51 protein-coding genes, 1 tRNA gene and 1 pseudogene (2 of these 53 only partly in view) are annotated in these 56,381 nt (G+C 68.3%); 15 read left to right on the top strand and 38 right to left on the bottom strand.

Annotated elements, in window-relative coordinates:
• The 7 genes in view from B0W80_RS04995 to B0W80_RS04965 are tightly spaced (at most 43 nt apart) and all read right to left on the bottom strand, a layout consistent with a single transcriptional unit that may run on beyond the window.
• A protein-coding gene (locus tag B0W80_RS04995) for a dihydrodipicolinate synthase family protein (RefSeq protein WP_076998000.1) crosses the window boundary here: on the bottom strand, positions 1-127 show its 5' end (the start). The gene continues 800 nt to the left of window position 1, outside the view; 127 of the gene's 927 nt are visible here — the first part of the coding sequence; it begins with the start codon at positions 125-127; its stop codon lies off the left edge, out of view.
• Between the two features lie 37 nt (positions 128-164).
• A complete protein-coding gene (locus tag B0W80_RS04990; protein ID WP_076997999.1) occupies positions 165-1,910 on the bottom strand; it encodes an IlvD/Edd family dehydratase in 1,746 nt (581 codons plus the stop codon).
• Between the two features lie 30 nt (positions 1,911-1,940).
• Positions 1,941-2,963: a galactofuranose ABC transporter, permease protein YjfF gene (yjfF, locus tag B0W80_RS04985; protein ID WP_076997998.1), complete on the bottom strand. Its 1,023-nt coding sequence runs from the start codon at positions 2,961-2,963 to the stop codon at positions 1,941-1,943.
• Positions 2,960-4,021 carry an ABC transporter permease gene (locus B0W80_RS04980; protein WP_076997997.1) on the bottom strand — a complete coding sequence of 354 codons (1,062 nt, stop codon included), beginning with the start codon at positions 4,019-4,021 and terminating at the stop codon, positions 2,960-2,962. The genes yjfF and B0W80_RS04980 overlap by 4 nt, the downstream gene beginning before the upstream one ends.
• Positions 4,014-5,528 carry a sugar ABC transporter ATP-binding protein gene (locus B0W80_RS04975; protein ID WP_076997996.1) on the bottom strand — a complete coding sequence of 505 codons (1,515 nt, stop codon included), beginning with the start codon at positions 5,526-5,528 and terminating at the stop codon, positions 4,014-4,016. Before B0W80_RS04975 ends, B0W80_RS04980 begins: the two co-directional genes overlap by 8 nt.
• Positions 5,529-5,538: 10 nt before the next feature.
• The gene (locus B0W80_RS04970; protein WP_076997995.1) at positions 5,539-6,504 is read right to left on the bottom strand and encodes an ABC transporter substrate-binding protein; all 966 of its coding nucleotides are present in this window, start codon (positions 6,502-6,504) and stop codon (positions 5,539-5,541) included.
• A gap of 43 nt (positions 6,505-6,547) precedes the next feature.
• Positions 6,548-8,002 (bottom strand): aldehyde dehydrogenase family protein, encoded by a 1,455-nt coding sequence (locus B0W80_RS04965; protein ID WP_076997994.1) that lies wholly within the window; start codon positions 8,000-8,002, stop codon positions 6,548-6,550.
• A 121-nt stretch (positions 8,003-8,123) separates the two neighbouring features.
• Here B0W80_RS04965 and B0W80_RS04960 point away from each other — a divergent pair, with 121 nt between their 5' ends.
• From B0W80_RS04960 to B0W80_RS04945, 4 genes are all read left to right on the top strand, one after another.
• Entirely contained in the window at positions 8,124-9,086 is a 963-nt protein-coding gene (locus B0W80_RS04960) for a LysR family transcriptional regulator (protein WP_076997993.1), read from the top strand.
• A gap of 145 nt (positions 9,087-9,231) precedes the next feature.
• Positions 9,232-10,152 carry an SMP-30/gluconolactonase/LRE family protein gene (locus tag B0W80_RS04955; RefSeq protein WP_076997992.1) on the top strand — a complete coding sequence of 307 codons (921 nt, stop codon included), beginning with the start codon at positions 9,232-9,234 and terminating at the stop codon, positions 10,150-10,152.
• A 1-nt stretch (position 10,153) separates the two neighbouring features.
• Positions 10,154-11,080 carry an aldose 1-epimerase gene (locus tag B0W80_RS04950; RefSeq protein ID WP_076997991.1) on the top strand — a complete coding sequence of 309 codons (927 nt, stop codon included), beginning with the start codon at positions 10,154-10,156 and terminating at the stop codon, positions 11,078-11,080.
• A 268-nt stretch (positions 11,081-11,348) separates the two neighbouring features.
• Positions 11,349-12,236, top strand: coding sequence for a hypothetical protein (locus tag B0W80_RS04945; RefSeq protein ID WP_076998039.1), 888 nt, complete (start codon positions 11,349-11,351; stop codon positions 12,234-12,236).
• An 87-nt stretch (positions 12,237-12,323) separates the two neighbouring features.
• Here the strand turns inward: B0W80_RS04945 and B0W80_RS04940 are convergent, their stop codons facing one another.
• The 7 genes from B0W80_RS04940 to B0W80_RS04910 form a co-directional block, all read right to left on the bottom strand.
• Positions 12,324-12,752, bottom strand: coding sequence for a response regulator (locus tag B0W80_RS04940; RefSeq protein ID WP_256856488.1), 429 nt, complete (start codon positions 12,750-12,752; stop codon positions 12,324-12,326).
• Positions 12,753-12,812: 60 nt separating this feature from the next.
• A complete protein-coding gene (locus B0W80_RS04935) occupies positions 12,813-13,313 on the bottom strand; it encodes a guanylate cyclase (protein WP_179106832.1) in 501 nt (166 codons plus the stop codon).
• A gap of 244 nt (positions 13,314-13,557) precedes the next feature.
• Entirely contained in the window at positions 13,558-14,355 is a 798-nt protein-coding gene (locus B0W80_RS04930) for a crotonase/enoyl-CoA hydratase family protein (RefSeq protein WP_076997988.1), read from the bottom strand.
• Between the two features lie 13 nt (positions 14,356-14,368).
• Entirely contained in the window at positions 14,369-15,601 is a 1,233-nt protein-coding gene (locus B0W80_RS04925) for a CaiB/BaiF CoA-transferase family protein (RefSeq protein WP_076998038.1), read from the bottom strand.
• Positions 15,602-15,618: 17 nt separating this feature from the next.
• Positions 15,619-16,629 (bottom strand): tripartite tricarboxylate transporter substrate binding protein, encoded by a 1,011-nt coding sequence (locus tag B0W80_RS04920; RefSeq protein ID WP_179106831.1) that lies wholly within the window; start codon positions 16,627-16,629, stop codon positions 15,619-15,621.
• Positions 16,630-16,680: 51 nt separating this feature from the next.
• Positions 16,681-17,550, bottom strand: coding sequence for an acyl-CoA dehydrogenase family protein (locus tag B0W80_RS04915; protein ID WP_076997986.1), 870 nt, complete (start codon positions 17,548-17,550; stop codon positions 16,681-16,683).
• Between the two features lie 202 nt (positions 17,551-17,752).
• Complete coding sequence (locus tag B0W80_RS04910; protein WP_143684482.1) at positions 17,753-18,880, bottom strand: acyl-CoA dehydrogenase family protein; 1,128 nt, start codon at positions 18,878-18,880, stop codon at positions 17,753-17,755.
• Positions 18,881-19,039: 159 nt separating this feature from the next.
• Between B0W80_RS04910 and B0W80_RS04905 the strand changes: the two genes are divergently transcribed.
• Complete coding sequence (locus tag B0W80_RS04905; protein WP_076997984.1) at positions 19,040-19,990, top strand: LysR family transcriptional regulator; 951 nt, start codon at positions 19,040-19,042, stop codon at positions 19,988-19,990.
• Positions 19,991-20,042: 52 nt separating this feature from the next.
• Here B0W80_RS04905 and B0W80_RS04900 read toward each other — a convergent pair.
• Both B0W80_RS04900 and B0W80_RS04895 read right to left on the bottom strand, forming a co-directional pair.
• Positions 20,043-20,117 (bottom strand) — tRNA-Arg (locus B0W80_RS04900).
• Positions 20,118-20,159: 42 nt separating this feature from the next.
• Positions 20,160-20,819 carry a TetR family transcriptional regulator gene (locus B0W80_RS04895; RefSeq protein WP_076997983.1) on the bottom strand — a complete coding sequence of 220 codons (660 nt, stop codon included), beginning with the start codon at positions 20,817-20,819 and terminating at the stop codon, positions 20,160-20,162.
• A gap of 156 nt (positions 20,820-20,975) precedes the next feature.
• Here B0W80_RS04895 and B0W80_RS04890 point away from each other — a divergent pair, with 156 nt between their 5' ends.
• From B0W80_RS04890 to B0W80_RS04875, 4 genes and pseudogenes are all read left to right on the top strand, one after another.
• Complete coding sequence (locus B0W80_RS04890; protein ID WP_076997982.1) at positions 20,976-22,271, top strand: efflux RND transporter periplasmic adaptor subunit; 1,296 nt, start codon at positions 20,976-20,978, stop codon at positions 22,269-22,271.
• Positions 22,272-22,284: 13 nt separating this feature from the next.
• Complete coding sequence (locus B0W80_RS04885) at positions 22,285-25,449, top strand: efflux RND transporter permease subunit (protein ID WP_076997981.1); 3,165 nt, start codon at positions 22,285-22,287, stop codon at positions 25,447-25,449.
• Positions 25,442-26,869: an efflux transporter outer membrane subunit gene (locus B0W80_RS04880; RefSeq protein ID WP_076997980.1), complete on the top strand. Its 1,428-nt coding sequence runs from the start codon at positions 25,442-25,444 to the stop codon at positions 26,867-26,869. Before B0W80_RS04885 ends, B0W80_RS04880 begins: the two co-directional genes overlap by 8 nt.
• Positions 26,870-26,954: 85 nt before the next feature.
• Positions 26,955-27,665: pseudogene (locus B0W80_RS04875) on the top strand (cytochrome c5 family protein); the annotation flags it as partial.
• 72 nt (positions 27,666-27,737) lie between these two features.
• On the opposite strand, the gene B0W80_RS04870 reads toward B0W80_RS04875, so the two are convergent.
• The 4 genes from B0W80_RS04870 to B0W80_RS04855 form a co-directional block, all read right to left on the bottom strand.
• On the bottom strand, positions 27,738-28,280 hold the full coding sequence (locus B0W80_RS04870; protein ID WP_076997978.1) for a DUF2946 family protein: 543 nt from the start codon (positions 28,278-28,280) through the stop codon (positions 27,738-27,740).
• Between the two features lie 76 nt (positions 28,281-28,356).
• Positions 28,357-29,355: a YheT family hydrolase gene (locus B0W80_RS04865; protein WP_076997977.1), complete on the bottom strand. Its 999-nt coding sequence runs from the start codon at positions 29,353-29,355 to the stop codon at positions 28,357-28,359.
• Positions 29,355-29,807: a nuclear transport factor 2 family protein gene (locus B0W80_RS04860; protein WP_076997976.1), complete on the bottom strand. Its 453-nt coding sequence runs from the start codon at positions 29,805-29,807 to the stop codon at positions 29,355-29,357. The genes B0W80_RS04865 and B0W80_RS04860 overlap by 1 nt, the downstream gene beginning before the upstream one ends.
• A 69-nt stretch (positions 29,808-29,876) precedes the next feature.
• On the bottom strand, positions 29,877-30,635 hold the full coding sequence (locus B0W80_RS04855; protein ID WP_076997975.1) for a hypothetical protein: 759 nt from the start codon (positions 30,633-30,635) through the stop codon (positions 29,877-29,879).
• A 69-nt stretch (positions 30,636-30,704) separates the two neighbouring features.
• On the opposite strand from B0W80_RS04855, the gene B0W80_RS04850 reads away from it, so the two are divergent.
• Genes B0W80_RS04850 through B0W80_RS04840 form a run of 3 tightly spaced genes read left to right on the top strand, consistent with a single transcriptional unit; the run spans position 30,705 to position 32,795 of the window.
• Positions 30,705-31,316, top strand: coding sequence for a LemA family protein (locus tag B0W80_RS04850; protein WP_076997974.1), 612 nt, complete (start codon positions 30,705-30,707; stop codon positions 31,314-31,316).
• A gap of 10 nt (positions 31,317-31,326) precedes the next feature.
• Positions 31,327-32,268: a YgcG family protein gene (locus B0W80_RS04845; RefSeq protein WP_076997973.1), complete on the top strand. Its 942-nt coding sequence runs from the start codon at positions 31,327-31,329 to the stop codon at positions 32,266-32,268.
• A gap of 2 nt (positions 32,269-32,270) precedes the next feature.
• Entirely contained in the window at positions 32,271-32,795 is a 525-nt protein-coding gene (locus tag B0W80_RS04840; protein ID WP_076997972.1) for a TPM domain-containing protein, read from the top strand.
• Positions 32,796-32,893: 98 nt separating this feature from the next.
• Here B0W80_RS04840 and B0W80_RS04835 read toward each other — a convergent pair whose 3' ends face one another.
• The 7 genes from B0W80_RS04835 to B0W80_RS04805 form a co-directional block, all read right to left on the bottom strand.
• Positions 32,894-33,481, bottom strand: coding sequence for a Crp/Fnr family transcriptional regulator (locus B0W80_RS04835; protein WP_143684481.1), 588 nt, complete (start codon positions 33,479-33,481; stop codon positions 32,894-32,896).
• 45 nt (positions 33,482-33,526) lie between these two features.
• A complete protein-coding gene (pdeM, locus tag B0W80_RS04830; protein ID WP_256856487.1) occupies positions 33,527-34,195 on the bottom strand; it encodes a ligase-associated DNA damage response endonuclease PdeM in 669 nt (222 codons plus the stop codon).
• 74 nt (positions 34,196-34,269) lie between these two features.
• The gene (locus B0W80_RS04825; RefSeq protein WP_256856486.1) at positions 34,270-36,786 is read right to left on the bottom strand and encodes a ligase-associated DNA damage response DEXH box helicase; all 2,517 of its coding nucleotides are present in this window, start codon (positions 36,784-36,786) and stop codon (positions 34,270-34,272) included.
• 130 nt (positions 36,787-36,916) lie between these two features.
• Positions 36,917-38,575 carry an ATP-dependent DNA ligase gene (locus B0W80_RS04820; RefSeq protein WP_076997969.1) on the bottom strand — a complete coding sequence of 553 codons (1,659 nt, stop codon included), beginning with the start codon at positions 38,573-38,575 and terminating at the stop codon, positions 36,917-36,919.
• Positions 38,572-39,636, bottom strand: a complete 1,065-nt coding sequence (locus B0W80_RS04815) for a ligase-associated DNA damage response exonuclease (RefSeq protein WP_076997968.1) — start codon at positions 39,634-39,636, stop codon at positions 38,572-38,574. The genes B0W80_RS04820 and B0W80_RS04815 overlap by 4 nt, the downstream gene beginning before the upstream one ends.
• A gap of 141 nt (positions 39,637-39,777) precedes the next feature.
• Positions 39,778-40,314 (bottom strand): DUF3617 family protein, encoded by a 537-nt coding sequence (locus B0W80_RS04810; RefSeq protein ID WP_076997967.1) that lies wholly within the window; start codon positions 40,312-40,314, stop codon positions 39,778-39,780.
• A gap of 98 nt (positions 40,315-40,412) precedes the next feature.
• On the bottom strand, positions 40,413-41,234 hold the full coding sequence (locus B0W80_RS04805) for an alpha/beta fold hydrolase (protein WP_076997966.1): 822 nt from the start codon (positions 41,232-41,234) through the stop codon (positions 40,413-40,415).
• A 352-nt stretch (positions 41,235-41,586) separates the two neighbouring features.
• Here B0W80_RS04805 and B0W80_RS04800 point away from each other — a divergent pair, with 352 nt between their 5' ends.
• Complete coding sequence (locus B0W80_RS04800) at positions 41,587-42,192, top strand: alpha-ketoglutarate-dependent dioxygenase AlkB (RefSeq protein ID WP_076997965.1); 606 nt, start codon at positions 41,587-41,589, stop codon at positions 42,190-42,192.
• 12 nt (positions 42,193-42,204) lie between these two features.
• Here the strand turns inward: B0W80_RS04800 and B0W80_RS04795 are convergent, their stop codons facing one another.
• Together B0W80_RS04795 and B0W80_RS04790 are read right to left on the bottom strand one after the other, a co-directional pair.
• Entirely contained in the window at positions 42,205-44,289 is a 2,085-nt protein-coding gene (locus tag B0W80_RS04795) for an NAD(+) synthase (protein ID WP_076997964.1), read from the bottom strand.
• Between the two features lie 86 nt (positions 44,290-44,375).
• Positions 44,376-44,624 (bottom strand): hypothetical protein, encoded by a 249-nt coding sequence (locus B0W80_RS04790; protein ID WP_076997963.1) that lies wholly within the window; start codon positions 44,622-44,624, stop codon positions 44,376-44,378.
• A gap of 212 nt (positions 44,625-44,836) precedes the next feature.
• On the opposite strand from B0W80_RS04790, the gene B0W80_RS04785 reads away from it, so the two are divergent.
• The gene (locus B0W80_RS04785) at positions 44,837-45,865 is read left to right on the top strand and encodes a tripartite tricarboxylate transporter substrate binding protein (RefSeq protein ID WP_076997962.1); all 1,029 of its coding nucleotides are present in this window, start codon (positions 44,837-44,839) and stop codon (positions 45,863-45,865) included.
• A gap of 115 nt (positions 45,866-45,980) precedes the next feature.
• The gene (locus B0W80_RS04780) at positions 45,981-46,511 is read left to right on the top strand and encodes a nucleoside 2-deoxyribosyltransferase (RefSeq protein WP_256856485.1); all 531 of its coding nucleotides are present in this window, start codon (positions 45,981-45,983) and stop codon (positions 46,509-46,511) included.
• A gap of 83 nt (positions 46,512-46,594) precedes the next feature.
• Here B0W80_RS04780 and B0W80_RS04775 read toward each other — a convergent pair whose 3' ends face one another.
• The 9 genes from B0W80_RS04775 to atpA form a co-directional block, all read right to left on the bottom strand.
• Positions 46,595-47,761 carry a Gfo/Idh/MocA family protein gene (locus B0W80_RS04775; protein WP_076997960.1) on the bottom strand — a complete coding sequence of 389 codons (1,167 nt, stop codon included), beginning with the start codon at positions 47,759-47,761 and terminating at the stop codon, positions 46,595-46,597.
• A 130-nt stretch (positions 47,762-47,891) separates the two neighbouring features.
• On the bottom strand, positions 47,892-48,854 hold the full coding sequence (locus B0W80_RS04770) for a substrate-binding domain-containing protein (RefSeq protein ID WP_076997959.1): 963 nt from the start codon (positions 48,852-48,854) through the stop codon (positions 47,892-47,894).
• Positions 48,855-48,996: 142 nt separating this feature from the next.
• On the bottom strand, positions 48,997-50,022 hold the full coding sequence (locus tag B0W80_RS04765) for an ABC transporter permease (RefSeq protein WP_076997958.1): 1,026 nt from the start codon (positions 50,020-50,022) through the stop codon (positions 48,997-48,999).
• Complete coding sequence (locus B0W80_RS04760; RefSeq protein WP_076997957.1) at positions 49,991-51,493, bottom strand: sugar ABC transporter ATP-binding protein; 1,503 nt, start codon at positions 51,491-51,493, stop codon at positions 49,991-49,993. Before B0W80_RS04760 ends, B0W80_RS04765 begins: the two co-directional genes overlap by 32 nt.
• A complete protein-coding gene (locus B0W80_RS04755) occupies positions 51,490-52,659 on the bottom strand; it encodes an ROK family protein (RefSeq protein ID WP_076998036.1) in 1,170 nt (389 codons plus the stop codon). Before B0W80_RS04755 ends, B0W80_RS04760 begins: the two co-directional genes overlap by 4 nt.
• A 217-nt stretch (positions 52,660-52,876) precedes the next feature.
• The gene (locus tag B0W80_RS04750) at positions 52,877-53,296 is read right to left on the bottom strand and encodes a F0F1 ATP synthase subunit epsilon (protein ID WP_076997956.1); all 420 of its coding nucleotides are present in this window, start codon (positions 53,294-53,296) and stop codon (positions 52,877-52,879) included.
• 21 nt (positions 53,297-53,317) lie between these two features.
• Positions 53,318-54,733 carry a F0F1 ATP synthase subunit beta gene (atpD, locus tag B0W80_RS04745; protein WP_076998035.1) on the bottom strand — a complete coding sequence of 472 codons (1,416 nt, stop codon included), beginning with the start codon at positions 54,731-54,733 and terminating at the stop codon, positions 53,318-53,320.
• A 58-nt stretch (positions 54,734-54,791) separates the two neighbouring features.
• Positions 54,792-55,667 carry a F0F1 ATP synthase subunit gamma gene (gene atpG / locus B0W80_RS04740; protein ID WP_076997955.1) on the bottom strand — a complete coding sequence of 292 codons (876 nt, stop codon included), beginning with the start codon at positions 55,665-55,667 and terminating at the stop codon, positions 54,792-54,794.
• Between the two features lie 19 nt (positions 55,668-55,686).
• On the bottom strand, positions 55,687-56,381 hold the 3' portion of the coding sequence (gene atpA, locus B0W80_RS04735; RefSeq protein ID WP_076997954.1) for a F0F1 ATP synthase subunit alpha. 859 nt of this gene lie beyond the right edge of the window; the window shows 695 of its 1,554 coding nt (coding positions 860-1,554); its start codon lies beyond the right edge, outside the window — the gene reads right to left on this strand; it ends in the stop codon at positions 55,687-55,689.

Genomic DNA, 56,381 nt, shown 5'->3' with positions numbered 1-56,381 from the left:
CGGAGCCGGCGTCGATCATGAAATCGATGCAGCGCTTCTGGCTGTCCAGGTCGAGCGCGCCCGTGTCGCTGAAGGTGGTGGGCACCACCGGAAAGATGCCGCGGTAGCGCGGTGCGTCCAGGGTCATGCTGGCTCCAGGAACAACGTTCGGAAAGGCGTTCGAATCAATGCGAATGCCGCGGCACCTCTGCGCCGCGACAGCCGACGAGAAAGTCGAAGTCGCAGCCCTCGTCGGCCTGCAGCACGTGGTCGATGTAAAGGCGCGCGTAGCCGCCGCGCGCCACGGTGGACTGAAGCGGCGCATCCGCCGCCCGCGCAGCCAGCCTCGCCTCGATCTCGTCGTCGCTCACGTCCAGATGCAGGCGGCCGGCCTCGCAGTCCAGCTCGATCCAGTCGCCTTCCTGCACCGCCGCCAGCGGCCCGCCCGCGGCGGCCTCGGGCGCGACATGCAATACGACCGTGCCGTAGGCCGTGCCGCTCATGCGCGCGTCGGAGATGCGCACCATGTCCTTGATGCCCTGGCGCAGCAGCTTGGGCGGCAGGCCCATGTTGCCCACCTCGGCCATGCCGGGGTAGCCGCGCGGGCCGCAGTTCTTCAGCACCAGCACCGAGCTGGCGTCGACCTCCAGCGATTCGTCGCCGATGCGCCGCTTGTAGTCGTCGAAGTCCTCGAACACGACCGCGCGGCCACGGTGCTTCAGCAGCTCCGGCGTGGCGGCCGAGGGCTTCAGCACCGCTCCGCGCGGCGCCAGGTTGCCGCGCAGGATGCAGATGCCGCCGTCGTCCAGCAGCGGCTTGTCGAGCGGCCGGATCACGTCGTCGTTGTAGCTCGGCGCATCGCGCACGTTGTCCCACAGCGAGCGGCCGTTCACGGTGGGCGCGCCCGGGTGCGGCAGCAGGCCGGCCTCGCCGAGCCGGCGCAGCACCGCGGGCAGGCCGCCGGCGTAATAGAACTCTTCCATCAAGAAGCGGCCCGAGGGCAGCAGGTCGACCAGTGTCGGCGTGCCGCGGCCGATGCGCGTCCAGTCCTCCAGCGCCAGCTCGACGCCGATGCGGCCGGCGATCGCCTTCAGGTGGATCACCGCGTTGGTCGAACCGCCGATGGCCGCATTCACGCGGATCGCGTTCTCGAAGGCCTCGCGGGTCAGGATCTTCGACAGCGTGAGCCCCTCCTTGGCCATCGCCACCACGCGCGCGCCCGACATCTGCGCCAGCACGTAGCGCCGCGCATCCACTGCAGGAATGGCGGCGTTGTGCGGCAGCGCGACGCCCAGCGCTTCGGCCATGCAGGCCATGGTGGAGGCCGTGCCCATGGTGTTGCAGGTGCCGGCCGAGCGCGACATGCCGCCTTCGGCCGCGAGGAACTGATGCAGGTCGATCTCGCCGGCCTTCAGCGACTCGTGCAGCTGCCACACCGCAGTGCCCGAGCCGATGTCGCGCCCTTCGAGCTTGCCGTTGAGCATGGGCCCGCCGCTCACCACGATGGCCGGCACGTCGCAGCTGGCCGCACCCATCAGCAGCGCCGGCGTGGTCTTGTCGCAGCCGGCGAGCAGCACCACCGCATCGATGGGGTTGCCGCGAATCGCCTCTTCCACGTCCATGCTGGCGAGGTTGCGCGTGAGCATCGCGGTCGGCCGCAGGTTCGACTCGCCGTTGGAAAACACCGGGAACTCAACCGGAAAGCCGCCGGCCTCCGAGATGCCGCGCTTCACGTGCTCGGCGATCTTGCGAAAGTGCGCATTGCAGGGCGTGAGTTCGGACCAGGTGTTGCAGATGCCCACGATCGGGCGGCCGTCGAATTCATGGTCGGGGATGCCCTGGTTCTTCATCCAGCTGCGGTACATGAAGCCGTTCTTGTCGGCCGGGCCGAACCATTGGGCGGAACGAAGTTTCTTGGGGGCATCCGGCATCGAAGGGGCCTCGTAGGAGCAAAGAAAGACTCAGCGCCGCGGCGCCCGCGCGGTGAAGAAGCGCTGCAGCAGGCAGAAGAAGAACAACAGCGCACCCACGACGATGCGCGTCCACCACGAGCTCAGCGAGCCGTCGAAGGCGATCAAGGTCTGGATGATCCCGAGCGTGAGCACGCCGAACAGCGTGCCGGCCACGTAGCCGACGCCACCCGTCAGCAGCGTGCCGCCGATGACCACGGCCGCGATGGCGTCGAGCTCCAGCCCCATCGCATGCAGGCCGTAGCCCGAGAGCATGTAGAAAGTGAAGATCACGCCGGCCAGCGCCGAGCAGAAGCCCGAGAGCGCATACACGCCCACCAGCGTGGAGCGCACGGGCAGCCCCATCAACATGGCCGAATGCTCGCTGCCGCCGATGGCGTAGACGGTGCGTCCGAAGGGCGTGCAATGCGCGACGAACACCGCCGCCAGCAGCACGAGCAGCGCGATCACCGCGCTGATCGACAGCGAGGCGTCGGCCCCCAGCGGAATGCGCAGCTGCGACACCGACGAATAGAACTCGTTGGTGATGCTGATCGAATCGATGCTGATCAGGTAGCACAGCCCGCGCGCCAGGAACATGCCGGCCAGCGTCACGATGAAGGGCTGCAGCCGGAAGCGCTCGATCAGCACGCCCATCACGCAGCCGAAGGCCGTGCCCATCAGCAGCACCAGCGGGATCACGGCCGCCGGGTTCCATCCGTGCTTTTCGACCAGCGATGCCGACACCATGGTGGTCAGCGCGATCACCGAGCCGACAGACAGGTCGATGCCGCCCGAAAGAATCACGAAGGTCATGCCGACCGCGACCACGATCAGGAATGCGTTGTCGATCAGCAGGTTCAAGAAGACCTGGGCCGAGAAGAAGCCGTCGTAGAGCACCGAGCCCAGCGCGCCCATGGCGACGAAGAGCGAGACGGTGGCGGCCAGCGGCAGGTACTTGGGATTGAAGCGCGCTCGGCGACCTGGCGCGGCGGCGCGCGCAGGCGCGTTCGGCTCTTCCATCACCGCGCTCATCGCCGCACCCCCTCCAGCGGTGCCCGCCGCGCCAACGCGCCGAGGCTGGCGCGAAACTCCGGCGATTGCAGCAGCATCACCGCGAACACCACCACCGCCTTCACCACCAGGTTGATTTCCGGCGGCACGCCCAGCGAGTAGATCGCGTAGGTCAGCGTCTGGATGATCAACGCGCCGATCACGCTGCCCACCAGGCTGAAGCGCCCACCCGTCAGCGCGGTGCCACCCAAGGTCACGGCCAGGATCGCGTCGAGTTCCAGCAGCTGCCCGGCATTGTTGCCGTCCGCGCTTTTCACGTTCGAGCTGATCAGCAGGCCCGCCACGCCGGCGCAGGCGCCGCAGAAGGCATAGGCGCCCACCACGAGCCGCCGCGCCTGCACGCCGGCCACGCGTGCGGCCGTCGGGTTGATGCCCACCGCCTGGATGAACAGGCCCAGCGCGGTCCGCGTGATCGCCAGGTACAGCAGCACGAACACCAGCCCCACCACGAAGAGCGAGAACGGCAAGCCCAGCAGGAAGCCGCTGCCGAGAAAGAAGAAGGGCTGGTAATAGATGGTGATGATCTGCCCGCCGGTGATCAGCTGCGCGATGCCGCGACCGGCCACCATGAGGATCAGCGTGGCGATGATCGGCTGCATGCCGACGCGCGCGACCAGCAGCCCGTTCCACAGGCCGCACACCAGCGCGATGCCGACCGCGGCCGCGGTGGCCACCGGCATCGGAAAGCGGGCGACGTTGCCCGACACCGAGCCGCCGATCATCCACGCCGCTGTGGCCGCCGCGATGGCGACCACCGCGCCCACCGAGATGTCGATGCCGCGCGTGGCGATCACCAGCGTCATGCCCAGCGACACCAGCACCAGCGGCGCCGCGCGGTTGAGGATATCGATCAGGCTGCCGTACAGATGCCCGTCGCGCCATTCGAGGTGCAGAAAGCCGGGGTTGAAGGCCGCGTTGAGCGCGAGCAGCAGCACCAGCGTCAAGAGCGGCCAGGCCAGCCGGTGGCGCAGCGCCACGGCGACGAAGCGAGTCGAGGGGGGCGGCGTTGCGTCACGCATCGGATGTCGCCGCGATCAGCTCGCAGACCTCGTCCTCGGTGCTCCCGGCCGGCAGCTCGCCCACCTTGGCGCGGTCGCGCAGCACCACGATGCGATGCGCCACGCGCACCACTTCGCTCATCTCCGACGAGATGAAGATCACCGCCATGCCCGCCTGCGCGAGCCGCACGATCTGCGCCATGATTTCCTGCTTGGCCGCGACGTCGATGCCGCGCGTGGGCTCGTCGAGGATCAGCAGGCGCGGCTCGGTGGCGAGCCAGCGCGCGATGATGGCCTTCTGCTGGTTGCCGCCCGACAGCAACCCGATCGGCGTGTCCACGCTCGCGGCCTTGATGTCGAGCGCCTTCACGTAACGCTCGGCCAGCGCGGCCTGCTCGGCGCGCGGCAGGAAGCGGCGCATGCCGCGCCGCGCCTGCAACGCCAGCGCGATGTTCTCGCGCAGCGACAGCTCGGCCACGATGCCATCGGTCTTGCGCTCTTCGGGGCACAGCGCGAGGCCGCGGCGAATCGCATCGGCCGGGCTCGCGAAGCGCACCAGCTCGCCGTCGATGCGCAGCTGCCCGCGGTCCGGCGCCTCCAGCCCGAAGAGCAGCCGCGCCAGCTCGGTGCGGCCTGCGCCCAGCAGGCCGGCCAGGCCGACGATCTCGCCTGCGCGCACGCGCAGGTCGATCGCCTGCAGTTGCCCCGACTGGCCGAGCCCCTGCGCTTCGAGCAGCGCGGGCGCGTCGATGCCGACCACCGGCAGCCCCGCCGCGCGCGCGGACTGGGCCGCCAGTTCGCGCCCCAGCATCGCCGCGATCAAGGCTTGCGGGCCCAGCTCGGCCGCGCGCCACTCGCCCACCCAGGTGCCGTTGCGCAGCACGGTGATGCGGTCGGACACCGCATACACCTGGTTCAGGAAGTGGGTCACGAAGACGATCGCCAGGCCCTCGTCGCGCAGCCGGCGCAGCACCTCGAAGAGCTTGCGCACTTCGTCGTCGTCGAGGCTGGATGTCGGCTCGTCGAGGATCAGCACCTTCGACGACACGCCCAGCGCCCGCGCGATCGCCACCATCTGCTGCACGGCCACCGGGTAGCTCGACAGCAGCCGCGAGACGTCGATGTCCAGCCCGATGCGCGCCAGCAGCTCGCGCGCGCGCCGGTTGACGGCCGACCAGTCGATGCGGAAGCCCTGCGCCGCGCCATGCCGCGGATAGCGGCCGGCGAACACGTTCTCGGCCACCGACAGGTTGGGGCACAGGTTGACCTCCTGGTAGACGGTGCTGATGCCCAGCTTCTGCGCCTCCAGCGGCGTGGCCGGCTGAATGAGCTCGCCGTCCAGCCGCATGCTGCCGCCGCCCGAACTCAGCGCGCCGGTCAGCACCTTGATCAGCGTCGACTTGCCCGCGCCGTTCTGCCCCATCAGCGCATGGATCTCGCCCGGGTACAGGCGCAAGCGCACGTCGCGCAGCGCATCGACGCCGGCGAACTGCTTGCGGATGCCCTCGAGCGCCAGCACCGGCTGCATGGCAGCCGGCTCAGTACTTGCGCTTCGGAAACTCCTGGGCCGCCACCTCCATCGGGAAGATGGTCTCCTCCGTCACGATGCGCTTGGGCAGCGTCTTGCCGGCCTTGATGTCCTTGACGGCCGACATCAGCTGCGGCCCCAGCAGCGGGCTGCACTCGACCGACACGTTGAGCTTGCCGGCGATCATGGCCTCGAAGGCGCCCTTCACGGCGTCGATCGAGATGATGGTGATGTCCTTCGCCGGCTTCATGCCCGCCTCTTCGATCGCCTGGATGGCGCCGATCGCCATGTCGTCGTTGTGCGCGTAGAGCACGTTGATCTTCTTGCCGTCGGCCTTGAGGAAAGCCTCCATCACCTCCTTGCCCTTGGCGCGCGTGAAGTCGCCGGTCTGCGAGCGGATGATCTTGAACTTGGGGTCGGCCTTGATGATTTCCTCGAAGCCCTTCTTGCGGTCGATGGCCGGTGCCGAGCCCACGGTGCCCTGCAGCTCGACGATGTTGACCTCGCCCTTCTGGTCCTTCATCTTCTCGACCAGCCAGCGCCCGGCCTTGCGGCCCTCTTCGATGAAGTCGGAGCCCATGAAGCTCACGTAGAGCGTGTCGTCCTTGGTGTTGACGGAGCGGTCGGTCAGCACCACCGGGATCTTCGCGGCCTTGGCTTCGCGCAGCACCGTCTCCCAGCCCGACTCGACCACGGGCGAGAAGGCGATCACGTCCACCTTCTGCGCGATGAAGGAGCGGATGGCCTTGATCTGGTTCTCCTGCTTCTGCTGCGCGTCGGAGAACTTGAGTTCGATGCCGGCGTCCTTGGCGGCCGACTTGATCGACTCGGTATTGGCGGTGCGCCATTCGCTCTCGGCGCCGACCTGGCTGAAGCCCAGGACGATCTTCTTCTGCGCCAGCGCGGCGGCCGGCAGGAGCGCGCCGAGCGAAGCGGCGGCGATGGCGGTGGTGAGGGTGCGGCGGTTCAGTGTCATCGGAAGTCTCCTGGTTGCTCTGCTTTGCTCTGGTTGAAATCGTTCATGCCCGGATGTAGCCGGTCTTCGCCAAGGTGTAGAAGCCCGTGGCGTGGCGCCCCTGCTCGCGCGCGCCATAGCCCGATGCCTTGCGGCCGCCGGAGGGCACGTGGTAGTCGACACCGGCGGTCGGCAGGTTGACCATGGTCATGCCCACGCGCGCATGGCGCCTGAAGTGCATGGCGTGGCGCAGCGAGTTGGTGCAGATGCCGGCGCACAGGCCGAAGGGCGTGTCGTTGGCCAGCGCCAGCGCGTGCTCGGCATCGTCGGCGCGCAGCACGCAGGCCACCGGGCCGAACACCTCGTCGCGCGCGATGCGGTGCGCGGGCTTCGCGAGGAACAGCGCGGGGCTCAGGTAGTGGCCTTCGCTCGGGCGCTGCAGCAGCTCGCCGCCCCACACGTGTTCGGCGCCTTCGTCGCGTGCACTGGCAATGGCGCCCAGGTTCCGTTCGAGCTGGCTGCGGCCGGCGACCGGGCCGATGTCGATGCCGGGCTCCAATGCATGGCCGACCTTCAGCGTGCCCAGGCGCTGCTTCATGCGCGCGACGAATGCGTCGTGCACTGGCGCCTCGACGATCAGGCGGCTCGATGCGGTGCTGCGCTGGCCGGTACAGAAGTACGCGCCCTGCACCGCACAGTCGACGGCCAGGTCCAGGTCGGCATCGGCCAGCACCACCAGCGGGTTCTTGCCGCCCATCTCCAGCTGCACCTTGGCGCGCCGCGCGGCGGCGGCCCGCAGCACGCGCTCGCCGTTGGCGGCACTGCCGGTGAAGCTGATGGCGTCGACCAGCGGATGCTCGGCCAGCGCTTTCCCCACCTCGCGGCCGCTGCCCATCACCAGGTTGAAAACGCCCGCCGGCAGCGCGGCGCGGCTGACGATCTCGGCCAGCGCCCAGGCGCAGGCCGGCACCAGCTCGGACGGCTTGAGCACCACCGCATTGCCGCAGGCCAGCGCGGGCGCGATCTTCCACGCCGGGATGGCCAGCGGCAGGTTCCACGGCGCGATGAGCGCCACCACGCCCACCGGCTCGCGCGACACGTCCACCTGCACGCCGGGGCGCAGCGAGGGAATGCTTTCGCCACCCACGCGCAAGGCCTCGCCGGCGAAGAACTTGAAGATGTGGCCGGCGCGGGCCGCCTCGGCGATCGCTTCGGGCAAGGTCTTGCCCTCTTCGCGCGCCAGCAGCAGGCCCAGCTCGTCACGGCGCGCGAGGATCTCGCTGCCGATCTGGTCGAGCGCATCGGCCCGGCGCTGCGGCGTGGTCGCACTCCACACCCGCTGCCCGGCGGCGGCCGCACGCACGGCACGGTCGGTCTGGCTGCGGTCGGCACGCGCGTACTCGGCCACCGTTTCGCGCAGGTCCGATGGATTGATGCTGAGCCCGGTGGTCACGCCCGTCTCCCAGCGGCCATCGATGTAGTGGCGCACGGTGTGCTGGACCTCGGGGCTGCGCTTCAACGTCGTGATTCCAATGTGCGGGACAAGCGAAGAGTGCGGCGCAGTTTAGGAATCGCACCGATATCTTTCCAATCAATATTTGGATCGAATCGATGCCAGAAACCGGATTGGCGAAAACCCGATGACAAACTACACCCACTGGTTCATTCGCGCGCGGCTCAAGACGCGGCAGCTGCTGCTGCTGGTCGCGCTGGCCGAAGAAGGCAACATCCACCGCGCGGCCCAGGTGCTGAACATGACGCAGCCCGCCGCATCGAAGCTGCTCAAAGACCTCGAAGACGTGCTGGAGGTGCCGCTCTTCGAACGCCTGCCGCGCGGCATGAAGCCCACCTGGTACGGCGAAAGCATGATCCGCCACGCCCGCATGGCGCTGGCCAGCCTCAACGAGGCGCACGACGAACTCACCGCGCTCAAGGCCGGGCGCTTCGGCCAGGTGAGCGTGGGCACCATCACCGCGCCCGGGCTCACGCTCATGCCGACGGCCGTCGCGCTGGTGAAGCGCGACCAGCCCCAGCTGCGCGTGGCGCTCGAGATCGACACCAGCCCCTTGCTGATGGAGCGCTTCGACCAGGGCCGGCTCGACATCCTGGTCGCGCGGCTGTCCGCCGAGCACGACAAGACGAAGCTGCGCTACGAGCCGCTCACCGAAGAGCCCGTGTCGGCGCTGGTGCGGCCCGGCCATCCGCTGCTGGGCATGACCGGCCTCACGCTGCGCGACCTGGTCGGCGCGGGCTGGATCGTGCCGCCGGCCGGCAGCGTGCTGCGGCACCGCTTCGAGCTGATGTTCCGCGAGGAAGGCCTGGCGCCGCCGGGCAACGTCATCGAGACCTCCGCGCTGCTCTTCCTCACGCGCATGCTGCAGCAGAGCGACATGCTGGCCGTGCTGGCGACCGACGTGGCGCGCTACTACGCCGCGCACGGCCTGGGCGCGGTGCTGCCCGTGCCGGTGCCCTGCCACATGGACGCCTTCGGCATCATCACGCACACCGACCGGCTGCTCTCGCCGGCGGCCAAGGTGATGCTGCGGGCCTTGAAGCAGGCGAGCCTGGAGGTCTACGGACGACGGCTCGAGGTCGAAGCCTGAGCGGAGTGGTGCGGCCTGGCGTGGTCGAAGGATTGCAATTCGCGTATCGCCCCATCCGCATCTGCGCAGTTTCGTCGGCGGCCGTGCCTTGCTACGATGCCGCGCGTCAGGCGCACGGGCTTGGCAGACTGCATCGGAGACCCCCTTGGACACATCAACGAGCATTGCCGCCCCGCGCATCGAGGGCCAGCCCCGGTGCATCCTGCCTGCGGGTGCCAGCCTGGGCGAGGGCCTCATGTGGTCGGTGCGCGAGCAGGCGCTGTACTGGCTCGACATCCTCGAGAAGCGCATGTTCCGCTTCGACCCCGCCGACGGCGCGCAGGCCGAATGGCGCTTCGACGAAGAGATCTCCGCGCTGGCCGAGCGGGCGTCGGCGCCCGGGCTCGCGGTCGCGCTGCGGCGCGGCTTCGCCTTGTTCGATCCGGCTGCGCCGCAGGCCGGCGTGCAATGGCTGCAGCAGCCCGAAGCCGACCAGCCCGCCAACCGCTTCAACGACGGCAAGTGCGATGCCGATGGCCGCTTCTGGGCCGGCACCATGGACTTCGATTGCATCGCACCCACCGGCGCGCTGTACCGCCTGGACGCCGACGGCAGGTGCAGCCGGCACGACAGCGGCTTCGCCGTGACGAACGGCCCCACCTGGTCGCTCGACGGCCGCACGCTGTACTTCAACGACACCGTGAACGGAACGATCCACGCCTACGACTTCGATCCCGCCCAAGGCACCGTCGCGCACCGCCGGCCATGGCTGCGCTTCGCACGCAGCGACGGCCTGCCCGACGGCATGACGACCGATGCGGCGGGCCGCATCTGGGTCGCGCATTGGGCCGGCAGCTGCGTGACCTGCCACCACCCGCACGGCGGCGAGGAGCTCGCGCGCATCGCGCTGCCGGTGAGCCAGGTGACCAACTGCGCGTTCGGCGGGCCCGGCCTGCGCACGCTCTACATCACGTCGGCGCGGGTCGGACTGGACGAGGCGCGGCTCGCACACGAACCACTTGCCGGCGGACTCTTCGCCGTGGAGGTCGACGGCCCCGGCGTGGCGCCCTTCAAGTTCGCGGGCTGAGATGAGCGCTTCGTCGGCGCATCCCATCGTCTGGCTGCAGCGCGGCGCACAGCGCCTGGGCCTGGTGCCTTCGCTCGGCGGCAGCGTCGCGGCCTGGCGGCTGGACCGCGCCGGTACGCCGCTCGACCTGTGGCGCCCCTGGGACGGCAGCACCGACCTGTACCGCACGGCATCCTTCCCCATGGTGCCGTGGTCGAACCGCATCAGCGGGGGTGGCTTCGAAGCCCAGGGCGCGTTCCACCCGATGCGGCCCAACCGCGCCGGCGAGCCCTACCCGATCCATGGCGACGGCTGGCTTCAGCCGTGGCGATTGGAGCGCGACACCGACACCGAAGACGCAGCGACGATGACCCTGGAATCCCGGCACTTCGACGGCAACCCCTATGCCTACCGCGCGACCCAGCATTTCCGGCTGGTCGACGACGGACTCGAGCAGACGCTCGAAGTGCAGCACCTCGGGCCCGCGCCGCTGCCTTACGGAATCGGCGTGCATCCCTGGTTTCTTCGCACGGCCGGCACGCGCATCGTGGCACCCGTGCAAGGTGTCTGGCTCTGCGGCGACGATCCGCTGCCCACACGGCACACGAACGAGATACCGCAGGACTGGAACCTCTCGCACGGCGCGCCGGCCTTCGGCAGCTTCGTCGACAACGCGTACACCGGCTGGGGCGGGCAGGCGCGCATCGAGTGGCCCGAGCATGGCGTGCAGTTGACGTTGGCCATGCCCGACTTCGATGCCGACGGCGGCGCGGCGGCGCACTACTGCCTGATGTACCGGCCGCACGACGGGCCTGCCTTCTGCTTCGAGCCGATCACGCAGCCAATCGATGCCTTTCATCTCGCGGGCAGGCCGGGCTTGCGGATGCTCGACAGCGCCGGGGTGCTTCGAATGCGGCTTCGCTGGCATGTCGACATAAATGAAGCTTGAAAATAACGGCTCGTAACGATGTAGTCCAAAGCTCTCTCCTGCCGCTTAAATCCAAAGCTTTAGCCGTCTTTTTTTGCGCAACATAGTGTGTGCAGATGGGTAGTTTTGCCCTCTCTGACGCCTGACCCCAGCGGGTGCCGATGTTAGATTTCCGCCCAGCGAAACCGGGTCGAAATCCTGGTCAATTTGGCAATGGTGGTTAGAGGGAGCTCTCGCAGTGAAAAGCGAATTCTTGGCGAATGCCGAGGTGAATGAATTGAGCGACTGGATGGCCGCTCGTTTGGCGTCGATGCCCGTGCGCCTGTCCATCCCGACGTCTCCTTATGTGCCTGGCGGTGTCAGTGCCGAGACGAATTTCGCGGCACTGGTGCCGGACCACTTTCGGTGGCGCCTGACCGGCATGGCCGTGGGCGACTGGTGGGAAACGCTGCAGTGTCTGCAGAAGCTCGCGACGCCGCTTCGCGCCGCGGTCGATTCGAACGATGCGGTCGCAACGCTGGCGGCCTGCGAATCCATCGCGCAATGGGGCGCGGACCGCAACAGCCGCGTCGGCGCCAACGCCTACCTCGCATCGCTGGGCGATCGCCTGCCCGAGTACCTGCGGCGCACCGGCGCGGCGATGCGGCTCGCGTGCCCGGACGAGAGCGGCATCTTCCGCGTCGTGCCCAAGATGAACTCCACGCTGGGCAAGATCCATTCGCTGCTCGCGCTCGACGGCCTGCCGATCTATGAATCGCGCATCGCCGCGGCCATCGCGGCGCTGGTCGAGATCTGGCGTCGAGAGACCGGCCGCGCGGGCGAGCCGCTGCCTGCGTTCCTGCGCTTTCCGGCGGTGGGCGGCCAGTTGCAGCGACGCTTGCGACGCCTGTATCCGGACGCCGTCGATCCTGGCTTGCTCAGCTACAGCCAAGGCTCCGAGATCGCCACCGCCGGCCGATGGGCCAGTGCGACGGTGCGCCTCGGGCTGCTCATCGGCCTGGTGATTCGCCGATGCGATCCGGACCTGTTCGTGGCCTGGCCCGACGACCCCGCATCGCGCAGCAGGGGCCTGCGCATGGCGACCTTCACGGCAGCGCTGTTCATGGCCGGCTACGACCCGACCTGCCTCTTGCCGGCAGAGTTCGCGGCCGACGCTCCGGTTCGCGCGGACGCGTAGGCACGGCCCGCTGCCAACGCTCGTTCGCGCCGCCATGATCGGCCGGGGCCGGGTCGGCGGAAATCGCCACACGGATCACACCGACGCTCATGCCGATGGCACGGTGCTTGAACCGAGCGATTTGCAGTAGGAGACGAGTTCGTCGAGCTCGGTCGTCTTGTCGAAGAAGGCGTCGGCGCCGTAGAAGGCGCAACGCCGCCGCATGTCGGGCGTCGCGAAATTGCTCACCACGACCATCCGCTGCCCACTCTTGCGCACGCGGCAGCCCGCGAGCACGGTCAGGCCATTGCCCTCTTCCAGAAAGAGGTCGATGAGCGCGAGGTCCCAACTGTTGCCGTGCTCGAGCAGCCAGACGGATGCGTCGGTGGACTGGCTGGCGGCGCCCACCACGTCCACGCCGGCGCGTTCGTGAAGCAGCGTCGTGAGAAGTTTCCGTATCGAGGGGTCGTCTTCAGCGATGAAGGCCTTGCGTCGCACGCCAGTCCCTTTCGCCACAGCAAGGCCACGGGCCGTCACCGGAATCGCCGCGGCACAGGGAGCCGCGCATGTATTTCATCGCGTTGTCGTTCGATCGGGTCATGCCAATTCCTGGCATGAGGCGCCCGATGCGCTTCTGTCGTCGAGATGGAGCGGCAGCAACAAGGCGACGGCACGCAGCAGATCGAACTCGGTGCGCGGCAGCTGTTGCCTGACGTAGTCGAGATGGCACAAGGTGCCAGCGACCTCGCCGGTCGCATCGACCACCGGCACACCGTGGTAGGACAGCACCACCGACTGGTAAGCATGCCCGTCGAGCCGCTGATCGAGCGAGGCGTCCTGCGTCTCGAAGGAGCCGTCGCGCAGTGCGAACTGGCAGAAGCTGTCTTTCAAGGGCACGTCGGCGAGAGAACTCGCATCGAGTTCCCCGAGCTTGTCGTGGAAGCAGATGCTGGCGAGTACGTCGTGGCGAAGCCGGTAGAAGGCGGTGAAGCGGTGCGGAACGCGGGCGTTCAATGCACTCACTAGGGCGACTGCACCACCGGACGCCAGGACTCGACGAAGTGACTCGACGTCAGCGTGAGGGTCGGCGGCGCTCATCATTTGTCAATGTGGTTGTATTGCGGGCGAGTGTGCAGCTTGATACGCACATCGCCGACTGACACGACTCTGAAAACCAGTGTCGTTTGTGACGTATTTTCGTTTGGCGATCTGTCAGCCAAACACGTCGGCGAGTCACCCTGATGACGCTTAAACCATTGGCTTTAGGTGCGTCGCCACGCGGCTCATCCTGCTGTGGACGAGCCGAATTTCTGCGCTTGTCGCAAGGCGCGAACTCGACGCTTCAGCGCGGTGCGCGAGACGTGCTGGCCTTCATCCTGGCGAGCAGCTCGATGTGCTCGGGCGACTGTTGAGCGATCACCTGCAACGCTGCCGACAACTGCAACGAGGTGTCCAGGCGCGTGTGAAGTCCTTCGAGGATCAAGCGCTTTCCCATGCGAACGGCAGCGCCGGGATGGCGTGCGATCCGGCGGGCAAGTTCGAGGGCCGCCGGCATGAGCTGGTCGTCTTCGACCACGCGCGAAACCAGGCCGATCCTCAGCGCTTCGGCCGCATCGATGGCGTCTCCGGTCAAGGACAGTTCGAACGCATGCGCCAGGCCGACGACCCGGGGCAGCAGCCACGCGCCGCCGTCGCCCGGAACCAGGCCGAGCTTGACGAAGCTTTCCGCGAAGCTCGCGCTCTGTGCGGCGATGCGCATGTCGCACATGCAGGCCAGGTCGCATCCCGCGCCCATGGCCGGGCCGTTGACGGCCGCGATGGTGGGCACTTCGAGGCGCTCGAAGGCCATGGGAATCCGCTGGATGCCCTCGTCGAAGGCGCGGCGCGCATCGGCCGGTGCGCTTCGCGCCGCTTCGGCGGCGATGCGCACCTCGTCGAGGTTTCCACCGGCGCAGAAGGCCGGGCCGTTGCCCGTGAGCACCATGACCTTCACGCTCGGGTCGCGCCGAAGCTCGTCGATCGCGTCGACGAGCGCAGCGATCGTGTCGGCGCCGCCGAGTGCGTTGCGGGTTTCGGGGCGGTTCAGGCGGAGGACCGCGATGGCGCCCTCATCGGAGCGCTCGACGAATGGCGCGGTCATGGTTCTGCGCCGATCAGGCCGGCGCGCAGCCGACGATCCGCTGGCGCGCGAGTTCGTCGACCCGTTCTGCGCTCATGCCGGCTTCGATCAGGATGTCGCGCGTGTCCCCACCCAGGCGCGGCGGCATGCGGCGCGTCGCCGGCGGGGTGCGGCTCCAGCGCCCGGGGGCGGCCATGTCGCGGTAGGTGCCCACGACGGGGTGCGCCACGGTTCTGAAGAAGCCCGATGCCGCAAGATGCGGATCGTCCAGCAACGACTCCAGCGTATGCAGCGGCATGGTCGGAATGTCGGCGCGCTCGCAGGCATCGAGCCACCATGCCGTCGTCTGCTTCGCGACGTCGGCGGCGATCATGTCGCAGAGCGCGTCGGCATGGACCGTTCGATTCGCGATGCCTTGAAGACGGCTGTCGCCGTCGTACTGGCCGGCCCGCCCGACGAGCCCGAGGTAGCTGCGCCACTGGCGGTCGGTGTAGACCATCAGGCACACACTGCCGTCCGCGGTGGCATAGGCCTGTCGTCCCTTGGCGAGGATGCGCTTGTAGCCCATCTCGCCGGACTCGGGGATGAAGGTCTTGCCGCCCAGATGATCGCCCAGCACCTGCGTAGCCATGGTTTCGAACATCGGGATCTCGATGGACTGGCCTTCGCCGGTGCGCTGGCGATGCAACAGCGCGGCCAGCGTCGCGTTGGCCGCGAAGACGCCGACCATCCGGTCCATGAGCGTCACGGGCATGTAGCGCGGAACGCCGTCGCCGACCTCGGCCACGAGCGTCGGAATGGCGAGCGCACCCTGGATCAGGTCGTCGTAGGCCGGCTTGTCCGCATAGGGCCCGTTCTGCCCGTAGCCGACCAGCGACACGTAGACGAGATCCGGCTTGTGCGCGATCAGGTCTTCATAGGCCAGGCCGAGCCGGGCGAGTGCCTTGGGGCGGATGTTGCTGATGAAGGCGTCTGCGCCTTGCACCAGGTCGATCAGGATGTCGCGGCCTTCCGGGCTCTTCAAGTCGATGGCCAGGCTGCGCTTGTTGCGGTTGGAATGCAGAAAGCCCGCGGCCATGCCCGGGACGACGGCGCTGCCGATGCCCCGGCTGGAATCGCCATCGAGCGCCTCGACCTTGATCACCTCGGCACCGAAGTCGCCGAGGTTCTGCGTGCAGACGGGCCCCATGAGCACGGTCGTGAGGTCGAGGATGCGGATGCCTTCGAGCACGGCGGAAGATGCACGCGCGGCCGCATGTGAAGGCATCGATTCGTGCTGCATATTCATTCTTGCTGCATGCCGATGTCGCGCGCGATGCTGCGCCACGTGGCCAGCTCGTCGGTTTGCATCTTGCGCAGCTGATCGGGCGTCATGCGGGCGGTCTGGTTGCCGGTGCGGGCGAAGAAGTCCGACGCCTCCTGGCTCGCGGCGATCTGCTGGAACCACTCACCGAGCCTCGATGCGACGGCTGCCGGCGTCGACGACGGAACAGCCGCCGCGGCCCAGTTCGACACCATGAAGGCCGGGAATCCGGCTTCGGCGAAGGTCGGTGCGTCGGCGAACTTGGGCAGGCGCTTGTCCGATGCGACGGCCAGGACGCGCAGGCGCTGGGCCTCCGCCAGCGCGATGAAAGACCCGGGGTCGAGCACGCCGCAGTCCACCGTGTTGGCCGCGACCGCGGCCGCCACTTCGGACGCGCCCTTGTAGTTGATGTTGTTGAGCTTGATGCCGGCCAGTTGATAGAAGTACGCGGCGAAGAGCTGGTACGACGCTGCGCCGGTCGCCGAGCTCAGTTGCCCGGGTGCGCTGCGCGCTCGCTCGACGAAGGACTTCAGGTCACGGAACGGCGACGCACCGTTCACCGCCAGGACGCATGGCGCCTTGTTGAGCAGTCCGATGAAGCTGAAGTCCCGGACCGGGTCGTAGGGCAGCTGCTTGAACTGCACGGCGTTGATGACGAACAGCGAGTTCGCGCCGATCAGGATCGTGTGGCCGTCAGGCGCCGCTCGGCCGAGCGCGGACACGGCGATGAACCCGTTGCCGCCGGGGACGTTGCGCACAACCACCGGCTGGCCTGCCAACGAAGTCAACTGCGCTGCGTAGTAGCGGGCGCCGATGTCGGACCCGCTGCCGGTCGGGAAGGGCACGAGCAATTCGATGGGCTTCGACGGGAAGGCTGCGGTGTTGCCGAAGGCGGGCATCAGCACGGCGCTCGCCGCGCTTCCTGCAGCTGCCGCGAGCAGGCGCCGCCTGCCGAGTCCGGCAGAGCGACGATGGTTCGTCGAAGTGTTCATGTTCATAGGTGTGTGTCTCTCCATGTCGTTCTGAAAGTATTCATGCGCTGCTCAGGCTGCATTCGAGCGGGGCGGTTCGCCGAGGTGGCGAAAGCCGGCCAATGCCGCCCAGAGCTGCTCCTTGCCGATGTGGCAGAAGTGCCGTCCGAGTCGGCGGGCCAGCGCGCCGCTGTGGCCGTCTTCGGCGCGCCATGCCCAGAGGCGGAGCGTGAGCAGGTGGAGCGGATATTCCTCCGTCACGCCGATGGCGCCATGCGCCTGGTGCGCAATGCGGCAAGCCATCCTGGCGGCCTCGTTGCAACGGAGCTTGGCCACGGCCGACGTTCCCCAGTCCGGCAGTTCGTGCTGGAAGGCCAGGGCCGAGGCCGATTGCGCATTGACCACGGCACTGGCCAGTTCGGCCAGGCTCTGCTGCACTGCCTGGAACTTGCCGAGCGGCTTGCCGAACTGGCTGCGCTCGTTCACGTACCGCACCGTGAGATCGAGCGCGGCTTCGGCCGCGCCCGCCATGAGCGCGGCACGAAAGCGCTGGCGTTCGAGTTCGAAGCGCTGCAAGAGATGAGGCACCGGAACGAAGGTCGCGCGAACCTCTCGCAGCGGGACTCGACTGCGAGGCTCGTGGGCGACGTTGCGGGTTTCTTCGATGTGCTCGGCCGTGGGCGGTGCATCGAGCAGCACCAGGCCGTCGGTCGTGCCACGGCGCGCGACCAGCAGCCACGTCCGGCTTTCTCTGGCCCACGAGAGCCGTGCATGTCCGCTGAGGGAAGTTTCAGTGAATGCGTTCGACTGGGCTTCAAGCGTGCCGATGGCGATGCGCCCCTGCGGCGGAGAGATGCCCGCCTCGCGCAGCAAGCGGCGAGCCACGATGTTCTCGACCACGGGCGCGAAGGTCGCGAAGTAGCCGGCATGTCGAGCGACCATGTATGCGGCGCGTTGGGGCGCCTCGAGATCCGGTTCTGCCAAAACACGGCGAGCCCCATCTCTTCGATGGCTTGCCAGGATTGATCGAGCGCGTTCGATGCGCTGCTGGCACGCAGGCTTTCGAAGAGCCGCTGCGCAGCATCGGAAATCATCCGGCCGTCGTCGGACAGGAATGAAGTCGGCTGGTGAAGGGTGGTCGCGGTCACAGGCCGAGCCCCTTCGCGATGACGCCACGCAGGATCTCGCGGGCACCGCCCCGAATGGAATACTCGGGCGCGCACAAGGCGGTCTGTCGAAGCACCACGGCCAAGGTGCTCACGTCATCGGCCGGCACGTCGAACATGTCGAAGGCGGCGTCGGGCAGCTTTTGTTCGAAGGTCGTTCCGAGGTCCTTCACCAGGGCCGCCGCGTTTGCCGGAGAGTGGCCGGCGTCCAGCATGGCCGAGATGCCCAAGGACATTTCGCGCACGGAGAGCAGCTCTGCGATCAGGTGGCCGAGTCGCTCGGTGTGCGCCTCGTCGTCGGCCGTCGCGTTGTCGACCATCTCGCGCAGAAGGACGAAGCTGCTGAGGAAGCGCTCGGGCCCGCTGCGTTCGAATGCGAGCTCTTCGGACACCTGCTTCCAGCCCTCGCCCTCGGCGCCCAGCAGGGCATCGGCGGGGACCGCGACGTTGTCGAACACGCATTCGTTGAAGTGAGACAGGCCGCGCAGGTTGCGGATACCCCGGACCGTGATGCCCGGGGACTTCATGTCGATGACGAACTGCGACAGGCCCTTGTGCCGCTCGCTGCCCTTCTCGGAGCGGAAGAGCCCGACCATGTAGTCGGCGTCGTGCGCGCCGGAGGTCCAGACCTTGCGCCCGTTGAGCAGCCAGCCTTGGTGCGTGCGCTCTGCGCGGCTTCGGATCGAGGCGAGGTCGGAGCCCGAGTCGGGCTCGCTCATGCCGACGCAGAAGCTGATGTCGCCGGCCACCATGCGGGGCAGCAGGCTGGCCTGGAGCCGCGCGGAAGCGTGCCTGAGTAACATGGGGCCTGTCTGGCGGTCCATCGGCATGCAGTAGTTGATCGGCGCGCCTTGGGCCAGAGCCTCTTCCCAAACGATGTACCGATGCGCATTCGTCAGTTCCCGGCCGCCGAAGTCCTTGGGCCAGGTCAGGCCGATCAAGCCTTGCTGCCCGACTTCGCGCGTCAGTGGCTTGCTGCCGAGCATCCAGCTTTCGGCCAGCTTCGCCGGCTCGAAGTCCGCGAGTGCCTGGCGCCAGAAAGCCCGCACCTCCGTGCGGAAGTCGCGAAGCGATGCCGACTCCATGGCGGCCGGTTCGATCGGCATCGAGGTCATTGAAAGTTTCATGAAGCCACGGCGGTCCCGTGCGTGTGTGGAGGGTTCGACCGCCTTGCGGCCGAGCCACTCGATTCTTTCGTTGCGGCCCTGGCGCTGGCAATCACGCCGCCGGCACATCCGGATTTGCGAAACGCGAATCCGCTCCTGATGTCCACCCTTCCCTCCTTCGACGTTCTGAGACGGCGCGACCTCAACACGCTGCTGGTACTGCGCCGGCTGCTGCTGAGCAAGAGCGTGTCGGTGACGGCCGACCAGCTGGGTATGAGTCCGTCGTCGGTCAGCAAGGCGCTGGCGCAGTTGCGCGAGGACTTCCAGGATCAGCTGCTGGTGCGCTCGTCCAACAAGATGTTCCTGACGGAGCTGGCGGTGCTGCTGCTTCCTCAGCTGGAAGAACTGGTGCGCCATCTGCACAGCCTCTACGAAGGCTCTGCGAGCCTCGACGACGAGCGCAACGAGCGCGTGTTCGTGCTGGGTGCGAACGACTACGTGCAGGCCACGCTGGGGATTCGCATGGCGGGCCTTCTGAGCAAGTCGTCGCCGACGGTGCGGCTGACCATGCGGCCCGTCGCGACCAACCTCGTTCAACTGCTCGCCGACGGCTTCATCGACCTCGTCGTCGTGACCGAGAACCTGGAATCGCGGGGACTGCGCTCGCGCGTGCTGAACCGGGAGCGCTTCGTGTGCGTGGCCTTGGCCGGCGCCTCTGCGCGTGCCGAGCCGATGGCGTTCGACGAATTCTGTGCCCATGCGCAGGCCGACTACACGCCCTCCGGCAACGGCCTGCTGCAGCAGCTGTTCGAGACGCGCCTGCTCGACAAGGGCGTCAAGCGCAACGTGCGGACCACGCTGTCGAGCATCGTCGCCCTGCCCGGCGTGCTCCAGCAGACCGACGGCATCTGCATCGTTCCGGAGCGGGTGCTGCAGGTGGAAGCGATCGCGACGCATCTGCGCGTCGTGCCGCTGGCCTTCGAACTGCCGACCTTCGAGCTCGGGATGTACTGGCACAACGTGACGCACGGCGACCCGCTGGCGCGGCTGATCCGGGATCGGTTGGCGGCGATGTTCGCCGACGCCGCCGGCGGCCGCGCGCGGGGCTGAGCCGGGCAACGAAAAAGCCGGACACCTTGTTGAAAGTGTCCGGCTTCGGATGTGGTCCCGCCGCCAGGAATCGAACCTGGATCTCAGCCTTCGGAGGGCCGAATTCTATCCGTTGAAATACAGCGAGATGGGTCTTCGGCAGAGCGCCGAAGCCCGCCATTATCACGCATCACGCGGCCTGCTTGCAGTCCAGGCCGGCCGGCCCGGACCTGGCGCATTCGAAACCCAGGCCGCCCAGGTACACGTGGAAGATGTGGCGGCCGGCCGCCACCAGGTCGAACAGGCCGGGCTCGAGCAGCCAGTCTTGAATGAGGCCCGAGAAGGCGGCATGCAGGCCGAAGGCCGCGGTCTTCACCGGCATCGGCAGCGCGACGCCGGCCTTGTCGGCCGCCTGCTGCAGCGCGCTCGCGAAGTCGTCGAGGAACTCGTTGCGCGCGGCGCGGTGGCGCTGCAGCACGGCGTCCATCTCTTGCGTGTATTCGACCTTGAGCGTCGCGATCTCGAACACCCGGCGAACCTGCGGGTCGGTGACCATGAGGTCGAGCGCCAGCATCATCACGCGCTCGATCGCGGCCAGCGGATCTTCGCCGTCGCTTCCGGCCTCGCGCTTGGCGGCCTCCAGCGGCAGCGTCACGCGTTCCATCATCGCGTTGAAGAGATCGGCCTTGTCCTTGAAGTGCCAGTAGATCGCGCCACGCGTGGCGCCGGCCTGCTGCGCGATCTGCTGCAGCGAGGTCTGCGAAACGCCCTGCGTCTGGAAAAGCACCTCGGCGGCGTCGAGCAGGCGATGCCGGGTCGCAAGCGCTTCTTCCTTGGTACGACGGACCACTGCGCCTCCTTCTTGCTAGTTCGTTGTCAGGGAGTTGTCACTATACATGCATGAATGTATGTACACTACACCCCCTTCCCGATGGTCAGATTCGCCGTGGTGCTTTAGGCACCGCGGATGTCTCGCCATTCCCCGTCTTCGCTTCAAAGGATTCGCATGCCTCTCCTGCATGTCTCCCGTCATTCGTTGTTGTTCCCGTCGCGCCGCCCTGCCCTGGCCGCCGTCGCAGCCGCCGCAGTGCTCGTGCTCGCCGGCTGCGGCAAGAGCGAGGCGCCGGCCGGCGCTGCGAAAGGCGGCGCCGGTGGCGGCGCGCCGCCGCCGCCCGAAGTGGGCGTGGTGGTCGCCACGCCGCACGACGTCGGCCTGGTGACCGAATTGCCCGGGCGGCTCGAGGCCTCGCGCGTGGCCGAGGTGCGCGCCCGCGCGGCCGGCATCCTGCAGAAGCGGGTGTTCCGCGAAGGCAGCGACGTGAAAGCCGGCCAGTTGCTGTTCAACATCGACCCCGCCCCCTACCTCGCCTCCGCACAGAGCGCCGAAGCCAGCCTGGCGCGCGCGCAGGCCAATGCGGTGCAGGCCAAGGCGCTGGCCGAACGCTACAAGCCGCTGGTGGAAGCCAATGCGGTGAGCAAGCAGGAATACCTGAACGCGGTGGCCTCGGCCAAGACGGCCGAAGCCGACATCGCGGTGGGCCGCGCCTCGCTGCAGACCGCCAAGATCAACCTGGGCTACGCCAGCGTGACCTCGCCCATCTCCGGCCGCATCGGCCGCGCGCTCGTCACCGAAGGCGCCCTGGTGGGCCAGGGCGACGCGACGCCGTTGGCCGTGGTGCAGCAGATCGACCCGATGTACGTGAACTTCACGCAGTCGGCCAACGACGTGCTGAAGCTGCGCCGCGCCATGGCGGCCGGCCAGTTCAAGCGCGCCAGCGGCTCGGAAGCGGCCAGCGTGCGCATCCAGCTCGAAGGCGGCAACGAGTACGAACTGCCCGGCAAGCTGCTCTTCTCCGACCTGACGGTCGACTCGACCACCGGCCAGGTCACGCTGCGCGCCGAAGTGCCGAACCCCAAGGGCGAACTGCTGCCCGGCCTGTACGTGCGCGTGAAGGTCGAACAGGCCCAGGCCACCAACGCGATCACGGTGCCGCAGCAGGCCGTCACCCGCACCCAGCAGGGCGACACGCTGACCGTGGTGGATGCCGAAGGCAAGATGCACAAGCGCGACGTGAAGATCAGCGCGGCGCAGAACAACCAGTGGATCGTGCTCGAAGGCCTGAAGGCCGGCGAGCAGGTAATGGTCGACGGCTTCCAGAAGCTGATGATGATGCCGCCCGGCGCCTCGGTGAAGGCCGTGCCGTGGAAGGCGCCGACGCCGGCCTCGGCAGCGCCGGCACCGGCCGCCCCGGCTTCGGCACCCGCCTCGGCCCCGGCCCCGGCGCCTGCCGCGAAGTCCTGAGGAGCGCGCCCGCATGGCAAAGTTCTTCATCGACCGGCCCATCTTCGCGTGGGTGATCGCGCTGTTCGTCATCGTGCTGGGCGCCGTGTCTATCACGCAGCTCCCGATCGCGCAGTACCCGCCGGTGGCACCGCCGGCCATCGTCATCAACACCGCCTACCCGGGCGCCTCGGCCCAGACGCTGGAGGACAGCGTGCTTTCGGTTATCGAGCGCGAGATGAACGGCTCCCCGGGCCTCATCTACATGGAGTCGGTGGCGCAGGCGGATGGCACCGGCACCATCACCATCACCTTCGAGACCGGCACCGACCCCGACCTCGCGCAGGTGGACGTGCAGAACCGGCTGTCGCGCGCCACGCCGCGCCTGCCGGCCGCGGTGACGCAGCAGGGCGTGCGCGTGGACAAATCGCGCAACAACTTCCTGCTGTTCACGATGCTGTCGTCGACCAACCCGGCGATCGACACCACGGCGCTGGGCGACTACGCCTCGCGCAACGTGGTGCCCGAGCTGCAGCGGATCGCCGGCGTGGGCCAGGCCCAGCTGTTCGGCACCGAGCGCGCCATGCGGATCTGGATCGACCCGGCCAAGCTGCAGGGCTACAACCTGTCGGCGGCCGACGTCAACGCGGCCATCCGCGCGCAGAACGCGCAGGTGTCGTCCGGCACCATCGGCGACCTGCCCAACGTGCCGGGCCAGGCCATCGCGGCGACGGTGGTGGTGAACGGCCAACTCACCGGCACTTCGCAGTTCGGCGACATCGTGCTGCGCGCCAACACCGACGGCTCGGCCGTGCGGTTGAAGGACGTGGCGCGCATCGAGCTGGGCGGGCAGGCCTACGCCACCTCGGCGCGCCTGAACGGCCAGCAGGCCGTGGGCATCGGCGTGCAGCTCGCACCGGCCGGCAACGCCTTGGCCGCGGCCAAGGCGACCCGCGCCAAGATGGACGAGCTGCAGCGCTACTTCCCGCAGGGCGTGTCGTGGACCATTCCGTACGACAGCTCGCGCTTCGTCAGCATCTCCATCACCGAGGTGGTGAAGACGCTGTTCGAGGCGGTGGCGCTGGTGTTCCTGGTGATGTTCCTGTTCCTGCAGAACTGGCGCTACACGCTCATCCCGACCATCGTGGTGCCCATCGCACTGCTGGGCACCTTCGCCACGCTGCTGGCGCTGGGCTTCTCGATCAACGTGCTGACCATGTTCGGCATGGTGCTGGTGATCGGCATCGTGGTGGACGATGCGATCGTGGTGGTGGAGAACGTCGAGCGCATCATGAGCGAGGAGGGGCTGTCGCCGCTCGAAGCCACGCGCAAGGCGATGCGGCAGATCTCGGGCGCCATCATCGGCGTGACGGTGGTGCTGATCTCGGTGTTCGTGCCGCTGGCCTTCTTCTCGGGCTCGACCGGCAATATCTACCGCCAGTTCTCGGCAGTGATGGTGGCATCGATCAGCTTCTCGGCCTTCATGGCCCTGTCGCTCACGCCGGCGCTGTGCGCGACGCTGCTCAAGCCGGTGGAAGCGGGCCATCATCACGAGAAGAAGGGTTTCTTCGGCTGGTTCAACCGCGGCTTCACGCGCACGGCCAAGGGCTATGAAAGCGTCGTCTCGCGCATCCTGAAGCGCGCCGCGCGCTACCTCATCATCTACGCCGCCATCATCGGCGCGGTGCTGGTGGTGTACCGGCAGCTGCCGACCTCCTTCCTGCCGCAGGAAGACCAGGGCTACATCATCGTCAACGTGCAGCTGCCGCCCGGCGCGACGCAGGAACGCATGCTGTCGGTGATGCAGGACGTCGAGAAGTACATCCTCAAGCAGCCCGAGGTGGAGAACATGGTCGGCGTGCTGGGCTTCAGCTTCTCGGGCCAGGGGCAGAACGCGGGCCTGGCCTTCGTGACGCTGAAACCCTGGGACCAGCGCCACGACCCGGCCAACTCGGCCGACGCGGTGGCGGGCCGGGCCTTCGGCGCGCTGTCGGGCATTCGCGACGCCTTCATCTATCCGCTGTCGCCACCGCCCATCCCGGAACTCGGCAATGCGAGCGGCTTCAGCTTCCGGCTGCAGGACCGCAGCGGCGCCGGCCACGACGCACTCATCAACGCGCGCAACCAGCTGCTCGGCATGGCCGGCAAGAGCGCGATCCTGACGCAGGTGCGACCCGACGGCCTGGAAGACGCACCGCAGCTGCAGATCGACATCGACCGCGACAAGGCCAACGCCCTGGGCGTGGGTTTCGATGCGATCAACAGCGCGTTGTCGACGGCACTGGGCTCCACCTACGTGAACGACTTCCCGAACCAGGGACGCCTGCAGCGGGTGGTGGTGCAGGCCGACGCGCCAGCGCGCATGCAGCCGGACGACCTGCTGAAGCTCAACGCCAGCAACAGCCAGGGCGCACCGGTGCCGCTGTCGGCCTTCGCCAGCACGCGATGGATCACGGGGGCGCAGCAGACGGTGCGCTACAACGGCTACCCGGCGATCCGCATCTCGGGCTCGGCGGCCGCTGGCTCCAGCTCGGGTGCCGCGATGGCCGAGATGGAAAAGCTCGCCGCCCAGCTGCCCGCCGGCTTCGGCTTCGAGTGGACCGGCCAGTCGCGCGAGGAAAAGCTCGCCGGCTCGCAGGCGGTGATCCTCTACGTGTTCTCGATCCTGGCGGTGTTCCTCTGCCTGGCCGCGCTGTACGAGAGCTGGACCATCCCGCTCGCGGTGATCCTGGTGGTGCCGCTGGGCGTGCTGGGGGTGCTGCTGGCGACCATGTTCCGCGCCTACTCGAACGACGTGTACTTCCAGGTGGGGCTGATCACCATCATCGGCTTGTCGGCGAAGAACGCGATTCTGATCATCGAGTTCGCCAAGGACCTGCAGGCGCAGGGGCGCGGGGTCATCGAATCGGCGCTGGAGGCCGCGCACCTGCGGTTCCGGCCCATCATCATGACCTCGCTGGCCTTCGGCCTCGGCGTGATGCCGCTGGTGCTGGCCTCCGGCGCGGGCTCGGCGAGCCAGCGCGCGATCGGCACCGGCGTGATCGGCGGCATGGTGACCGGCACGGCCCTCGCCGTGCTCTTCGTGCCGGTCTTCTTCGTGGTGGTGCGCAGCCTGTTCAAGGGCAGTGCGCGCCAGCGCGAGATGGACAGGCGCCATGCAGAAGCCGCTGGCATCGATGAAAGCTCGGCCCATGAGTAAAAAGACTTTTCGTTCCACCGCACTCGCCGCCGCGGCCGCCCTGGCCCTGGCCGGGTGCTCGCTGATTCCGACCTACGAGCGCCCGGCGGCGCCGGTGCCGGCCGCCTATCCGGGCGCGCAGCCTGCGGCGGCCACCACCTCGCCGGCATCGACGCTGGCTTGGCAGGACTACTTCACCGATCCGCGGCTGGCGAAGCTGATCGAGCTCGCGCTCGCCAACAACCGCGACCTGCGCGTGGCGGCGGGCAACATCGAGCAGGCGCGCGCGCAGTTCCAGATCCAGCGCGCGGCGCAGTTCCCGGCACTCAACCTGTCGGCGAGCGGCTCGCGCTCGAGCCCCAACCCGCTCGCGGCCGCCGGCCTGGGCGGCAGCGTGGCGTCGAGCTATTCGGTCGACCTCGGCATCACCGCCTGGGAGCTCGACCTGTTCGGCCGCATCGGCAGCCTCAAGGAGAACGCCCTCGCGCAGTTCCTCGCCACCGAGGAAACGCGCAAGGCCACGCAGATCAGCCTGATCGCCGCGGTGGCCAGCGGCTGGCTCACCTTGATCGCCGACGACCAGCTGATGGCGATCACGCGCCAGACTCTGGGCACCCGCGAGGAATCGCAGAAGCTCACCCGCCTGCGCTTCGAGAACGGCGTGTCGTCGGAACTCGACCTGCGCCTGGCCGATTCGCTGACCGAAAGTGCGCGTGCCACCTATGCCGAACAGCAGCGCGCGCGCATGCAGGACGAGAACGCCCTGGCCCTGCTGCTCGGCGCACCGGTGCCGCCCGAGGCGATGGAAGGCAGCGGCGGCGACCGCGGCCTGGACGCGATCGCGCCCATGCCCGAGCTGCCGGCGGGCCTGCCCTCCGACCTGCTGGGCGAGCGGCCCGACATCCGCGCGGCCGAGCAGCAGCTGATCGCGGCCAACGCCAACATCGGCGCGGCGCGAGCGGCCTTCTTCCCGCGCATTTCGCTGACCTCGTCGATCGGCACGGCCAGCAGCGAGTTCTCGAACCTGTTCGATCGCGGCACCAAGGCCTGGACCTTCGCGCCCGCACTGACGCTGCCGATCTTCGACGCGGGCCGGAACCAAGCCAACCTGGAGTCGGCCCGCGCTGGCCGCGACATCGCGGTGGCGCAGTACGAGAAATCGATCCAGACGGGCTTCCGCGAGGTGGCCGACGCACTCGCGGGCCGCGCCACGCTGGGCGAGCAACTGCGAGCGCTGCGGGCCCAGGCGGAGGCGGAGTCGGTGCGCTTCAGGCTCTCGGACCTGCGCTACCGCAACGGCATCGCCAGTGCGCTGGACCTGCTGGACGCCCAGCGTTCGCTCTACGGCGCGCAGCTGTCCGCGGTGCAGATCCAGCTCGCGCAGCTGCAGAACCAGGTGGTGCTTTACAAGACGCTCGGCGGCGGCTGGGCAACGCGTTGACGTCCGCGAAGAGGCGCCTCCGGGCGCCTCTCTATAATCGCCGGCTGACCATAACAAGCCCGACGAGCCCCACATTGAGGACCCAATGAGCGACGACGCGCACTACCAGGCCACAGAAGATGCCCACACGGGCCCGATCAAGAATCCCAAACAGCTCCTGCTGGCGGTCTTCTTCTCCTTCATAGTGCCGATCCTGATCATCTTCGGGCTCGTTGCCTACGTGACCTCCGCCAACCATCCTTCCGGGGTGGCACAGGGCGACAACATGTCGCTCTACGGCGTGTCCAAAGAATCCCGCGATCGCGACATCGCGGAGCGTCTCAAGAAGATCGGCGCGATCGAAATCCGCGATGCCAACCGGCCGCTGGCCGCCGGCGAGGCGGTGTTCAAGGCGCAGTGCGTGGCCTGCCACGGCGCCCCGGGCATTCCGGGCGCTCCGCACCTCAACGACGCAGCCGCCTGGGGCCCCCGCATCGGCCAGGGCTACGACACGCTGCTCGAACATGCGCTCAAGGGCAAAGGCGCGATGCCTGCCCAGGGTGGCGGCGACTTCGAAGACGTGGAAATCGGCCGGGCCGTGGTCTACCTGGCCAATGCCGGCGGCGCCAAGTTCCCGGTGCCCGACCGGCCCGCGGCGGGTGCCGCTGCGCCTGAAGGCGCGGCTTCCGGTGCGGCCCCGGCGGCGGCAGCCACCGCGGCGGCGGCACCTGCTGCAGCAGCACCCACTGCGGCTGCACCTGCTGCACCTGCTGCACCCGCCGCACCCGCCGCACCCGCTGCCTCCGAGCCTGCCAAGTAAGCCGGCCTCGCGCCCATCCACGAAAAGCCCGCAGTCGCGGGCTTTTTCATTGGCGAGCGTGTCCGAGGATCAGGAGGTCTTCGGCGATGCGGGTCGGCCCGCTGCAGGGCTCATCACGTAGCAGAAGCGCTCGGGCAACTGCGCCGCCTGCACGTCCTGCGGCACCCAGCGCCCCTGCTCCACCGCATCGGCCGCCAGGCCCATGTCCTGCGTGTGCACCAGGCCCAGCCCCAGGGGCGTGGCGAGGTACAGCAGCCCCTCTTCGTCGACCAGGCAGGCCGAAGACTCGACCGGCGTGCCGGTGTGCGATCGAACCGAGAGGTCTTCGCTCACGCGCCACACCCAGGGCGCGGCCTCGAGCTCCACGTACACGCGCTGCGGCCCGTTCTGGAAGAACCATTGGCCGCGCTCGTCGTGCTCGTAGTTGCGCTGGATGAAGTCGATGAGTTTTTCGTGCCTGAGCAGCGAGCCCTTGGCGGCAGGAAAGCCGCCCGCCGCCTGGGTGCGGTCGTCCCGCAGGTACCAGTTGCCACGCGCGTCGAGACCCAGCCAGCCGTAGCAGTGCGGCACGTTGGGCCACTTGGCGATGGCCTGCTTGACGATGTCGTCCATGCGCGGGATTCTGGCGCGCTTCGATGGGCATCGCCATCGGACAAGGCCGCGTATCTGCAACGCGGGACGACAGGCGTCAGAGATGCTGTGCCAGCCAGTTGGCCACGCCATCGGGCATGCCGCGCACGTGGCCCGGCGGCAGGCCCAGCGGAAATCCCACGTGCCCGCCGTGGGCCGGCTGCCACAGCGTGACGTGGCGGCCCACCTCCCCGGGCCGCGGCAGGCTGGAGGCCGGCACGAAGGGATCGTTGGCCGCATTCAACACCAGCGCCGGGATGCGGATGTCCGCCAGGTGCGGCTTGGCCGAGGCGCGCGCCCAGTAGTCCGGCGTGTCGCGAAAGCCGTGCAGCGGCGCGGTGAAGATGTTGTCGAAGGTGTAAAGGTCGGCGGCCGCCAGCAAGGCCTCGCGGTCGAACAGCCCCGGGTGTTGCGCCAGCTTGGCCAGGGCCTTGGGCTTCATGCTCTTCAGGAACATCCGGGTGTAGACCAGCCGGTTGAAGCCGCGTCCGATGGCCGCGCCGCCGGCCGCCAGGTCCAGCGGCGCGCACACGGAGGCGACGGCGCGCACCGTCCTGCCCGCCTCGCTCCCGGCTTCCTCGACCCAGCGCATCAGCGCATTGCCGCCAAGCGACACGCCCACGGCCAGGATGGGTGCATCCGCCGGCAGCCGTTCGCGCAGCTTCGAGAGGATCCAGCCCACTTCCTCGAAATCGCCCGAGTGATAGGCCCGCGGCGCCAGGTTGATTTCGCCGCTGCAGCCACGGAAGTGCGGCACTGCGAAGTCCCAGCCGCGCGCCAGCGCATGGGCAGCAAAGGCCTCGGCATAGTGGCTTTTCGACGAACCCTCGAGGCCATGGAACAGCACCAGCAGCGGCCTCGGCTCCTGTGTCGCTTGCGCCACAGAGGCCGGCGACGCGAGGAAATCCACGTCGACGAAATCGCCATCCGGCGTGGCCCAGCGCTCGCGCCGGTACGGCGGAAGCGGCGCGACCACGCGCCGCGCGAAGAGCGCCGGCCAGATGGTCTGGAAATGGCCGCCCGGCAGCCAGCGCGGTGCAGCGTACGAAGGCGTCATCAGTGCAAGGTCTGCGGCGTTTCGTCCGCTTCGTCGGGTGCGTGCACGGTGCCGGGGCTCGCGTGGTGCGCGACCATGCGCCAGCCCTGGGCGGTCTTGTGATAGACGTTGGTGGCCAGCACGAAGGCATGGCGCGGTCCCTCGGCCGTCAGCACCTCGATGCGCTCGAGCACGTTGTGCACGGCGCTCGCGAGCGATTCCACCTTGCGCACCTTCGCCGGCGTGGCGTGGATCGCGCCGTTGGCGAACATCTGCTCGAAGGCGCCGCGGATCGCGACCGTGCCCACCAGGCGCGGGCCGCCGGGGTGCACGCAGAACACCTCGTCCTCGTCGGCCCAGCAGGCCATCAGCGCATCGATGTCGCCGCGCTGCAGGGCCTCGTAGAAGGTGGCTTCCACGTCGTCGGCGGTGCCGCCCATGGTGGCGGCGCGGAGTTTGGTCTTGGTGGACATGTCGTCGACTGCGGCTGGAGGTGCCGATTCTGCCTTGGCCGGATGACGATCAGCCAGTCGCGGCAGCCGTCAGGGCACGGGCTGCAGCCAGCCTTGCGCCACGGCCTCGAGTTCGCCCTGCGCCGCCTGCCACACCAGCTCGGGCGCCGCCACGTGCACGCCGGGCGGCGCGATGCGCAGCGCCACGTCGACCAGCTCCGCCACCTTGGAGGCGCGCACCGGCTGCTCGCTGGTGGGCACCATGAAGCGCGCGATCGACAGCATCCAGGCCGCCAACCGCTCGGCCGGGTGCGCCAGGCGCAGCGCTGCCGGCTTGCGCGCCGATCGCACGATGAGCACGCGCTCGAAGCCCAGCGCCACCACGGCCTGCTCGTCGAGGCTCGCGAGCCCGCGCTTGAGCGCCTCGGGCAGCCGGCCCTGGTCGTGCGGCTGCACCACGGCCAGCGTGCGCACGCCGCAGCGGCGCAGCCAGGCCGCGAGCACCGGGAGTTGTTCCGGCTCGGGCGTCCACAGCGCGCGCTCGCGGTCGTAGTAGAGCCGCGGCGGCTCGAACAAGACCAGTGCGGTGTCGGCGGGCACGGGCGGCCAATGGTCGATGTCGACGCCCGGCACGAACACGGCCTCGACGCCGCGCACTGCATCGCGGATCGGCTCGCGCGCCAGCACCCGCGTGTGCGAAAAGCGATGCCGGCCCGCCAGCCGGCGCACCAGCTCCTGGCCCAGCGCACCGGTGGCGCCGGCGATCAGCAGCGTGCCCTGCTGCGCGCGCGCGGCCGGTGCAACACCGCGGTTCGCGGCCTGCAATGCCTGAAGAGGATCGACCGCCATCGGCCTATGCTAACTTCGCGCTTCCGCAAGAACGCACGTACGCAGGTACGCGAAAGAAGAGGCTCCGACATGCTGATGATTCGACGCTGGCTCCTGGTCTTCCTCGCAACGCTCGCGACCCTCGGCCTCGCCGGCTGCGGCTACAACGACTTCCAGCGCCTCGACGAGGTCAGCAAGTCGGCCTGGAGCGAAGTGCTCAACCAGTACCAGCGCCGCGCCGACCTGGTGCCCAACATCGTGGCCACCGTGAAGGGCGAGGCCAACTTCGAGCAGGAAACGCTCACCAAGGTGATCGAGGCGCGCGCCAAGGCCACGTCGATCCAGGTGACGCCCGAGACGCTCAACAACCCCGAGGCCTTCAACCGCTTCCAGCAGGCGCAGGGCGAGCTGTCCGGTGCGCTGTCGCGGCTCATGGTGGTGGCCGAGCAATACCCCAACCTCAAGGCCAACCAGGCCTTCCGCGACCTGCGCGTGACGCTGGAAGGCACCGAGAACCGCATCACCGTGGCGCGCAACCGCTACATCCAGACCGTGCAGGAATACAACGTGCTCGCGCGCAGCTTCCCGACCAACCTCACGGCCAAGGTCTTCAGCTACGAGCCCAAGCCCACCTTCAGCGTGCAGAACGAGGCGCAGATCTCCACGCCGCCGACGGTCGATTTCGGCCAGCCCAAGAAGTAAGCCGCGCCCCATGACGGCCGCCCGGGTCTGGCGCGCGCTGACGGCCTTTCTGCTGTTCGCCGTCGCGCTCGTCGGCGCGCAGGCGCAGGAGCTGCTGCCGGTGCCCGTGCTCACCGCGCGGGTGATCGACCAGACCAACACGCTCGACGCCGCGCAGCGCCAGGCGCTCGAAGCCAAGCTGCTGGCGCTGGAGCAGGAGAAGGGCGCGCAGATCGTGGTGCTGATGGTCGCAACCACCGCGCCCGAGGACATCGCGAGCTACGCCAACCGGGTCGGCAACGCCTGGCGCATCGGCCGTCGCGAGGTGGGCGACGGCATCCTCGTGGTGGTCGCCAAGAACGACCGCAAGATGCGCATCGAGGTCGCCAAGACGCTCGAAGGCGCGGTGCCCGACATCCTGGCGGCCCGCATCATCGACACCGAGATGAAGCCGCGCTTTCGCGAGAACGACTTCGCGGGCGGACTCAATGCGGCCGCCGACCAGTTGATCGCACGGGTCAAGGGCGAGGCGCTGCCCGAGGTCGACGTCAACAGCGGCGACTTCGGCGGCGAGCACGACGATCGCGGCTTCGACTGGGAAGACCTCGCGATCTTCCTGTTCTTCGGCGTGCTCGTGGGCGGCCCGATCGCACGTGCCCTGCTCGGCAAGGTGCTGGGGCCGCTCGCGCTGGGCGGCGTGGCCGGCGCCGTGGTGATGGTGGTGACCGCCAGCGTGGTGGTCGCGGTGCTGGCGGGCCTGGGCGCCCTGCTCTTCACGCTGCTCTCGGGCGCCTTCGGCGCCGGTGCGGGCCGCGCCGGCGGACGCGGCCGTGGTGGCGGCTGGACGCCGACGCCTGGCGGCTGGAGCAGCGGCGGCGGAGGCGGTGGCTTCAGCAGCTCGTCGGACAGCGGCAGCTTCAGCTCGGGCGGCGGTGGTGATTTCGGTGGCGGTGGCGCCTCGGGAGACTGGTAGCCATGGCCTCGCAATCGCTCTTCTCCAAGTTCGCGCGTCTCTGGCGCCATCGCTGGATCGATGCCGGCGACCTGCGCCGCGCCTTGCCGCCCGAAGCACTCGAGCGGCTGGGCGCCCGCGTCGCGGCCAGCGAGCGCCGGCACAGCGGCGAGATCCGAATCTGCATCGAGGCGGGCCTGCCCTGGTCGTACCTGCGCCGCGGCGCGCCGGCGCGCGAGCGGGCGATCACGATGTTCGGCAAGCTGCGTGTCTGGGACACCGCGCACAACAATGGCGTGCTGATCTACCTGCTGCTCGCCGAGCACGCGATCGAGATCGTGGCCGACCGCGGCATCGATGCGCACGTGGACAAACAGGAATGGGCCGCGATGGCGCGGCGGATGGGCGAGGCCTTTCGCGAAAGCCGGTTCGAAGACGGAATCACCCAGGCGCTGGAGGAAGTATCGGCGCTGCTGATGGCGCACTTCGCGCTGGCGGAGGGCGAAGCCGATCGCAACGAGCTGCCCGACGAGCCGGTGGTGCTGTAGCGGCTGCTGCGGCTGTAGCGGCTGTAGCGGCTGCTGCGTCTTCGAGTTCGTCTGTTCAGCGGCTCGGCTTCGCTACAGCCCTGCGGCTGTGTGAGCAACTACCCGGCGCGCGCGTCCTGCTCGTCAAGCAGCCGGCGGTTGACCGCGTGAACGGCATCCAGCTCGCTCTGCAGTGCACGCGACACCTGCGACAGCGTGCGCAGCCGGCGATTGCCTTCGCGCAGCCGGCCCGTGACGATCTTCGACACCCCGAGCATGAGCCGCGCAGCGACCGAAGGATGCCGCTCGACCAGGCCCAGCAGCGCCTCGCGCGACAGCAGGCCGAGCTTGACGTCGGTCAGGGCCGTGCAGCTCGCCGAACGCGGGCCGCCGTCGATGACGCCCATTTCGCCGAGCAGGCTGCCGGGGCCGGCCACCGTGATCACGACTTCGCCGTCGGGGATGCCGGCGCTGCTCACCGCACGCACCTGGCCGTCGAGCACCAGCACCATGTAGTCGTTGTCGGACGAATCGCCTTCTTCGAACAGCAGCGTGTCGGCCAGCAGGTGGAGCGGCTTCATGGCGTCGACCACGACCTCCGCGTCGGCACGGCTCATGCCGGCCATGGACGCTGCATGCGCCAGCAGGTCGATGGCTTGATCGCGAAGGTCGTTGCGGGAAGAAGTGGGCGCGCGGCTGGATGGCATGGGATGCACAAGAACAAAGACAAGGACAAAGCCCGAAAGGGGTTGTCAGTTCGAAAGCGGCCAGACGGCATCTCCGCCGATGCCGTAGAAATGCCGCCCATTGGCCGCCTCGACCGGCCAGCCGCCGGTGAATTCGCCGAAGGCCGGGAGGATCAGGCGCTGCTCGTCGCGCACGAAGCAGGGCATGCGCATGCTGTCCCGGCCGCGGCCGTGGAGCTTGCAGACGGGGTGCAGGTGGCCGGCGAGCACGAAATGGGTGGCGTGCCGCTGCGGATGGTGGCAGGCCGCGAAGGGGCCGATGAGATAGGGCTCGTCGACGATGTCGAAGTGAAGCGCAGGCGGCGGGTCGCCGGCCAGGCTGTCGTGGTTGCCACGCACCAGCACACAGCGCAGCGACTCATGATGGGTTCGCCATTCCGCGAGGTCGTCGAGCAGCTGCCGCGTGCGCCCGTGAATGCCGTGCAGAAAGTCGCCGAGCACCACGAGCTCGCGCGGCCGGTGCTGCTCGATCAGCGCATCGAGCCGCTGCAGGTTGCGGGCCGTGGTGCCGAAGGGAACCGGCTGGCCCAGTGCACGGAAGGCCGCCGCCTTGCCGAGGTGAACGTCCGCCACGAAGAGCGCGCCGCCCGCGGGCCACCAGAGCGCACGCTCGGGCAACAGTTCGACGGATTGGCCGGCAAGTTGGAGCCGGCAGGACGGGGTAGTGGGTGACACGCAATGAGTTTCGCAAAAGTCCATGGCGCGAACCTCGTAAATTGTCGCTACGGGGGGTGGGGACTGCCCTAGTGTCAAGGCGGCCTGGACTCGTCGGGCCGGTCGAAAGCCAGCGCCCTTCGAACGTGCTCGGCGCCCTCTTCGTCCGGTGCCGGCTCGCCGCCGGCGGCTCGCTCGAGCTGCGCCACCATCCGCGCGATGCGATCGGCCACGGCCTCGTTCGACAGCTTCTCGCGGAAAAGTTCAACCAGGAGCGGAAAGGCGAACGGCGTCGGCCGCGCTGGCGTCTGCACCACGAGCCGCTGCGCAGCCATGCGTGCCAACGCGTCGCGCAGGCGGCCGATCTCCAGCTCCTGCGCGAGCAGTTCTTCCTCGGCCTGCCGCAGCAGGCGGTTGGCCGGGTCGTATTTGCGAAACACCTCGTAGAACAGCGACGACGACGCCTGCAGCTGCTTGTTGCTGCGCCGCTCGCCGGGGTAGCCCTGGAAGATCAGGCCCGACACGCGCGCGATCTCGCGGAAGCGCCGCCGCGCCAGCTCGGTCGCATTGAGCGACGCGAGCACCTCGTGCAGCAGTTGCGCATCGGGCACCGTCGCCAGTGCCTGCGGCAGCAACGCGGGCCAGTCGACTTCGTCCGCACACAGCAGCTCGAAGCCGTAGTCGTTGACCGCGATGGAGAAGGTGCGCGGCTGGTGCTGGGCGACACGCCATGCGAGCAGGCTCGCCAGCCCCAGGTGCACCAGCCGGCCCGCGAAGGGATAGAGGAACAGGTGCCAGCCCTCGCGCGTCTTGAGCAACTCGGCCAGCAGGGTCTGCGGGGTGGGCAGGGCCGACCAGCGCTGCTGCACCTCCAACAGCGGCCGCACGCACTGCAACTCGGGCGAGTCGTAATGGCCCTCGCCGGCGCGCGCGAGCTGCTGCACCACCGCGTCGGCCAGCGTGCTCGACAGCGGCATGCGCCCGCCGTTCCAGCGCGGCACCGTGGGCTTGCGGCCGGTCGCGCGCCGCACCAGCGCCGTCATGTCGTGCACGCGCACGAGTTCGAGCGGCCGCCCGCCGAACAGGAAGCAGTCGCCCGGCTTCATGCGGGCGATGAAGCTTTCTTCCACGCTGCCGATCTTGGCGCCGCGCAGGTACTGCACCGACATGCTGGCATCGCTGACGATGGTTCCGATGTTCATGCGATGCCGGCGCGCGAGGCGGGTGTCGGGCACGCGCCAGACACCTTGCTCGTCCGGCACGGCGCGGCGGTAGTCGGGGTAGGCCACCAGCGAAGGCCCACCCTGCGACACGAAGTCGAGGCACCACTGCCAGCTCTCGCGCGAAAGGCTGGCATAAGCGACGGTGGTGCGCACTTCCGCGTACAGGTCGTCGGGCACGAAGCCGCCGCCCAGGGCCACGGTGACGAGGTGCTGCACGAGCACGTCCAAGGGATGCTCGGGCGATCGGCGGTCTTCCACGTGGCCGGCCGCCACCGCGGCGCGCGCGGCGGCCCCTTCCACCATCTCGATGCTGTGCGTGGGCACCAGCGTGATGCGCGACGGCCGGCCCGGCGCGTGGCCCGATCGGCCGGCCCGCTGCAGCAAACGCGCGATGCCCTTGGCGGAGCCGATCTGAAGCACGCGCTCCACGGGCAGGAAGTCGACGCCCAGGTCGAGGCTCGAAGTGCAGACGACAGCCTTCAGCGTGCCAACCTTGAGGCCCGCCTCGACCCATTCGCGCACGCCGCGGTCGAGCGAGCCGTGGTGCAGCGCGATCTGTCCGGCCCACTCGGGCCTGGCGTCGAGCACCGCCTGGTACCAGATCTCCGACTGCGAGCGCGTGTTGGTGAACACCAGCGTGCCGCTGCTCGATGCGATTTCCGCCACCACCTGCGGCAGCATGGTCAGGCCCAGGTGGCCGCCCCAGGGAAAGCGCTCGGCGCGATTCGGCAGCAGCGAATCGATGACGAGTTCCTTGGCCATGGCGCCCTGCACCATCTCGCCCTCGCCGCCGGCCAGCAGCGTGCGCAGCGCCTCGGGCAGGTTGCCGAGCGTGGCCGACATGCCCCACACCATGAGGTCTGCATTCCATCGACGCAGCCGGGCCAGCGCCAGCTGCACCTGAACCCCGCGCTTGTTGCCCATCAGCTCGTGCCACTCGTCCACCACCACCAGGCGCAGGCTGTCGAGCACCTCTTTGGCATCGGGGCGAGAGAGCATCAGCGACAGGCTTTCGGGCGTGGTGACCAGCACGGTCGGCAGGCGCCGGTTCTGCGCGCTGCGCTCGGCCGAGCCGGTATCGCCGCTGCGCGCGCCGGCGCTCCAGCCCGGCGCCATGGCTTCCAGCGGTTGCTGCAAGGCGCGCAGGGTGTCGGTGGCGAGCGCGCGCATGGGCGTGAGCCACAGCACCGTGAGCGGCGGCGCGTGCTTGCCCGTCGAAGGCCGGGCGAAGGCCTGCAGCGCACCCAGCCAGACGGCGAAAGTCTTGCCGGCACCGGTGGTGGCGTGCAGCAAGCCGGAGCGGCCATCGGCGATCGCTTTCCACACCTCGCGCTGAAAGCCGAAGGCCTTCCAGCCGCGCGCCTTGAACCAGTCGTTCGCGCGCGTCAAGGTATTGCTCCTTCCCCCTCTGGGGGAAGGTAGGGATGGGGGCACGCAGCACTGGCGATGGGCACGCCGCTTGCCCCCACCCCAGCCCTCTCCCAGCGGGGGACGGAGCCAAAGCCACTCGCATCGAAATTCATGACGCGCCCGAAGCCGGCAGCAGCGCCGCCAGCGTCTCCAGCGTGTCGGCCTCTTCGATCGGCTTGTCCTCGCGCCAGCGCAGCATGCGCGGAAAGCGCACCGCAATGCCGCTCTTGTGACGCGTGCTGCGCGCGATGCCTTCGAAGCCGAGCTCGAACACCAGCGTGGGCGTGACGCTGCGCACCGGACCGAAGCTCTCGACGGTGGTGCGGCGGATGACGGCGTCGACGCGCGCGATCTCGGCGTCGGTGAGGCCCGAGTAGGCCTTGGCGAAGGGCACCAGCTTGCGCTCGCCGGCCTCGGGCGCCGCGTCCCACACCGCGAATGTGTAGTCGGAGTAGAGGCTCGCGCGCCGGCCATGGCCGCGCTGGGCGTAGATCAGCACCGCGTCGATCGACAGCGGATCGATCTTCCACTTCCACCACAGGCCCACGTCCTTGGTGCGGCCGACGCCGTACTGCGCATCGCGCTGCTTGAGCATCATCCCTTCGACGCCCATGGCGCGCGCGGCCTCGCGCTGGCGCGCCAGGTCCTGCCAGCTGTCGCCTTGCAGCACGGGGCTGGCGATCAGCGACGGATGTCCGGCGTCGTCGATCAGCGCATCGAGCATTGCGCGCCGCTCGTGCTGCGGCAGCGCGCGCAGGTCGCGGCTTTCCCACTCCAGCAGGTCGTAGGCCAGCAGCACCACCGGTATCTCGCGCAGCAGCTTCGGCGTGAGCGTCTTGCGGCCGATGCGCTTCTGCAGGTCGGCGAAGGGCTGGACGCGGTTATCGCGCCACACGACGATCTCGCCGTCGACCACCGTGCCCTCGGGCAAGGTGCGGCCCATTTCGGCCAGTTCGGGAAAGCGGTCGGTCACGAGCTCTTCGCCACGCGACCACAGGCAGACGTCGGCCGCGCGCCGCACGAGCTGGGCGCGGATGCCGTCCCACTTCCACTCGATCAGCCAGCGCGAAGGCGGGCCGAGCGCGGCATCGAACTCGGCCAGCGGCGGTGCGAACGGGTGGGCAAGAAAGAAGGGATAAGGCTGTCCGCTGGTCTGCCGGTCCTGCTCGCCTTCGCTCTCGGGCGCGATCAGTGCGCCGAAGGCCGCGGCGGTGGGCTGGCCGGTGATGTGGGTGTAGCCCATGAGGCGCTGCGCCACGCGCTTGGGGTCGAGGCCGCCGACGGCCGCCAGCGCCTGGGTGACCTGCAGGCGCGAGACGCCGACGCGGAACGAGCCCGTGATCAGCTTGAAGTACACCAGCCGCTCCTCGGGCGCGAGCCGGCGCCACTGCGTGCGCAGCGCATCGGCCAGCTGCTCGGGCGGCGTGCCGCGCAGCGGCAGCAAGTGCTGCTCGACCCATTCGGCCAGGCCCAGGTCGTGTTCGTCGGAAGGCGCGGGCATCAGCAGCGCGATGGTCTCCGCCAGGTCGCCCACGGCCTCGTAGCTCTCGTCGAACAGCCACTCGGGCAGGCCCGCCGCCTCTTGCGCGAGCAGGCGCAGCAGCTTGGTCGGTACCAGTTGCCGCGGTTTGCCGCCCGCGAGAAAGTAGACGGCCCAGGCCGCATCGGCCGGTATCGCCTCGCGCAGGTAGCGCTGCAGGGCGGCCTGCTTGACCAGGTTGGAGGTGCTGGAGTCGAGCTCCTTGTAGAGCGCGGCGAACTGCTTCATGACGCGGCGAGGTCTGCATCCGATGGCGGCAGTGCCTCGGGCTGCGGCACCGCGGCTGCGGGCTCCATGTCCTCGTCGCCGTACTCGGTGCGAAAGGACCGTGCGTCGAGCCCGTTCTCCGACAGCCAGCGCACCATCACCGGCACGCTGCCGTGCGTGACGTACACGCGCTCGGCGCCGGTGCCGGCGATGGCCTTCTGCAGCCCCGGCCAGTCGGCGTGGTCGGACATGACGAAGCCGCGGTCGACGCCGCGGCGGCGGCGCGTGCCGCGCAGCTGCATCCAGCCGCTGGCGAAGGCGTCGGAGTAGTTGCCGAATCTGCGCATCCACGGCGTTCCCTGTGCGGAAGGCGGTGCCACGACCAGCGCGCGCTTGAGCAGTGCCGCGTCGACACCTGGGTCCGTCACGCGCAAGGTCGGCGGCAGCGCGACGCCAGCCGCGCGGTAGACCGCGTTGAGCGGCTCCACCGCGCCGTGCACCACGATCGGCCCGATCGACGCATCCACGCCGTGCAGCACACGCTGCGCCTTGCCGAAGGCATAGCACAGCAGCACCGAGGCGCGGCCCTGCGCCGCGTTGGCGCGCCACCAGGCATCGATGTCGGCGAACAGTTCGGGCTGCGTGGGCCAACGGTAGATGGGCAGGCCGAAAGTCGATTCGGTGATGAAGGTGTCGCAGGGCACCGGCTCGAAGGGCGTGCAGGTGCCGTCGGGCTCCGTCTTGTAGTCGCCCGAGGCCACCCACACGCGGCCGTCGTGCTCCAGCCGCACCTGCGCCGAGCCCAGCACGTGGCCGGCCGGGTGCAGCGACAGGCGCACGCCGTGGTGCACGATGGTCTCGCCGTAGGGCAGCGTCTGCAGCGTGATCTCGCCCAGGCGCGTGCGCAGCGTGCCGGCGCTGTGTTCATGGGCGAGGTAGTGGCCGTGGCCCACGCGCGCATGGTCCGAATGACCATGGGTGATGACGGCGCGATCGACCGGCCGCCAGGGGTCGATGTAGAAATCGCCGGGCGGGCAGTACAGGCCTTCGGGGCGCGCGATGACGAGCTCTTCGGCGGACATGGGGCGGCCATGCTAGCCCGGCTGGCCGCGCCCGGCGTGTAGGCTTGAGACGCGGCCCGGCGTGATGCCGACGCGCTTGCAGGCGTGCCGCACCTGCCGCACTTGCCGCATCTGCCGTACCGGCCGGGCGTGCCGCGCGTGCTACTTCTTGCCGCGGCCGGCAGGCATGTCGAGCAGGTTCATCTTCATGCCGTTGGGCAGCACCATGTCGCCCGGCTTCTGGCCCGCCTTGCAGGGACCGACCCACTTGGCTTCGATGACCGCAGTGCCTTCGCTGCGGCCCACCAGCGGCGGACTGTAGGTGGAGCGGCTTTCCATGCGGTAGCCGGTGCTGAAGTCGCCGGCGAGCACGGCCCGCGTGGTGGCGGTGCTGGTGCCGATCTTGCAGACCGACTCGATCACGATGCGGCCGCCCTCGTTGCGCATGTCCTGTTTCGAGCAGGTCTGCTGGTTGACACCTTCGCCCATGTCGCGCATCGCCTTGTCGGTGGCGGCGTCGATGCATTGCTGCGTGCTCATCGGCGGGGTCTTGGCGCTGGCGTCGCCCTGGATCGTCATTTCCCAAAGGCCGGGCTTGCGGGCCGGGTAGTCGATGGCCGCCCAGGCGCCACCGGCCAGCAGGAGGCAGGCCGCCACGGTGATGCGGGGAAGAAGGCGCGATGTCGGGTGTGTGGTCATCGCCGCTTTCTAACCCGGCCGGCGCACCCGCGAAATAGCGCGATCGGCCTGTGCGTCCGCTGCAACGCAGGCCGGACGGCCGGGTGGTCGCGTCGCGCTCAGCCCTTGATGAAAGCCAGCAGGTCGGGGTTGACCACCTCGGGATGCGTCGCGCACAGCCCGTGCGGCAGCCCCGGGTAGACCTTGAGCTGCGCGTTCTTCACGAGCTTGGACGACAGCATGGCCGACGCGCCGATGGGCACGATCTGGTCGTCGTCGCCGTGCATGATGAGCGTGGGCACGTCGATCTTCTTCAGGTCTTCGGTGAAGTCGGTTTCCGAGAAGGCCTTGACGCAGTCGTAGTGGGCCTTGATGCCGCCCATCATCCCCTGGAGCCACCAGTGCTGGCGGATGCCTTCCGACACCTTCGCGTTCGGCCGGTTGTAGCCGTAGAAGGGCAGCGTGATCTCGCGGTAGAACTCGGCGCGGTTGCCCGCGACGCCGGCACGGATGCCGTCGAACACGTCGATCGGCAGGCCGCCCGGGTTGGCCTCGGTCTTGAGCATGATCGGCGGCACCGCACCGATGAGCACCGCCTTGGCCACGCGCCGGGAGCCATGGCGGCCCAGGTAGCGCGCCACTTCGCCGCCGCCCGTCGAGTGGCCGATGTGGACGGCGTCCTTCAGTTCGAGCTTCTCGGTCAGCTCGGCCAGGTCGTCGGCATAGGTGTCCATCTCGTTGCCGGTCCAGGTCTGCGAGGAGCGACCGTGGCCGCGGCGGTCGTGCGCGATCACGCGGAAGCCCTGCCCCAGGAAGTACAGCATCTGGTTGTCCCAGTCGTCGCCCGACAGCGGCCAGCCGTGCGAGAAGACGATGGGTTGGCCCTGGCCCCAGTCCTTGTAGTAGATCTGGGTGCCGTCTCGGGTGGTGATGGTGGGCATGGAGACTCCTCGTGCTGGTGTTGGAATCAAGGACGCGGCCAGGATGGGCCGCGCGCAGTGCCGGCGCCGCATCGCGACCACGGGCGACGGGACGGCGGCACGAATGCTCGTGCCAATGCGACGCGGCTGCAAGCACGAAATGGAAACCGGTTGCACGCAGCCCGCGGATCGGGATTGGGTGATCTCCTACAGCATTGGCGCAGGAAGGCTCCTACGGTAAAGCGACTGCCTCACGACGCCGAAAAACGGCCGTGACCCGCAGCGACCCCCGGGTGCGCAGGGGCGGCACATCGGTGTAGTCTCTCCTCTCTCCCGCGGGTCCGCCGCTCCGGCCATCCCGCCAGACCTTCGCATGTACACGCGCCATCCCGCCCAGGAATCGCTGTTTCCCGACGACCCGTCCTTGCTGCTGCAAGGCTGGCAGTACGAGAACGACTTCCTCGACATCGAGCAAGAGCAGGATCTGCTGCAGGTGGTGCGCGCCCTGCCGCTGCAGCCCATGCGTTACAAGGACCACACGGCGCGCCGGCGCGGCATTGCCTTCGGTGGGCATTACGACTTCGCCGCCACCCGCCTTCAACCATCGCCGGACCTGCCGGCCGCCTTGCTGCCGCTGCGCGCCCGCGTGGCCGAGCACATGGGCGTGGCGCCCGAAGCGCTGGTGCACGTGCTGGTGGCCGAATACCAGCCCGGCACGCCGCTCGGCTGGCACCGCGACGTGCCGGACTTCGAGGACGTCGCCGGCGTCTCGCTGATGGGCACCGGGCTGATGCAGTTTCGCCCCTACCCGCCGCAGCGCGACGCGCTGGGCCAGCCGCCGCCGCACGTCGACCTGGTGATCGAGCCGCGCTCGCTCTACTGCATGCGCGGGCCGTCGCGCTGGCGCTGGCAGCACCGGGTGACGCCGGTGCAGGCGCTGCGCTACTCGATCACGCTGCGGACGGCGCGCATCGGCTGAGCGCCCGAAGACTCAACCGCCGGGCACGCGCTTCAGGTCGTCCATCCAGACCACAGCCTCCGAATCGCTGGGCGCGCGCCAGTCGCCGCGCGGCGAGAGCGAGCCGCCCGAACCGACCTTGGGCGAGTTGGGCACGCAGGAGCGCTTGAACTGGCTGGTCTTGAAGAAGCGCCACAGGAAGGTGCCCAGGTGGCGCTTGATGTCGGCCAGCGTGTACTCGTTGCGCGCCTTGAGCAGTTCGTCGGGCCAGCGCCCGCGCGTGCGGTCGCCCCAGGCGGCCTGCGCGAGAAAGGCCACCTTGCTGGGGCTGAAGCCGTAGCGCAGCGTGTAGTAGAGATGGAAGTCCTGCAGCTCGTAGGGGCCGATGGTGTCCTCGGTGCGCTGGCCGGGCTGGACTGCCGTGTCCTCGCCCTTCGCGTCGGCCGAGGGCTCGGATGCGGGAATCAGCTCGGGGCTGACTTCGGTTTCCAGGATGTCGTGCAGCACCCTGCTGCCTTCGTCGCCCAGCAGTTTGCGCGTCTCGACCCAATGCACCAGGTGCTTGATCAGCGTCTTGGGCACGCTCGCATTCACGTTGTAGTGCGACATGTGGTCGCCCACGCCATAGGTGCACCAGCCCAGTGCCAGCTCGCTGAGGTCGCCGGTGCCCACCACGATGCCGTTGTGGAAGTTGGCCAGGCGGAACAGGTGGCTCGTGCGCTCGCCGGCCTGCACGTTCTCGAAGGCGATGTCGTATTGCGGCTGGCCCTCGGCGAAGGGATGGCCCAGGTCCTTCAGCATCTGAAGGCAGCTCGGGCGGATGTCGATCTCGCGCGTGGTGCAGCCCACGCTGGCCATCAGCCGATGCGCCTGCTGCAGCGTGCGGCCGGTGGTGGCGAAACCGGGCATGGTGAAGCCCAGGATGTCCGAGCGCGGTTTGCCCAGGCGGTCCATGGCCTGCGCGCACACCAGCAGGGCGTGGGTGGAGTCGAGGCCGCCCGAGACGCCGATGACCAGCTTGTCGATGCGCGCCGCCTCGATGCGCTGCACCAGCGACTGCACCTGGATGTTGAAGACCTCGCCGCAGCGTGCGTCGCGTGTCGCGGCGTCGGACGGCACGTAGGGAAAGCGCTCCACCGTGCGCAGCAGGCCGTGAGGTACCTGCGCCGGCACGGGCAGGTCGAAATCGACGGTGCGCCAGCCGGCCAGCGCTGCCTTGTGCTTGTGCACCGAGGTGCCGAAGCTGTTCTGGCGCATGCGCTCGCGCGAGAGGCGCTCCAGGTCCACGTCGGCCGCGATGCGGTGCGAGCGGTTGCTGAAGCGCTCGCTCTCGGCCAGCATGTCGCCGCTTTCGTAGATGAGCGCCTGGCCGTCCCAGGCCAGGTCGGTGGTCGACTCACCGATGCCGGCCGAGGTGTACAGGTAGGCCGCGAGGCAGCGCGCGGACTGCAGGCTGACCAGGCGGTGCCGGTAGTCCGACTTGCCGATGGTGATGTTCGACGCCGAGAGGTTGACCAGCACCGTGGCACCCGCGAGCGCGGCGTGGCTCGACGGCGGGATGGGCACCCACACGTCCTCGCAGATTTCGACGTGCAGCTTGAAGAGCGGCATCTGGCGCGACTGGAACAGCAGGTCGCTGCCGAAGGGCACGCGCTCGCCGCCGAGCATGACCTCGTTCGACAGGGCGGTGTCGGCCCCGTTGAATTGGCGGGCCTCGTAGAACTCGCCGTAGTTCGGCAGATAGGTCTTGGGCAGGATGCCGAGCACGCGGCCATCGGCCACCACGGCCGCGCAATTGAAGAGCCGGTGATCCGCACGCAGCGGCAGGCCCACGACGGCGACGGCGCCGGTGTCGCGCGAGGCTGCGGCCACGTCGAGCAGGGCCCGCTCGCAGGCCTCGAGCAACGCGGCCTGATGGAACAGGTCGTCGCAGGTGTACGCCGAGAGCCCCAGCTCCGGAAAGGCGACGAGCATCGCGCCGTCGGCAGCGGCTTCGCGATACAGGCGGATCGTCTCTGCGGTGTTGAACACCGGATCGGCCACGCGATTGCGCGGCACCGCCACGGCGAGCCGCGCGAAGCCGTGGGTGTAGGGGTTCTGGAACTCGTGCTCGGTCATGGCCGGATTGTGGCCTCAGGCGGTCGATGCCGCCCGGACCAGCGCGGCCGGCCATGGCGCGCGCACGTTTTCAGTTCGGCGAGCGATTACTGGCCAGCGCCCTTGCGCAGCGCCGGGTCTTCGCCCTTCGCGTGCGACTTGCCCTCTTCCTCGGCGCGGCGCATCTCTTCGGCTTCGGCCTCGCTCCTGGGCTTGGCGTCCTTCGCAGCCTGGTCGACCTTGCCGGACTGCACGAAGTCGGTGGTGGCCTTGTCGTAGCGGCGGGTGGCGTCGTAGTTGCCTTCGCCCTGGATGTCGGGTTTGGTCTCCGCTGGCTTGTCGGCTGGCTTGTTCATCGAGGTCTCCTGTGTCATCGCGATCGAGGGAACTCGACGGTGCGCCTGCGTCCCTTGTCGACGCGAGCGGCGAAGGCCGCCGCGCCGGATCGGACAAGCCGCAGGCCGTCGTAGGAAAGCGCCGACGCGTGGGCGAAGACCCTGCTTGTGGGCCGGCCGGCACGCTCCTATGATGCGCCGGCAGACCTTGCCAAGGTCGGGAGAAGAACGTGATGCCTTTCGTGTCCGATGAGTCGATCGATGTCTCCCTGTCGCGCCGCCGCGCCTTGCAGTTCGGGCTTGGAGGGCTCGGCGCGGGCCTGCTGCCAAGCATGGCCGCAGCCCAGGCCGCCTGGCCCAGCAAATCGGTGACGCTGGTGGTGGGCTACCCGCCCGGCGGGCAGACCGACTTCGCCGGGCGCGTCCTGACCGCCGGCATGCAGAACAACCTGGGCCAGCCGGTCGTCATCGACAACAAGGCCGGCGTCAACGGCAACATCGCCACCGACTACGTGCTGAAGTCGGCGCCCGACGGTTACCGCCTGCTCGTGGGCAACGGCAGCAACATGGTGCTGAACCCGCACACCTACCGCAACACCTCGGTGGCAGACCCGCTGAAGATGACGCCCATCGGATTGCTGCTCACCTCGTCGCTGATGCTGGTCGTGCCGGCCAGCCTGCCGGTGAAGGACATCGACGGCTTCATCGCCTGGGTCAAGCAGCAGGACAAGGAAGGCAAGGCCGTCGACTACGCCTCGGGCGGGCCGGGCAGCCTCGTGCAGACCGCGATGGAGCTGTTCCGCGAACGCATCGGCAAGCCGAAGATGAGCCACGTGCCCTACAAAGGCAGCGCACCGGCCATGACCGACCTGATCGCAGGCCGCGTCCCCGCGATGTTCGACGCCTCCTCGGTGGTGGCGCCCTTCCTCAAGTCGGGCCAGCTCAAGGCGCTGATGGCCACCGGCGCCAAGCGCGTGCCGGCCTTTCCGGACGTGCCCACGGCCACGGAAAAGGGCATCAAGAATTTCGAGGTGATCTCCTTCATCGGCCTGTATGGCCCACCGGGCCTGAACGCCGACATCGTGAAGAAGGTCAACACCGCGATGAACACGGCCTTGAAGGACCCGGCCGTGCAGAAGACGATTGCCGACCGCGGCGACGATGCCGGCGGCGGCACGCCCGAGCAACTGGCCGCGCTGACGAAGAACTACTACGACTTGCTGGGCAAGGTGGTCAAGGACAACGACATCCGGGCCGAATAGCATCGGTGCCTCGGCCTTCGCGCCGGGGGCACAGCAGAATGCGGGTTCGAGCAACAAGGACCCGATGACACACGAAGCGCCAGCCGCAAGGGCAGCAACAACCGCAACGGCACGATTGCGACCCCGCGTCTATCTCGCCGGACCCGACATCTTCTTTCGCGACAGCGCGAAGATCTACGAATCGTTGAAGGCGCATTGCGCGCGCCATGGGCTGGAAGGCGTCGAGCCTTCCGACGGCGGCGTGCGTGACGGCTTCAGCGGCAGCGACGAAGAGCAGGCCCGCCGCATCTACGAAGGCAACGTCGCGCTGATCCGCGAGGCCGACGGCGTGATCGCCAACCTGATGGACTTTCGCGGGCTCGAGCCTGACTCGGGCACCGTGTTCGAAGTCGGATTCGCGGTGGGGCTGGGGAAGCCGGTGGTGGTCTATGGTGTGCCATCGGGCAGTTATGCCAGCCGCGTCTGCAAGCAACTGGACTGCGTGGCCGATCCTTCTGGCGCATTGCGCGAACGCGAGAGCGGCGTGATGGTGGAAGGGCTGGGGCAGCCGCTCAACTTGATGCTCGCGTGCTCGACGGCGATCGAGCTGACGGCGGAAAGTGCCGTGGCGCGATTGGCGGCGGTGTTCGCAGAGCGGGCACGATAGGCCTGGGCCGGACAAGCCGCGCGCAAATTGCGGGGCGCCTGGATTTGCTCCCTCTCCCTCTGGGAGAGGGAGTCAAGGCGAAGTCACCAGCCGAGCCACTTGGCATCGCTCTTCGATGACGCCACCACACGCTCGATGAAGCGCACGCCGCGCGCACCCGCCTCCACGCGCGGATAGTCCGCGTCGAGCACGTCCGCCGTCGACTCGGCCAGGCGTGCACGGATGTCGCCCATGACGCCGCCGTACACGTTGGCGAAGGCCTCGATGAAGCCTTCCGGATGGCCGCTGGGCAGCCGGCTCGCGCGGCGTGCGGATTCGCCCAGCCACGCCGAGCCGCGCGTGAGCACGCGACGCGGACCATCGTGCGGCAGATGCACGAGTTCGCTGGGCTGCTCCTGCCGCCACACCAGCGTGCCCAGCGTGCCCGAGACGCGCAGCCGAAGATCGTTCTCCAAGCCGGTGTTGACCTGCGATGCGATCAGCACGCCGCGCGCGCCGCCCTCGAAGCGCAGCAGCACGCTGGCGTCGTCGTCGAGCGTGCGGCCGGGTACCAGCGCGCCGAGGTCCGCGCACAGGCTCTCGATGTGCAGGCCCGTGACGGTCGCGACCAGGTTCTCGGCATGCGAGCCGATGTCGCCGATCGCGCCCGCCGCGCCGCTGCGCGCCGGGTCGCTGCGCCATTCGGCCTGTTTGTTGCCCTCGCCCTCGAGCCGCGTCGCGAGCCAGCCCTGGTTGTATTCGACGACCACCTTGCGCAGTTCGCCCAGGCGCCCGCTGCGCACGATCTCGCGCGCCTCGCGCACCATCGGGTAGCCCGTGTAGTTGTAGGTGACCGCGAACACGGTGCCGCGCCGCGCGACGGCCGCCACCAGCGCATCGGCCTGCTCGCCGGTGTGCACCAGCGGCTTGTCGCACACGACGTGGAAGCCCGCTTCGACGAAGGCCTGCGCCACCGGAAAGTGCAGGTGGTTCGGCGTGACGATCGACACGAAGTCGATGCGCTCGTCGGCCGGCCGCTTCAGCTCGTCGTCGAGCAGCGCGCGCCAGTCTCCGTGGTTGCGGTCTTCCGCCAGCCACAGCGCGCGGCCGGACTCGCGCGCCTTCTCGGGGCTGGACGAGAGCGCGCCCGCCACCAACTCGGCCTGACCGTCGAGCGCGATCGCCTTGCGGTGCACCGCGCCGATGAAGGCATCGCGCCCGCCACCGACCATGGCGTAGCGGAGCTTGCGGGTAGTGGTCTTCTGGATCATGGGTGCAGTCGGTAGCCCGGGCGCGCGCCTTCGGGGGACACCGCGGAACCGGCTTTGCCGGGCCGCTGGTGTCGCCCCCGGAAGGGGGTTGGCGAAAGCGACACGAAGTGCGCGAAGCCTGGGGGAGAGCTTAGAAAGGCGAGTTGGGGTGGTAGAAGTCCTTGGCGTTGTCCTTGGTGATGAGCACCGAGGGAATGATGGTCGTCGCCGGCAGCTTCTCGCCCTTGAGCCGCGCCTCGGCCGTGAGCTTGATCGCGTCGTAGATGAACTTCGGCGAATAGCTCACGTCGGCATCGATGCGCTTGTCCTTGCCGTCGATGATGGTCTTGACCATGCCCTTGGCGCCCGCGCCGCCGAAGACGATCTTGATGTCGTCACGCTTGGCCTGCTCGATGGCCTTGAGCACGCCCACCGCCATGTCGTCGTCGGCGGCCCAGATGGCGTCGATCTTCTTGAAGCGCGTCAGGTAGTCCTGCGTGACCTTGAAGGCATCGTCGCGGTTCCAGTTGGCGTACTTGGCGTCGAGCAGCTTGATGTCGGGATAGTTCTTCAGCACGCCGTTGAAAGCGTCCATGCGCTCGTTGTCCAGCGTGGTCGCGATGCCGCGCAGCGCGACCACGTCACCCTTGCCGCCCAGCTTCTTCGCGATGTATTCGGCCGGAATCTTGCCGAAGGCGGTGTTGTCGCCGGCGACGTACGCGTCCTGCGCGCTGGTGTCGGTGAGGCCGCGGTCGACCACGGTCACGTAGGTGCCCTTGGCCTTGACCTGTGCCACCGGCTTGGTGAGTGCGGCCGATTCGAAGGGGAAGATCACCAGTGCGTTGATCTTGGTCACGGTCGACAAGTCCTGCAGCTGGTTGGCCTGCTCGGGCGCGTTGGCGGCCGTCTTGATCGTGATCTTGAGGTCCTTGTGCTCCTTCTCCAGGTCCTTCTTCGCCTGGTTGGCCCAGTAGTTGATGCCGCCCATGAAGCTGTGCGTGGCGGCCGGGATGGACACGCCGAGGTTCACTTTGTCGGCGGCAAGGGCCGGGCCTGCGGCGAGCGCGGCGCTTGCCACCGCGGTCAGGGCGAGGCGTCGAGTGATGAGGTTCATGCTGCTGTCTCCTTTGTTGAAAAAACGATTGGACGGGAAAAGTGGGCGAGGCGGCCGCCGCCGGGCCGCCCCAAGGCGAGCCGCGCCTCCCCCTTGGGGGGTGGAGTTACACGCGCGCAGCGAGTGAGAAGCCGGGGGGCCGTCATCTTCTTCCGCGCTGGAGGAAAGCGACCACGATGATCACGAAGCCCTGCACCGCGGCATTGAGGTACACGCTGATGATGCTCGTGAGGTTGAGGATGTTGCTGATGACCGACAGCAGGATCGCGCCGATGACCGTGCCGGTGATGCTGCCGGCGCCGCCCTTGAGCGCGGTGCCGCCGACGATCACCGCGGCGATGGCTTCCAGCTCCCACAGCAGGCCGGTGGTGGGCGATGCCGAGCCCAGCCGCGGCACGTAGAGCAGCGTCGCGATGCCGACGCACACGCCCAGCAGCACGTAAGTGAGGATCTTCACGCCGTCCACGCCCACCGCCGCATAGCGCGCGACCTGCTCGTTGGAGCCGATGGCCTGCACATAGCGGCCGTAGGCGGTGCGGTTGAGGATCAGCCCGCCGATGATGGCAACCACCAGGAACACCCACACCGGCACCGGAATGCCCAACAGGCTGGCGTAGTAGACCGGCGCGTAGAGGTCGGAGAGCTCGTTGTCGAGCGTAAGCGCACCGCCGTCGGCGAAGTAGGTCAGGTAGGCGCGAAAGATGCCCAGCGTGCCGAGCGTGACGATGAAAGGCTCGATGCGCCCCTTGGTGATGAGCAGCCCGTGCGCCAGGCCGAAGACCGCGCCGAGCACCACCGCCAGCACCGCACCGAGCACCACCGCCAGCAGCGGCGAGCTCAGCGCCGGCCCCATGGCGTTGATGAACATGATCACGCAGCCCGCGATCAGCGCCGCCATCGAGCCCACCGACAGGTCGATGCCGCCCGAAATGATCACGAAGCACATGCCCACCGCGATGATGCCGATGAAGGCCGTGCGCGTGAGCACGTTCATCACGTTGTCGGGCGTGGCGAAGTCGCTGTTGAGCAGCGTGCCGGCGATGCACAGCAGCACCAGGCCGATGACGGGGCCGAGGCCGTGCAGGCGCTCGGTCCAGCGCGGCTTGGACTCGCTGCGGTGCATGGCGCCGGCGGCGTCAGGCGGGGCTTGTTGCGGTTCCGGTGGCATGGGAAATCAGTTCCTCTTCGGTCAGATGTTCAGCGTTCAGCGTCGCGACGAAGCGGCCGGCACGCATCACCGCGACGCGGTGGCACAGGCCGATCAGCTCCATCAACTCGGAGGAGACGACGACCACGGCCAGCCCCTCGCGTGCCAGTCGCTGGATCAGGAAATAGATGTCGCGCTTGGCGCCGACGTCGACGCCGCGCGTGGGCTCGTCGAGCACCACGACCTTCGGCCGAGGCTGCAGCACCTTGGCCAGCGCGAGCTTCTGCTGATTGCCGCCCGACAGCGACGAGGCGCGCGCGTCGAGGTCGCCGGTGCGGATGCCGTAGTCCTTCACCGCCTCGGCCAGCGCCGTGCGCTCCGATTCGGGCTTGAGCCAGGGCGTGGCGTAGCGGTCGAGCGCCATCAGCGTGAGGTTCTGGCGCAGGCCCAGGTGAACGTGCAGGCCCTTGCCCTTGCGGTCTTCGCTCAGGTACGTGAGGCCATGACGGGCCGCCTCGCGCGGGTTGCGCAGCGCGACGGCGCGGCCCGCGATCGTCACGCTACCGCTGCCGGGGCGCAGGCCCAGCAAGCCTTCGAAAAGCTCGGTGCGACCTGCGCCGACCAAGCCCGCGAAGCCCAGGATTTCGCCGGGGCGCACCTCGAAGCTCGCGTCCTGTGCCCAGCCCGGCACGTCGAATCCGCGCACCTGCATCGCGGGTGCCGCGTCGGCCGGCACCGGGTCGCGCGGCGGATAAAGGTCGGCCAGTTCGCGACCCACCATCAGGTTGGCCATCTGGTGGCGCGTGAGTTCGGCGGTGGGTGCGCGGGTGACGAAGCGGCCGTCGCGCATGACGATGACCTCGTCGGTCACGCGCTCCACCTCGTCGAGCTTGTGGGAGATGTAGACGATGGTCACGCCATCGGCGCGCAGCTGGGCGATGAGCTTGAAGAGGCGCTCGGTTTCGCCGGGCGTGAGCGTTGCGGTGGGCTCGTCCATGATCAGGAGCCGTGCATGGCGCGAGACGGCCTTGGCGATTTCGACGAGCTGCTTCTCGGCCACGATCAGGCGGCGCACGCGGGTGCGGGGATCGACCTTCAGGCCGACCTGCGCGAGGGCGGCGGCGGCATCGCGCTCCATGGCGGCGTCGTCGAGCAACCAGCCCTTCTTCTTTTCATGGCCGAGGAAGATGTTCTGCGCGACGTTCAGGTCTTCCGCCAGGTTGAACTCCTGGTGGATCAGCACGATGCCCAGCGCCTCGGCATCGCGCGAGCTCGTGAAGACCCGCGGCTCGGCGTTGATGCGCACGACGCCGCCGGTGGCCGCTTCGTAGCCGGCGAGGATCTTCATCAGCGTGGACTTGCCGGCACCGTTTTCGCCGAGGAGGCCGTAGACGCGGCCGGGCTCCAGGCCGAAGCTCACGCCGTGCAGCACCTGCACGGGGCCGAAGGCCTTCACGACTTGGTCGAATTCGACAGCGACGCCGGGCTTCATGGTGCGACACCTCGCGCCTTGAGGGTTTCATGCATCGCCAGCACGCCCGCGCCCACCAGGCCGGCCTGCGCGCCCAGCGGTGTGTATTGAATTTCCAGATGCCGCGTCGACAGCGCCAGCGAGCGGTGGTAGACGCTCTGCCGCAGCGCCGCCAGGAAGAGCGGCCCGATGTGCGTGATGCCGCCGCCGATGAACACGTGCGACGGATTGAAGAAATTGACGATGGAAGCCAGCATCTGCCCGATGCGCTGGCCGGCCTTCTGCACGATGGCGTTGGCCGCGGCGTCGCCCGCGCGGCTGGCCTGGCCCACGTCCACCGCATCGATGCGGCCCTGGGTGCGCAGGCGCTCGGCCAGTGCACTGCTCTCGCCGGCCTCGGCGGCCTGCACCGCCATGCGCGTGATGGCCGGCCCGGCCGCCATGGCCTCGACGCAGCCCACGTTGCCGCAGTGGCACAGCGGCCCGTCCTGGTCGACGCAGATGTGGCCCACGTCGCCGGCCGAACCGGCGGCGCCGCGGTACACCTCGCCATGGCAGACGATGCCGCAGCCGATGCCGGTGCCGACCTTGATCACCAGGAAATTGGAGAGCGTGCGCTTCAGGCGCCAGAGCTCGCCGAGCGCCATCAGGTTGACGTCGTTGTCGACGAAGACGGGCGCCGTGTAGTCCTCGCGCAGATAGTCGCGAATGGAGAAACTGTCCCAGGCCGGCATCAGCGGCGGATTGACCAACTGGCCGATCTCGAAGTTGACCGGCCCCGGCACGCCGATACCGATGCCGATCACCTGCCGTGGCGCGAAGCCGCAGCGCGCGAGCAGTTCGTGCATGAGCCGGCGCACCCGGGCGAGCACGGTGCCCGGGCCTTCACGCACGTCGGCGGCTTCGGCATGGTGCGCGAGCACGGAGAGGTCAGGCCTCAACACTGCGACATCGAGGCTGGTGGCGCCGATGTCCACCCCGATCAGCACACCCAGATCACCGTGCAATTGAAGGTTCTCGGCGCGGCGCCCGCCGGACGAGCGCTGCAGGCCCGCCTCGGTCAGCAGGCCCTGATCCACGAGGCCGGCGATCAGCGCGTTGGCCTTGCTCTTGGAAAAGCTCAGCTGCTCCGCCATGGCGTGGCGCGAACCGCCGGCAGACCAAAAGGTGGTTTCCAGCAGCGCCATTTCGTCGGCAGTGAGGCCGCTCCAGGGTGCCAAGCGTTTCGTCTCCGTCGTTGTTCGTCATGGCCCGGCCGGACAATGCCGCCGGGCGAAGGCGAATACTAGGCGGCCTGCTTCAGCCGAACAAGACTTAACTTCGGCCTGAATCAGGCCAAATCGATTCAATGCTGAAAATATAAAAAGCCGCTCGAAAGCGGCTTGTTTTGCCAAGCGAAGTTGTTTACTTCTTCTGGCGGTACTTCCGGAGTGCCGCAATCTGCGCGGCCATCACTGCAAGTTCCGACTGGGCCATCGCGATGTCGATGTCGCTCTTGGCTTTCTTCAGCGCTTCCTCGGCCGACGCCTTGGACTGGTTCGCCTTCTCTTCGTCGAGGTCCTTGCCGCGAATGGCGGTGTCGGACAACACGGTGACGGCGTTCGGTTGGACTTCCAAGATGCCGCCGGCCACGAAGACGAACTCCTCGTTGCCGTCGGCCGTCTCGATGCGCACGGCACCGGGGCGGATGCGCGTGATCAGCGGCGTGTGGCGCGGAAAGATGCCGAGCTCGCCGGCTTCACCGGGCAGCGCGACGAACTTGGCCTCGCCCGAGAAGATGGACTCCTCGGCACTGACCACGTCGACGTGAATGGTGTTTGCCATCTGGATTCCTGTGCAGCCGCCTTAGGCGACCTTCTTGGCTTTCTCGAACGCTTCGTCGATCGAGCCGACCATGTAGAAAGCCTGCTCCGGCAGGTGGTCGGCTTCGCCGTTCACGATCATCTTGAAGCCGCGAATGGTTTCGGCCAGCGGCACGTACTTGCCGGGCGAACCCGTGAACACTTCGGCCACGTGGAAGGGTTGCGACAGGAAGCGCTGGATCTTCCGGGCGCGGGCCACGGCCAGCTTGTCGTCGGGGGCCAGTTCGTCCATGCCCAGAATGGCGATGATGTCGCGCAACTCCTTGTAGCGCTGCAGCGTGCCTTGCACGGCGCGGGCCACGTTGTAGTGCTCTTCGCCGACCACGTGCGGGTCGAGCTGGCGCGAGGTCGAGTCCAGCGGGTCCACGGCGGGGTAGATGCCCAGCGAAGCGATGTCGCGCGACAGCACCACGGTGGAGTCCAAGTGGGCGAAGGTCGTGGCGGGCGACGGGTCGGTCAAGTCATCGGCCGGCACGTACACGGCCTGGATCGAGGTGATCGAGCCGACCTTGGTTGACGTGATGCGCTCCTGCAGGCGGCCCATTTCCTCGGCCAACGTCGGCTGGTAGCCCACGGCGGAAGGCATGCGGCCCAGCAGTGCGGACACTTCGGTACCGGCCAGCGTGTAGCGGTAGATGTTGTCGACGAAGAACAGCACGTCGCGGCCTTCGTCGCGGAACGACTCGGCGATGGTCAGGCCGGTCAACGCCACGCGCAGACGGTTGCCGGGGGGCTCGTTCATCTGGCCGTAGACCATGGCGACCTTGGAGTCTTCGAGCTTCTCCAGGTTCACGACGCCGGAGTCGGCCATCTCGTGATAGAAGTCGTTGCCTTCGCGGGTGCGCTCACCCACGCCGGCGAACACCGACAGGCCCGAGTGCGCCTTGGCGATGTTGTTGATCAGCTCCATCATGTTCACGGTCTTGCCCACGCCGGCACCGCCGAACAGACCCACCTTGCCGCCCTTGGCGAACGGGCAGACCAGGTCGATCACCTTGATGCCGGTTTCGAGCAAGTCCTGCGAGGGCGACAGCTCGTCGTACACGGGTGCCTTGCGGTGGATGGAGGCGGTCAGCTCCTGGCCCACTTCGCCGCGCTCGTCGATCGGGCGACCCAGCACGTCCATGATGCGGCCCAGCGTGGCCTTGCCCACGGGCACCGTGATCGGCGCACCGGTGTTGGTCACCACGATGCCGCGGCGCAGGCCGTCGGACGAGCCCAGCGCGATGGTACGCACCACGCCGTCGCCGAGCTGCTGCTGCACTTCGAGGGTCAGGCCGCCTTCTTCGAACTTCAGGGCGTCGTACACCTTGGGCATCTTGTCGCGCGGGAATTCCACGTCGACCACGGCGCCGATGCACTGAACGATCTTGCCTTGCACTGCTGTTTCTTGAGCCATCATCTGCTCCGATAAAAATTGAATCTGGTTGTCGTCGATCGAGCGATTGAACGGGCGCTCAGACGCCTGCGGCCGCCGCAGCGCCCGACACGATCTCCGACAACTCCTTGGTGATACCGGCCTGGCGGGTCTTGTTGTAGACCAGCTTGAGTTCGTCGATCACGTTGCCCGCGTTGTCCGTGGCAGCCTTCATGGCGACCATGCGCGCCGACTGCTCCGAGGCCATGTTTTCCGCCACCGCCTGGTAGGCCAGCGACTCCACATAGCGCACCAGGAGTTCGTCGATCACGCTCTGCGCATCGGGCTCGTAGATGTAGTCCCACGAGTGCTGGCCCTTCTCCATCTTCAGAGAGTCGGCCGCCTGCGGGAGCAGCTGCTCCACCACCGACTCCTGGCGCATCGTGTTGATGAACTTGGTGTAGCAGAGATAGACCGCGCTGAGTTTGCCTTCGGCATACGCGTCGAGCAGCACCTTGACGGGGCCGATCAGCTTGTCGAGGTGCGGCTTGTCGCCCAGCTGGGTGACATGCGACACCACGCGAGCGCCGATGCGGTTGAGGAAGCCCAGGCCCTTGTTGCCGATGGCCACCGCCTCGATCGCATTGCCGGCCTGCTGCTGCTCGCGCAGCTTGGCGGTCACGGCACGCAGCACGTTGGTGTTCATGCCGCCGCACAGGCCCTTGTCGGTGGTCACCACGATGAAGCCCACGGCCTTGGCCTCGTTGGCCTTCATGAAGGCGTGGGTGTACTCCGGGTTCGCCTGGCCGAGGTTGGCCGCGATGTTGCGGATCTTCTCGCTGTAGGGCCGGGCCGCACGCATGCGTTCCTGCGCCTTGCGCATCTTCGACGCGGCCACCATTTCCATCGCCTTGGTGATCTTCTTGGTGTTCTCCACCGATTTGATCTTGCCGCGGATTTCCTTGCCGGCTGCCATTGGGACTACTCCTTCTCGATCAGGCGAAGGACTTCTTGAAGGAAGTGATCGCTGCTGTCAGTTCGGCTTCGGATTCCTTGTCGAGCGCCTTGGCTTGCTCGATCTTGTCGAGCAGGGGGCCGTGGCTGGACTTCAGGAACTGGTGCAGGCCATGCTCGAAGGGCAGCACCTGCTTGACGTCGAGGTCGTCCATGAAGCCCTTGTTCACGGCGAACAGCGACGCGCCCATCAGCGAGATGGACAGCGGGCTGTACTGTGCCTGCTTGAGCAGTTCGGTCACGCGGGCACCGCGGTCGAGCTGCTTGCGGGTGGCTTCGTCGAGGTCGGAAGCGAACTGCGCGAAGGCCGCAAGCTCGCGGTACTGCGCGAGGTCGGTACGAATACCGCCCGACAGGCCCTTGATGACCTTGGTCTGCGCCGACGAGCCCACGCGCGACACCGAGATACCGGCGTTGATGGCGGGACGGATGCCGGCGTTGAACAGGCTGGTTTCCAGGAAGATCTGGCCGTCGGTGATCGAGATCACGTTGGTCGGCACGAAGGCGGACACGTCGCCCGCTTGCGTTTCGATGATCGGCAGTGCGGTCAGCGAGCCGGTCTTGCCCTTGACTTCACCCTTGGTGAAGGCTTCGACGTAGTCGGCGTTCACGCGGGCGGCGCGCTCCAGCAGGCGGCTGTGGAGATAGAACACGTCGCCGGGGTAGGCTTCGCGGC

This window comes from Variovorax sp. KK3 (assembly GCF_001984055.1).
Lineage (GTDB): Bacteria > Pseudomonadota > Gammaproteobacteria > Burkholderiales > Burkholderiaceae_C > Variovorax.
The sequence above is the reverse complement of the archived record's forward strand: the minus strand, read 5'-3'. Positions and strand labels throughout refer to the sequence as shown.

Bases quoted from the DNA above. Each gene is read 5' to 3' on its own strand.
- B0W80_RS04990 (WP_076997999.1), bottom strand. From the start codon at position 1,910: ATGCCGGATGCCCCCAAGAAACTTCGTTCCGCCCAATGGTTCGGCCCG.
- yjfF (WP_076997998.1), bottom strand. From the start codon at position 2,963: ATGAGCGCGGTGATGGAAGAGCCGAACGCGCCTGCGCGCGCCGCCGCG.
- B0W80_RS04980 (WP_076997997.1), bottom strand. From the start codon at position 4,021: ATGCGTGACGCAACGCCGCCCCCCTCGACTCGCTTCGTCGCCGTGGCG.
- B0W80_RS04975 (WP_076997996.1), bottom strand. From the start codon at position 5,528: ATGCAGCCGGTGCTGGCGCTCGAGGGCATCCGCAAGCAGTTCGCCGGC.
- B0W80_RS04970 (WP_076997995.1), bottom strand. From the start codon at position 6,504: ATGACACTGAACCGCCGCACCCTCACCACCGCCATCGCCGCCGCTTCG.
- B0W80_RS04960 (WP_076997993.1), top strand. From the start codon at position 8,124: ATGACAAACTACACCCACTGGTTCATTCGCGCGCGGCTCAAGACGCGG.
- B0W80_RS04950 (WP_076997991.1), top strand. From the start codon at position 10,154: ATGAGCGCTTCGTCGGCGCATCCCATCGTCTGGCTGCAGCGCGGCGCA.
- B0W80_RS04945 (WP_076998039.1), top strand. From the start codon at position 11,349: ATGGCCGCTCGTTTGGCGTCGATGCCCGTGCGCCTGTCCATCCCGACG.
- B0W80_RS04935 (WP_179106832.1), bottom strand. From the start codon at position 13,313: ATGAGCGCCGCCGACCCTCACGCTGACGTCGAGTCACTTCGTCGAGTC.
- B0W80_RS04930 (WP_076997988.1), bottom strand. From the start codon at position 14,355: ATGACCGCGCCATTCGTCGAGCGCTCCGATGAGGGCGCCATCGCGGTC.
- B0W80_RS04925 (WP_076998038.1), bottom strand. From the start codon at position 15,601: ATGCCTTCACATGCGGCCGCGCGTGCATCTTCCGCCGTGCTCGAAGGC.
- B0W80_RS04920 (WP_179106831.1), bottom strand. From the start codon at position 16,629: ATGAACACTTCGACGAACCATCGTCGCTCTGCCGGACTCGGCAGGCGG.
- B0W80_RS04915 (WP_076997986.1), bottom strand. From the start codon at position 17,550: ATGGTCGCTCGACATGCCGGCTACTTCGCGACCTTCGCGCCCGTGGTC.
- B0W80_RS04910 (WP_143684482.1), bottom strand. From the start codon at position 18,880: ATGCCGATCGAACCGGCCGCCATGGAGTCGGCATCGCTTCGCGACTTC.
- B0W80_RS04905 (WP_076997984.1), top strand. From the start codon at position 19,040: ATGTCCACCCTTCCCTCCTTCGACGTTCTGAGACGGCGCGACCTCAAC.
- B0W80_RS04890 (WP_076997982.1), top strand. From the start codon at position 20,976: ATGCCTCTCCTGCATGTCTCCCGTCATTCGTTGTTGTTCCCGTCGCGC.
- B0W80_RS04885 (WP_076997981.1), top strand. From the start codon at position 22,285: ATGGCAAAGTTCTTCATCGACCGGCCCATCTTCGCGTGGGTGATCGCG.
- B0W80_RS04880 (WP_076997980.1), top strand. From the start codon at position 25,442: ATGAGTAAAAAGACTTTTCGTTCCACCGCACTCGCCGCCGCGGCCGCC.
- B0W80_RS04870 (WP_076997978.1), bottom strand. From the start codon at position 28,280: ATGGACGACATCGTCAAGCAGGCCATCGCCAAGTGGCCCAACGTGCCG.
- B0W80_RS04865 (WP_076997977.1), bottom strand. From the start codon at position 29,355: ATGACGCCTTCGTACGCTGCACCGCGCTGGCTGCCGGGCGGCCATTTC.
- B0W80_RS04860 (WP_076997976.1), bottom strand. From the start codon at position 29,807: ATGTCCACCAAGACCAAACTCCGCGCCGCCACCATGGGCGGCACCGCC.
- B0W80_RS04855 (WP_076997975.1), bottom strand. From the start codon at position 30,635: ATGGCGGTCGATCCTCTTCAGGCATTGCAGGCCGCGAACCGCGGTGTT.
- B0W80_RS04850 (WP_076997974.1), top strand. From the start codon at position 30,705: ATGCTGATGATTCGACGCTGGCTCCTGGTCTTCCTCGCAACGCTCGCG.
- B0W80_RS04845 (WP_076997973.1), top strand. From the start codon at position 31,327: ATGACGGCCGCCCGGGTCTGGCGCGCGCTGACGGCCTTTCTGCTGTTC.
- B0W80_RS04840 (WP_076997972.1), top strand. From the start codon at position 32,271: ATGGCCTCGCAATCGCTCTTCTCCAAGTTCGCGCGTCTCTGGCGCCAT.
- B0W80_RS04835 (WP_143684481.1), bottom strand. From the start codon at position 33,481: ATGCCATCCAGCCGCGCGCCCACTTCTTCCCGCAACGACCTTCGCGAT.
- B0W80_RS04820 (WP_076997969.1), bottom strand. From the start codon at position 38,575: ATGAAGCAGTTCGCCGCGCTCTACAAGGAGCTCGACTCCAGCACCTCC.
- B0W80_RS04815 (WP_076997968.1), bottom strand. From the start codon at position 39,636: ATGTCCGCCGAAGAGCTCGTCATCGCGCGCCCCGAAGGCCTGTACTGC.
- B0W80_RS04810 (WP_076997967.1), bottom strand. From the start codon at position 40,314: ATGACCACACACCCGACATCGCGCCTTCTTCCCCGCATCACCGTGGCG.
- B0W80_RS04805 (WP_076997966.1), bottom strand. From the start codon at position 41,234: ATGCCCACCATCACCACCCGAGACGGCACCCAGATCTACTACAAGGAC.
- B0W80_RS04800 (WP_076997965.1), top strand. From the start codon at position 41,587: ATGTACACGCGCCATCCCGCCCAGGAATCGCTGTTTCCCGACGACCCG.
- B0W80_RS04795 (WP_076997964.1), bottom strand. From the start codon at position 44,289: ATGACCGAGCACGAGTTCCAGAACCCCTACACCCACGGCTTCGCGCGG.
- B0W80_RS04790 (WP_076997963.1), bottom strand. From the start codon at position 44,624: ATGAACAAGCCAGCCGACAAGCCAGCGGAGACCAAACCCGACATCCAG.
- B0W80_RS04785 (WP_076997962.1), top strand. From the start codon at position 44,837: ATGCCTTTCGTGTCCGATGAGTCGATCGATGTCTCCCTGTCGCGCCGC.
- B0W80_RS04775 (WP_076997960.1), bottom strand. From the start codon at position 47,761: ATGATCCAGAAGACCACTACCCGCAAGCTCCGCTACGCCATGGTCGGT.
- B0W80_RS04770 (WP_076997959.1), bottom strand. From the start codon at position 48,854: ATGAACCTCATCACTCGACGCCTCGCCCTGACCGCGGTGGCAAGCGCC.
- B0W80_RS04765 (WP_076997958.1), bottom strand. From the start codon at position 50,022: ATGCCACCGGAACCGCAACAAGCCCCGCCTGACGCCGCCGGCGCCATG.
- B0W80_RS04760 (WP_076997957.1), bottom strand. From the start codon at position 51,493: ATGAAGCCCGGCGTCGCTGTCGAATTCGACCAAGTCGTGAAGGCCTTC.
- B0W80_RS04755 (WP_076998036.1), bottom strand. From the start codon at position 52,659: ATGGCGCTGCTGGAAACCACCTTTTGGTCTGCCGGCGGTTCGCGCCAC.
- B0W80_RS04750 (WP_076997956.1), bottom strand. From the start codon at position 53,296: ATGGCAAACACCATTCACGTCGACGTGGTCAGTGCCGAGGAGTCCATC.
- atpD (WP_076998035.1), bottom strand. From the start codon at position 54,733: ATGGCTCAAGAAACAGCAGTGCAAGGCAAGATCGTTCAGTGCATCGGC.
- atpG (WP_076997955.1), bottom strand. From the start codon at position 55,667: ATGGCAGCCGGCAAGGAAATCCGCGGCAAGATCAAATCGGTGGAGAAC.